General features: G+C 59.4%; 61 protein-coding genes and 2 tRNA genes (2 of these 63 running past the window's edge). 34 read left to right on the forward strand and 29 right to left on the reverse strand.

The window, feature by feature from the left end; all coding sequences use genetic code 11:
• Positions 1–1,288, reverse strand: the 5' portion of a protein-coding gene (locus ACS0VV_RS09670) for a transglycosylase SLT domain-containing protein (RefSeq protein WP_483532504.1). The gene continues 479 nt to the left of window position 1, outside the view; the window shows 1,288 of its 1,767 coding nt (coding positions 1–1,288); its start codon is at positions 1,286–1,288; the stop codon falls past the left edge of the window.
• Positions 1,289–1,295: 7 nt separating this feature from the next.
• Entirely contained in the window at positions 1,296–4,397 is a 3,102-nt protein-coding gene (locus tag ACS0VV_RS09675; RefSeq protein ID WP_483532505.1) for a hypothetical protein, read from the reverse strand.
• 781 nt (positions 4,398–5,178) lie between these two features.
• On the opposite strand from ACS0VV_RS09675, the gene ACS0VV_RS09680 reads away from it, so the two are divergent.
• The 14 genes from ACS0VV_RS09680 to ACS0VV_RS09745 all read left to right on the forward strand — a co-directional run bounded on the left by ACS0VV_RS09680 (position 5,179) and on the right by ACS0VV_RS09745 (position 18,446).
• Entirely contained in the window at positions 5,179–5,814 is a 636-nt protein-coding gene (locus tag ACS0VV_RS09680; protein WP_483532506.1) for a hypothetical protein, read from the forward strand.
• A 132-nt stretch (positions 5,815–5,946) separates the two neighbouring features.
• Positions 5,947–7,542, forward strand: a complete 1,596-nt coding sequence (locus ACS0VV_RS09685; RefSeq protein ID WP_483532507.1) for an NACHT domain-containing protein — start codon at positions 5,947–5,949, stop codon at positions 7,540–7,542.
• 1 nt (position 7,543) lies between these two features.
• Entirely contained in the window at positions 7,544–8,287 is a 744-nt protein-coding gene (locus tag ACS0VV_RS09690; protein ID WP_483532508.1) for an SDR family NAD(P)-dependent oxidoreductase, read from the forward strand.
• An 11-nt stretch (positions 8,288–8,298) separates the two neighbouring features.
• Positions 8,299–8,781: a hypothetical protein gene (locus ACS0VV_RS09695; protein WP_483532509.1), complete on the forward strand. Its 483-nt coding sequence runs from the start codon at positions 8,299–8,301 to the stop codon at positions 8,779–8,781.
• 214 nt (positions 8,782–8,995) lie between these two features.
• Positions 8,996–9,550 carry a hypothetical protein gene (locus ACS0VV_RS09700; RefSeq protein ID WP_483532510.1) on the forward strand — a complete coding sequence of 185 codons (555 nt, stop codon included), beginning with the start codon at positions 8,996–8,998 and terminating at the stop codon, positions 9,548–9,550.
• Between the two features lie 232 nt (positions 9,551–9,782).
• Positions 9,783–10,954 (forward strand): IS3 family transposase gene (locus ACS0VV_RS09705; RefSeq protein ID WP_483532511.1). Its coding sequence is split into 2 segments (ribosomal slippage): positions 9,783–10,035 and positions 10,035–10,954, totalling 1,173 coding nucleotides; the frame shifts between segments, so codons are not numbered across the junction.
• Positions 10,955–11,173: 219 nt separating this feature from the next.
• Positions 11,174–12,229, forward strand: a complete 1,056-nt coding sequence (locus ACS0VV_RS09710) for a DNA adenine methylase (protein ID WP_483532512.1) — start codon at positions 11,174–11,176, stop codon at positions 12,227–12,229.
• Complete coding sequence (locus tag ACS0VV_RS09715; protein WP_483532513.1) at positions 12,226–12,942, forward strand: hypothetical protein; 717 nt, start codon at positions 12,226–12,228, stop codon at positions 12,940–12,942. Before ACS0VV_RS09710 ends, ACS0VV_RS09715 begins: the two co-directional genes overlap by 4 nt.
• Positions 12,920–13,912 carry a beta-ribofuranosylaminobenzene 5'-phosphate synthase family protein gene (locus ACS0VV_RS09720; RefSeq protein ID WP_483532514.1) on the forward strand — a complete coding sequence of 331 codons (993 nt, stop codon included), beginning with the start codon at positions 12,920–12,922 and terminating at the stop codon, positions 13,910–13,912. The genes ACS0VV_RS09715 and ACS0VV_RS09720 overlap by 23 nt, the downstream gene beginning before the upstream one ends.
• Positions 13,909–15,513, forward strand: coding sequence for a non-canonical purine NTP pyrophosphatase (locus ACS0VV_RS09725; protein ID WP_483532515.1), 1,605 nt, complete (start codon positions 13,909–13,911; stop codon positions 15,511–15,513). The genes ACS0VV_RS09720 and ACS0VV_RS09725 overlap by 4 nt, the downstream gene beginning before the upstream one ends.
• Before the next feature lie 171 nt (positions 15,514–15,684).
• Positions 15,685–15,912, forward strand: a complete 228-nt coding sequence (locus ACS0VV_RS09730) for a hypothetical protein (protein ID WP_483532516.1) — start codon at positions 15,685–15,687, stop codon at positions 15,910–15,912.
• Between the two features lie 157 nt (positions 15,913–16,069).
• The gene (locus ACS0VV_RS09735) at positions 16,070–16,384 is read left to right on the forward strand and encodes a DUF3489 domain-containing protein (protein WP_483532517.1); all 315 of its coding nucleotides are present in this window, start codon (positions 16,070–16,072) and stop codon (positions 16,382–16,384) included.
• Complete coding sequence (locus tag ACS0VV_RS09740) at positions 16,381–16,797, forward strand: DUF2924 domain-containing protein (protein ID WP_483532518.1); 417 nt, start codon at positions 16,381–16,383, stop codon at positions 16,795–16,797. Before ACS0VV_RS09735 ends, ACS0VV_RS09740 begins: the two co-directional genes overlap by 4 nt.
• Positions 16,794–18,446: a recombinase family protein gene (locus tag ACS0VV_RS09745; protein ID WP_483532519.1), complete on the forward strand. Its 1,653-nt coding sequence runs from the start codon at positions 16,794–16,796 to the stop codon at positions 18,444–18,446. The genes ACS0VV_RS09740 and ACS0VV_RS09745 overlap by 4 nt, the downstream gene beginning before the upstream one ends.
• A 177-nt stretch (positions 18,447–18,623) precedes the next feature.
• On the opposite strand, the gene ACS0VV_RS09750 is transcribed toward ACS0VV_RS09745, so the two are convergent.
• Positions 18,624–18,713: transfer RNA gene (locus ACS0VV_RS09750), tRNA-Ser, on the reverse strand.
• A 170-nt stretch (positions 18,714–18,883) separates the two neighbouring features.
• On the opposite strand from ACS0VV_RS09750, the gene hspQ reads away from it, so the two are divergent.
• On the forward strand, positions 18,884–19,264 hold the full coding sequence (hspQ, locus tag ACS0VV_RS09755) for a heat shock protein HspQ (protein WP_483532520.1): 381 nt from the start codon (positions 18,884–18,886) through the stop codon (positions 19,262–19,264).
• 7 nt (positions 19,265–19,271) lie between these two features.
• Here the strand turns inward: hspQ and ACS0VV_RS09760 are convergent, their stop codons facing one another.
• Entirely contained in the window at positions 19,272–20,120 is an 849-nt protein-coding gene (locus ACS0VV_RS09760; protein WP_483532521.1) for an ABC transporter permease, read from the reverse strand.
• Between the two features lie 113 nt (positions 20,121–20,233).
• Here ACS0VV_RS09760 and ACS0VV_RS09765 point away from each other — a divergent pair, with 113 nt between their 5' ends.
• Positions 20,234–20,926: a GcrA family cell cycle regulator gene (locus tag ACS0VV_RS09765; protein ID WP_483532522.1), complete on the forward strand. Its 693-nt coding sequence runs from the start codon at positions 20,234–20,236 to the stop codon at positions 20,924–20,926.
• A 356-nt stretch (positions 20,927–21,282) separates the two neighbouring features.
• Here ACS0VV_RS09765 and ACS0VV_RS09770 read toward each other — a convergent pair whose 3' ends face one another.
• Complete coding sequence (locus ACS0VV_RS09770; protein ID WP_483532523.1) at positions 21,283–21,987, reverse strand: helix-turn-helix transcriptional regulator; 705 nt, start codon at positions 21,985–21,987, stop codon at positions 21,283–21,285.
• 209 nt (positions 21,988–22,196) lie between these two features.
• Between ACS0VV_RS09770 and ACS0VV_RS09775 the strand changes: the two genes are divergently transcribed.
• Entirely contained in the window at positions 22,197–22,715 is a 519-nt protein-coding gene (locus ACS0VV_RS09775) for a DUF1993 family protein (RefSeq protein ID WP_483532524.1), read from the forward strand.
• A 3-nt stretch (positions 22,716–22,718) separates the two neighbouring features.
• On the opposite strand, the gene ACS0VV_RS09780 is transcribed toward ACS0VV_RS09775, so the two are convergent.
• From ACS0VV_RS09780 to ACS0VV_RS09800, 5 genes are all read right to left on the reverse strand, one after another.
• Positions 22,719–23,402, reverse strand: a complete 684-nt coding sequence (locus ACS0VV_RS09780; RefSeq protein WP_483532525.1) for a spermidine synthase — start codon at positions 23,400–23,402, stop codon at positions 22,719–22,721.
• A gap of 67 nt (positions 23,403–23,469) precedes the next feature.
• Positions 23,470–25,782, reverse strand: coding sequence for a polyribonucleotide nucleotidyltransferase (gene pnp, locus ACS0VV_RS09785; protein WP_483532526.1), 2,313 nt, complete (start codon positions 25,780–25,782; stop codon positions 23,470–23,472).
• 199 nt (positions 25,783–25,981) lie between these two features.
• Positions 25,982–26,251 carry a 30S ribosomal protein S15 gene (gene rpsO / locus ACS0VV_RS09790; protein ID WP_483532527.1) on the reverse strand — a complete coding sequence of 90 codons (270 nt, stop codon included), beginning with the start codon at positions 26,249–26,251 and terminating at the stop codon, positions 25,982–25,984.
• A gap of 27 nt (positions 26,252–26,278) precedes the next feature.
• Positions 26,279–27,319 (reverse strand): tRNA pseudouridine(55) synthase TruB, encoded by a 1,041-nt coding sequence (gene truB / locus ACS0VV_RS09795; RefSeq protein ID WP_483532528.1) that lies wholly within the window; start codon positions 27,317–27,319, stop codon positions 26,279–26,281.
• A complete protein-coding gene (locus ACS0VV_RS09800; protein ID WP_483533523.1) occupies positions 27,312–27,998 on the reverse strand; it encodes a site-2 protease family protein in 687 nt (228 codons plus the stop codon). The genes truB and ACS0VV_RS09800 overlap by 8 nt, the downstream gene beginning before the upstream one ends.
• A gap of 98 nt (positions 27,999–28,096) precedes the next feature.
• Here ACS0VV_RS09800 and ACS0VV_RS09805 point away from each other — a divergent pair, with 98 nt between their 5' ends.
• From ACS0VV_RS09805 to ACS0VV_RS09815, 3 genes are read left to right on the forward strand one after another with little or no spacing between them, the layout of a single operon-like run.
• A complete protein-coding gene (locus ACS0VV_RS09805) occupies positions 28,097–29,734 on the forward strand; it encodes an AbgT family transporter (RefSeq protein ID WP_483532529.1) in 1,638 nt (545 codons plus the stop codon).
• A 24-nt stretch (positions 29,735–29,758) separates the two neighbouring features.
• Positions 29,759–31,345: an AbgT family transporter gene (locus ACS0VV_RS09810; RefSeq protein ID WP_483532530.1), complete on the forward strand. Its 1,587-nt coding sequence runs from the start codon at positions 29,759–29,761 to the stop codon at positions 31,343–31,345.
• Positions 31,342–31,833 (forward strand): flavodoxin family protein, encoded by a 492-nt coding sequence (locus ACS0VV_RS09815; protein ID WP_483532531.1) that lies wholly within the window; start codon positions 31,342–31,344, stop codon positions 31,831–31,833. The genes ACS0VV_RS09810 and ACS0VV_RS09815 overlap by 4 nt, the downstream gene beginning before the upstream one ends.
• A gap of 121 nt (positions 31,834–31,954) precedes the next feature.
• Here the strand turns inward: ACS0VV_RS09815 and ACS0VV_RS09820 are convergent, their stop codons facing one another.
• The 11 genes from ACS0VV_RS09820 to pspF all read right to left on the reverse strand — a co-directional run bounded on the left by ACS0VV_RS09820 (position 31,955) and on the right by pspF (position 42,891).
• On the reverse strand, positions 31,955–32,536 hold the full coding sequence (locus tag ACS0VV_RS09820) for a thymidine kinase (protein WP_483532532.1): 582 nt from the start codon (positions 32,534–32,536) through the stop codon (positions 31,955–31,957).
• Positions 32,537–32,653: 117 nt separating this feature from the next.
• Positions 32,654–33,463, reverse strand: a complete 810-nt coding sequence (locus ACS0VV_RS09825) for a hypothetical protein (protein ID WP_483532533.1) — start codon at positions 33,461–33,463, stop codon at positions 32,654–32,656.
• Positions 33,460–33,852, reverse strand: a complete 393-nt coding sequence (gene rbfA, locus ACS0VV_RS09830) for a 30S ribosome-binding factor RbfA (protein WP_483532534.1) — start codon at positions 33,850–33,852, stop codon at positions 33,460–33,462. The genes ACS0VV_RS09825 and rbfA overlap by 4 nt, the downstream gene beginning before the upstream one ends.
• Positions 33,852–34,277: a PaaI family thioesterase gene (locus ACS0VV_RS09835; protein WP_483532535.1), complete on the reverse strand. Its 426-nt coding sequence runs from the start codon at positions 34,275–34,277 to the stop codon at positions 33,852–33,854. Before ACS0VV_RS09835 ends, rbfA begins: the two co-directional genes overlap by 1 nt.
• Positions 34,278–34,373: 96 nt before the next feature.
• Positions 34,374–36,884 carry a translation initiation factor IF-2 gene (gene infB, locus ACS0VV_RS09840; protein WP_483532536.1) on the reverse strand — a complete coding sequence of 837 codons (2,511 nt, stop codon included), beginning with the start codon at positions 36,882–36,884 and terminating at the stop codon, positions 34,374–34,376.
• A 23-nt stretch (positions 36,885–36,907) separates the two neighbouring features.
• A complete protein-coding gene (locus ACS0VV_RS09845; RefSeq protein ID WP_483532537.1) occupies positions 36,908–37,636 on the reverse strand; it encodes a DUF448 domain-containing protein in 729 nt (242 codons plus the stop codon).
• Positions 37,617–39,278: a transcription termination factor NusA gene (nusA, locus tag ACS0VV_RS09850; RefSeq protein WP_483532538.1), complete on the reverse strand. Its 1,662-nt coding sequence runs from the start codon at positions 39,276–39,278 to the stop codon at positions 37,617–37,619. The genes ACS0VV_RS09845 and nusA overlap by 20 nt, the downstream gene beginning before the upstream one ends.
• The gene (gene rimP / locus ACS0VV_RS09855; RefSeq protein ID WP_483532539.1) at positions 39,278–39,850 is read right to left on the reverse strand and encodes a ribosome maturation protein RimP; all 573 of its coding nucleotides are present in this window, start codon (positions 39,848–39,850) and stop codon (positions 39,278–39,280) included. The genes nusA and rimP overlap by 1 nt, the downstream gene beginning before the upstream one ends.
• 138 nt (positions 39,851–39,988) lie before the next feature.
• Positions 39,989–40,891 (reverse strand): hypothetical protein, encoded by a 903-nt coding sequence (locus ACS0VV_RS09860; RefSeq protein WP_483532540.1) that lies wholly within the window; start codon positions 40,889–40,891, stop codon positions 39,989–39,991.
• Between the two features lie 71 nt (positions 40,892–40,962).
• The gene (locus ACS0VV_RS09865; protein ID WP_483532541.1) at positions 40,963–41,805 is read right to left on the reverse strand and encodes a hypothetical protein; all 843 of its coding nucleotides are present in this window, start codon (positions 41,803–41,805) and stop codon (positions 40,963–40,965) included.
• 51 nt (positions 41,806–41,856) lie between these two features.
• A complete protein-coding gene (gene pspF, locus ACS0VV_RS09870) occupies positions 41,857–42,891 on the reverse strand; it encodes a phage shock protein operon transcriptional activator (RefSeq protein ID WP_483532542.1) in 1,035 nt (344 codons plus the stop codon).
• 154 nt (positions 42,892–43,045) lie between these two features.
• On the opposite strand from pspF, the gene ACS0VV_RS09875 reads away from it, so the two are divergent.
• Genes ACS0VV_RS09875 through ACS0VV_RS09920 form a run of 10 tightly spaced genes read left to right on the forward strand, consistent with a single transcriptional unit; the run spans position 43,046 to position 46,570 of the window.
• Positions 43,046–43,201, forward strand: a complete 156-nt coding sequence (locus tag ACS0VV_RS09875; RefSeq protein WP_483532543.1) for a hypothetical protein — start codon at positions 43,046–43,048, stop codon at positions 43,199–43,201.
• Positions 43,198–44,034, forward strand: coding sequence for a phage shock protein PspA (gene pspA / locus ACS0VV_RS09880; RefSeq protein ID WP_483532544.1), 837 nt, complete (start codon positions 43,198–43,200; stop codon positions 44,032–44,034). The genes ACS0VV_RS09875 and pspA overlap by 4 nt, the downstream gene beginning before the upstream one ends.
• A 2-nt stretch (positions 44,035–44,036) precedes the next feature.
• Positions 44,037–44,339, forward strand: a complete 303-nt coding sequence (pspB, locus tag ACS0VV_RS09885) for an envelope stress response membrane protein PspB (RefSeq protein WP_483532545.1) — start codon at positions 44,037–44,039, stop codon at positions 44,337–44,339.
• Complete coding sequence (gene pspC, locus ACS0VV_RS09890) at positions 44,336–44,719, forward strand: envelope stress response membrane protein PspC (protein ID WP_151972042.1); 384 nt, start codon at positions 44,336–44,338, stop codon at positions 44,717–44,719. The genes pspB and pspC overlap by 4 nt, the downstream gene beginning before the upstream one ends.
• 29 nt (positions 44,720–44,748) lie before the next feature.
• The gene (locus ACS0VV_RS09895; RefSeq protein ID WP_483532546.1) at positions 44,749–45,060 is read left to right on the forward strand and encodes a hypothetical protein; all 312 of its coding nucleotides are present in this window, start codon (positions 44,749–44,751) and stop codon (positions 45,058–45,060) included.
• Positions 45,057–45,416, forward strand: coding sequence for a hypothetical protein (locus ACS0VV_RS09900; RefSeq protein WP_483532547.1), 360 nt, complete (start codon positions 45,057–45,059; stop codon positions 45,414–45,416). The genes ACS0VV_RS09895 and ACS0VV_RS09900 overlap by 4 nt, the downstream gene beginning before the upstream one ends.
• Positions 45,416–45,730 carry a hypothetical protein gene (locus ACS0VV_RS09905; RefSeq protein WP_483532548.1) on the forward strand — a complete coding sequence of 105 codons (315 nt, stop codon included), beginning with the start codon at positions 45,416–45,418 and terminating at the stop codon, positions 45,728–45,730. Before ACS0VV_RS09900 ends, ACS0VV_RS09905 begins: the two co-directional genes overlap by 1 nt.
• Positions 45,730–46,026, forward strand: a complete 297-nt coding sequence (locus ACS0VV_RS09910) for a hypothetical protein (protein WP_483532549.1) — start codon at positions 45,730–45,732, stop codon at positions 46,024–46,026. The genes ACS0VV_RS09905 and ACS0VV_RS09910 overlap by 1 nt, the downstream gene beginning before the upstream one ends.
• The gene (locus ACS0VV_RS09915; protein WP_483532550.1) at positions 46,023–46,277 is read left to right on the forward strand and encodes a hypothetical protein; all 255 of its coding nucleotides are present in this window, start codon (positions 46,023–46,025) and stop codon (positions 46,275–46,277) included. Before ACS0VV_RS09910 ends, ACS0VV_RS09915 begins: the two co-directional genes overlap by 4 nt.
• Positions 46,278–46,330: 53 nt before the next feature.
• Positions 46,331–46,570, forward strand: a complete 240-nt coding sequence (locus ACS0VV_RS09920) for a hypothetical protein (protein WP_151972054.1) — start codon at positions 46,331–46,333, stop codon at positions 46,568–46,570.
• A 25-nt stretch (positions 46,571–46,595) separates the two neighbouring features.
• On the opposite strand, the gene ACS0VV_RS09925 is transcribed toward ACS0VV_RS09920, so the two are convergent.
• The 5 genes from ACS0VV_RS09925 to infA form a co-directional block, all read right to left on the reverse strand.
• A tRNA-Phe gene (locus tag ACS0VV_RS09925) sits at positions 46,596–46,670 on the reverse strand.
• Positions 46,671–46,769: 99 nt separating this feature from the next.
• Positions 46,770–46,934, reverse strand: coding sequence for a DNA gyrase inhibitor YacG (locus ACS0VV_RS09930; RefSeq protein ID WP_483532551.1), 165 nt, complete (start codon positions 46,932–46,934; stop codon positions 46,770–46,772).
• On the reverse strand, positions 46,931–47,908 hold the full coding sequence (locus ACS0VV_RS09935; RefSeq protein ID WP_483532552.1) for a ribonuclease E/G: 978 nt from the start codon (positions 47,906–47,908) through the stop codon (positions 46,931–46,933). Before ACS0VV_RS09935 ends, ACS0VV_RS09930 begins: the two co-directional genes overlap by 4 nt.
• Positions 47,901–48,482 (reverse strand): Maf family protein, encoded by a 582-nt coding sequence (locus tag ACS0VV_RS09940; RefSeq protein ID WP_483532553.1) that lies wholly within the window; start codon positions 48,480–48,482, stop codon positions 47,901–47,903. Before ACS0VV_RS09940 ends, ACS0VV_RS09935 begins: the two co-directional genes overlap by 8 nt.
• 10 nt (positions 48,483–48,492) lie before the next feature.
• The gene (gene infA, locus ACS0VV_RS09945) at positions 48,493–48,747 is read right to left on the reverse strand and encodes a translation initiation factor IF-1 (RefSeq protein ID WP_274696573.1); all 255 of its coding nucleotides are present in this window, start codon (positions 48,745–48,747) and stop codon (positions 48,493–48,495) included.
• Positions 48,748–48,985: 238 nt separating this feature from the next.
• On the opposite strand from infA, the gene ACS0VV_RS09950 reads away from it, so the two are divergent.
• The 3 genes from ACS0VV_RS09950 to ACS0VV_RS09960 all read left to right on the forward strand — a co-directional run bounded on the left by ACS0VV_RS09950 (position 48,986) and on the right by ACS0VV_RS09960 (position 53,623).
• A complete protein-coding gene (locus ACS0VV_RS09950) occupies positions 48,986–51,862 on the forward strand; it encodes a TonB-dependent receptor (RefSeq protein WP_483532554.1) in 2,877 nt (958 codons plus the stop codon).
• A 38-nt stretch (positions 51,863–51,900) separates the two neighbouring features.
• Entirely contained in the window at positions 51,901–52,308 is a 408-nt protein-coding gene (locus ACS0VV_RS09955; RefSeq protein ID WP_483532555.1) for a SufE family protein, read from the forward strand.
• Between the two features lie 85 nt (positions 52,309–52,393).
• Complete coding sequence (locus ACS0VV_RS09960; RefSeq protein WP_483532556.1) at positions 52,394–53,623, forward strand: DUF3422 domain-containing protein; 1,230 nt, start codon at positions 52,394–52,396, stop codon at positions 53,621–53,623.
• Between the two features lie 6 nt (positions 53,624–53,629).
• Here the strand turns inward: ACS0VV_RS09960 and ACS0VV_RS09965 are convergent, their stop codons facing one another.
• Genes ACS0VV_RS09965 through ACS0VV_RS09975 form a run of 3 tightly spaced genes read right to left on the reverse strand, consistent with a single transcriptional unit; the run spans position 53,630 to position 54,983 of the window.
• Positions 53,630–53,980 carry a hypothetical protein gene (locus tag ACS0VV_RS09965; protein ID WP_483532557.1) on the reverse strand — a complete coding sequence of 117 codons (351 nt, stop codon included), beginning with the start codon at positions 53,978–53,980 and terminating at the stop codon, positions 53,630–53,632.
• Positions 53,981–53,993: 13 nt separating this feature from the next.
• Positions 53,994–54,512 carry a sterol desaturase family protein gene (locus ACS0VV_RS09970; protein WP_483532558.1) on the reverse strand — a complete coding sequence of 173 codons (519 nt, stop codon included), beginning with the start codon at positions 54,510–54,512 and terminating at the stop codon, positions 53,994–53,996.
• Positions 54,513–54,557: 45 nt separating this feature from the next.
• Positions 54,558–54,983 (reverse strand): acyl-CoA thioesterase, encoded by a 426-nt coding sequence (locus ACS0VV_RS09975; RefSeq protein ID WP_483532559.1) that lies wholly within the window; start codon positions 54,981–54,983, stop codon positions 54,558–54,560.
• 142 nt (positions 54,984–55,125) lie between these two features.
• Between ACS0VV_RS09975 and leuC the strand changes: the two genes are divergently transcribed.
• Positions 55,126–55,680, forward strand: partial view of a 3-isopropylmalate dehydratase large subunit gene (leuC, locus tag ACS0VV_RS09980; RefSeq protein ID WP_483532560.1) — the start only. The gene runs 879 nt beyond the window's last position; only the first 555 of its 1,434 coding nucleotides appear in the window; it begins with the start codon at positions 55,126–55,128; its stop codon lies beyond the right edge, outside the window.

The following is a 55,680-nucleotide window of genomic DNA, read 5'->3' on the forward strand; positions in this document are numbered from 1 at the left end:
CATTGTAGTATGAATAGCTGACTATCTGACTTTTTCGGTAAGGCTTCCCCTTGGGTGCGAAAAATTTCTCGTACTTTACAATATCTTTTAAGAACTGTTCGATTTCCTCGGCTTGATTCCTGGCAAGAACCTTCGCTTGACCGCCGGGACGCTTGTATCGGAAGCCGCCATAATTTTCAGCCTCCCGTTCGCTCGCTTTCACACCTTGGTCGGTTTTCACTTCGGATTTGAGCTGGAAGAACGTGCAAAGGGGAATGCATGGAAAATCATCGAAATACTGAAGCAGAAACCACGCACTGAATATATCCCAGTCCACAAAACTCGCAGGAAATTTGTCAGGGCCGTTGAAAAATTGTAGGTAATCCTTGTGATCCATGCCAAAATGATCGTACATATAGGCGCGAATTTTATATGTATCTGATTTTGAATGTTTTACAGACGTTGAAGAATGGTGCCCGATCGGTTTTAATTCGAATTCGTTCTCTTTTTTCTTTGCCGCGAAAACCGTCCATGCGGTCAGGCCGCGTATGAGTATTCCCAGCCCGGCGTCCTCTCCGGGCGCGATGCTGTCGTAGATCTGCGATGTGTCCTGACCGAAAAAACTCCCGGCGAAAGTCGGCCTGTTGCCTTCTTCTAGGGTCTGATTCCGGTAATGTTTGTATCCGGTATCAGTAGGGTCGTTCCGGTCCACCAGTCTCAGTTCGCCATCGGAAAAGGCGGTCGCGAGCTGAATGCTCCATCCCATGTCCGCCAGAAAATTCCGTATCCCCGCATACCGCATTGTGATGGGGGAAATATCCGACAGGTTGAGCAATCGCGTTTCGGATTGCGAGGTCGGTGCGACGAATTCGTCGCAGATTTTCATCGCGATATCTTCCAGAGACCCCTGCGTCAGCCACAGCAGTTCATCCCTGAAGACGGCAGCGATCTTTTCGTAGCTGTTCCAATCCGTCGCGGCCTGTCGAAGCCTGGCGATGGCATCGTCGATCCTGTCGTCGGGATACGTCACGCCGTCGGTCAGGGATAATTCGTCCTGCAGGTTGGCCTTGAAATCCGCGACGAATTGAGCGCTGCCGATGTCGCTGAGGGAGTAGAGATTGGACCTCAGGTCGAAGGCCGGTTCATCGAGTCGGGCGCTGCCGGTGTTTTGATCGTAACTGTGTCCCAGCCGCCCCCTGCTCCGGTGAACCATCGGTGTGTCGTCGGCGTCCGCGACGACAGCGAACGGCCCGCCGGTCCCGCTGGAAAACGAGGTGCGCGGCGGTACCTGGCGAAATCGCCCGTACATCAGCGGCTCACTGACACCCGACCGGATAGCACGGCAGGCACGGATTGGGCGTGGTGCCGTCGTCTTGGAACAGGTCGCCCAGCCACACCATCTCGGTCGGCAGTCTGAAGTAGAAATTGTCGCCCACATACCGGGCGCCGACCGCATGCTTGAGATTGCCCGCGTCGGCACCTTCATAGGGCCGTTCCAGCGTGATCACCCAGGTCCAGCAGTCAGGGTCGAAATCCGGATCGCCCGGCAGCCATTTCGGTTGCACGTCAACGATCCGATACTGCACCCCGCCGGTGAAGATTTCGCGGTCGAGGTCGAGCGCGAGGATATCCGGATCGACCACCCCGGTCGCGCCGGTGGTGCCGGGCATCAGGTAGAATTCCGAGCATTGCACCTCGATCTTCGGGGCCCCCTGCGTGACCGCGACATTGCCCGGCCGGTCGTTCTGGTGGCAGTCGTAGGAATGCTTCAGCTCGGTCGCGACCGCCTTGTAACGCGGGTCGCTCGCGTCGATGACGTCGAAATCGTCTCCGCCCCAGATCTCGCCGGTCTGGAGATATTTCAGCACATCGTCCTCCATGCCCGGGGCACAGGGGATCTGGACCCGGGCATAGCCCGCGCGCTTGAACGCCTTGAGCAGGAAATTGGGCTCGTCGGGGTCGTAGCGTTCGTGCCACTGGCAGATCGGATTGCGGAAATAGTCGTAGAAGATGTACTCGGCCTGCTTCCAGTCGAACGCTCGGTCGAAGAAATACCAGCGGTTCGCCGCCTCCTTGGCCTTCCGGCGGAACACGGTCGGGTAGCCGCACGGCTCCGTTCGCATGTTCATGACCTCGTCGCCGAATTCGTCGCACATCATGAAGATCGACGCTTGCTTCATCTGGGTGCGGATATGTTCTTCCGCGGTGAACGGATGCATCAGCTTGCGTTCTTCACGGTAGCGCATGTCGTGTTCGGCCAGCAGGCGCTGATACTCGGCCAGATCGGCTTCGTATTGAGCCATCACCGTAGCATAGGCCTCTTCTTGCCACGTGGTGTAGTCGTGCTGGATCGGTTCGAGATGGATTTCGCCCTGCATATAGGACCGGCTGCTCATCCAGTGGCCGGAAACGGTAATGGTGATGGATCCGTTCGCGCTGACTGTGATGCTGGTCGGCGAAGCGTAATTGTTTTTGTTGTATTTCTCGATTTGCTTGCCTTGGGCGTTGATATACATACGTAGATTGTTGCCTTGGCCGACAACCCCGCTTTCCTTCTCCATCCATGAATCGACATAGCTGACTTTGACCCCCCGGTAGCCGGGGAAGGAGAACGGCTTGCTTTCGCCGTTGACCATCTGTCCAGTGCCGATCGGGCCGCGCGGCGGCATCATGTCCGGCGGAGGCTCGGGGAAATCGGAAATCTCGTAGCTTTCCATCAAATATTCCCACAGCGCGCGATAGGTGGCCTCGCCGTTATAGCCGGGGAAGGTGCCGGGATCGAAATCGCTCGGAGCTAGATCGGGGCGTTCGGGCTCGTCCAAGCCGGATTGCTGCTTCGATTTGCGTTTCTCGAGTTCCAGGAACAGCGCGGCCGGAGAGGGAATGTTGAGATCCAGCATCAGCCGCAGGCCGTGGCTGAAGACCTGGCCTTTCTTGACCTGCGTGACATAGAAATATTTCGCCACCCGCCCGATGGGGTCGTCGGTGTTGTCGAACACGTGCTTGTTGACTTCGGTCGAATCGGTCGTGACCCGGCGGGTCGTCAGCTTGCGGGTCTCGGTCTGTATCGTCTGGACCGCCTTGGTCACCATTTCGCGGAAATTCTCGCGCGCCTCGCGCTGCGCGACGTCGCGCGAGAGATGGGCGTTGGAGGTGATGGTGTAGGTGCCGCCGGTCACCTTGGCCTCGACATCGAGGCTGGCCTTCATCTGCTTGCTGATTTCCGATTGCACCTGATTGCGCTCGGAGACCGAATGATCGCGCTCCTCCGAACGTGACTCGGTCACTTCCTCCTCCGAATAATCCTCGATCACCTTGCGGAACGTGTGCGTGCGCACGCGCTTCTCGCGCGGTGCGATATTCTCGATATAGGCGAGATCGCCCGGCTCATAGCGGTGGGTCTCCTCCCGCAGTTCGAGCAGATCCGACAGATAGTATTTGATGTCCACGCATTCGGGATCGACCGGCAGGCAGGGCGCATCGTCGCAATCGCAGTCGCAACCAGCGTCGCCCGCGTCGTCGCCATCGTCGGCCTGGGCGCCGGCCTGGGCGGCGGGATTGGCGCGATCCTCGGCGGCGGCCACGCGCTCCCGCAGGGCCGCCAGCTGTTCGGTCTTGCCGAGCCGGTCGGCCAGCCGGGGCGACGACTGCCTGTCCGTCCGCGAGCCGCAGGGGTCGGTATCGAAGGCGAAGCCGGGGACGCTGATCGAGGCGGTCAGGACATGGCGCACGAACGCGTGGCGTTCGGCGAGGGCATCGGAATCGATTGTCAGCGAGGGGCAGTCCCGGTCTTTCTTCGAGCCGGATTTCCGGGCCGGTTTCGCCACCTTGCCGGCAATAGCGACGGCAGCGGCCAGTCCCAGCTCGGCGCGCAGCCGTTCGACGACGGTCCGTTGGCCGTCTCTGACAGTACCGAGCACGGTTCGCGCCAGCAGCTCGGCTTTCAGGGCATCGATCCGCTCGGCGGAGCCGGACAGGTAGTCGGCCAGGCTGTCGGCCGGCAGACGGTCGAGGAACCGGGTCGTATCGGCGGCCGATGCCGAGGCCCCGCGATGCGCGAAAAAGGCATGGCAGCGATCGCGCAGCGCCATTTCCGTGCGGGTTCGGCAATTGTCCGGCGCAGTGTCGACTGTGAGCGCGAGCTTCATCGCGCCTTGCAGGTCGCGATCGCCGATCAGCTTCTCCAGCCGCTCGTGCAGGGGATCGTAGACCGAATCGAAATCGTCCTGGGCGACGGGAAAATCGTCCAGTGAAAAAAGATCGATCTGCGCGTTTTTTAATATATGGGCGAGCGGATTTTCTACCGCATCGGTAGCATTCTCATGACTGGGCAGAATATGTATGGCTTTGTCATCAGCGTACAGGGCGAGTGAGTAGTCGACATCTCGTACGATTCGCGCCTGAGCCACCGTCTGCATGATACTCTCTTCCCCCCAACTGTGAAATTTCACAAAGTTCATAAGGCACTTTTTGGAGGAATGTCGAGTCCGCCTGCCTTGGCGTCAATAGGTGTCGAGGAGCCGGTTTAGCGCCGTGCGGAGCATGACGGCATTTCGCGTACGAACTTATCAATGCTTTGAACTCGCCCACTTCGCCGCTCCATTCAGCGTCGTTGCCACATAGGCCTCGTGCTGCGAGCACTATGGCCCCGACACGTCAGGATACACTCCTGCGGAAGGGTTCGCATCTTTCCTTCAAGCAATTCGATTCTGACCAAGCGGGAGCTATCCCCTTGTAAGACACCCGTGGGATAATGATCGCACCCTGAGAGGCATTCACGCTTTTGAACGGGAGGCGGCCTTGAAAGCTATCAGCGGTATCGTTGCAGGCCATAGATATTCTATTAGGGTCGGAAACCGAGTGTCCGGTTCTCCGCGTAAGTAAATCGGAAGCTGACAGTCTGAAATCGGCCCAGCTTTTGCCGGTCAGCTAAGCGCCCCAATGTCGGCCATAAGCCGATCTAGGTTCGTAGCCCTGTAGCTGACGTTCCGCGAAGGCACCGCAAAGGTCTTGTTTGCGGGTCGATAAGGTGACCGGATTGACCTTTTTGTGAACTTTTGGGATGCACTAAAATCATAAACATACTGCAATCGGGCCTGCTTTAGTTTGCTGATCAAACGACGTCTGGTCTGTTTGGTCGCGCGTAGGCCGATTTGTGATTGATTTGCCCTATCAGTAATGCCAACCGGAGGACTTTCCTTGCTGTTTGAAATGGGCGCATACTTTGCGGTATCTGGCGGTTTCGACGGGCTGATAAACTGGTTCTCTGAAATAGACTGGTGCACAGATGATGAGCCTTGGGCAGTGTGCACAAGAAGCTGGCTCGCTGCGTCGTCAGGCTGGGCTGCATTCTTCGCTGCAATTTTTGTTGGGTGGCTTTCTTGGAGAGGGGTGCTGAGCCAGGTCCGATTGGCAGAGAAGGCCACGGATTTGGAAGAGACGAAATTTCGTCAGTCTGAAATAGCCTCTTATCGGAGCCGCCTCCGAGTACTTGAGGAGTGGCGGGGCAGCTTCGAACAAGTTCGGACCTGCTTTATTGATGCAAACCAAAGCGATAAATATCCTTATCTCGCTGCCCTAGCTCGGATCGATATCGACACGTTTGAAGCACTTCCCCCGACCGATCAAATGGGTGACGTTGGCAAAGAAGCTGAGTCTATCCTCGCAAAATTGCGACGCTTGCAAGCTACACCCTCTGCAAAGGGTGTCTCAGCCCCCCAATTGCTTGCTGCAGAAGCTGACGCGAGGGCTTTAGGTACAAAGGTCGACGCGTTGTTAAGCCAGTTTAGCCAAAAGGAATGTGAGGTTAAAGAGAAGCTTGACGGTTCGATCTGAGTTTAGCAGTTCGGTGTTATGGACATCCCAGCCAGTCATACTAGCACGGAGCTTTCTCTTCCTCCGTTGCTAGCTCAGGAGTGCCTTATAGGTACTAGCAGAGCTCATCGAACTGCACCAATCTCGACATTTGTGGAGCAATGGAGTGAGAGCGCCTCAAATTTGCTCATAGTAGTCGGTCCTTATGGGTCAGGGAAGACTTTTGCGCTCAGGAATATCAACTCAACTCAGCTGCCCGCCAGCGAGATTGTAGATTACTTTGAGCTTGCTAGTAATGTTGACGAAGGCGGCCAGCTTCCCTTCAGCATTGAAGCTCCTTACCGGTTGATCGATAATTTCGATGTCCACACAGGTATGAACGGAGAAGTTTCTGCTTCTCCGAACCTACGTTTGCTGAAGGCCAATCTTAGCGATGGCCGCGTAATCCTTGCGACAAGGCGGCATATTGATGTGGTCAACGAGGAACTGTTCAAGCAGATTTTCACCGAGAGCCGCTGGTCAGCGCTCGGTTTGAAACAACCTGCGGTTCTTGAGCTTTGTCCTTGGTCTGTGCCTGAGCTGAGAGAGTATGCCGAGCAGAAGTCCGAGAAGCATTTGAAAGCGGTGGTTGAAGAGTATTTCGACAGGTTCGGGGACGGCACTCCCGATCTGAGAAGGCCTCAAGCTCTTGCCATGATATCGAGCATCATCAGAAAGCAAAAGTCACTCGAACGTCCTCTCATGCTATCTGGAGTGCTGGCTGAATACGCGAACGTTTCACTGGCCGCGGACTATGATGAAAATAAATCTCAGATCCCTTCGACGACAAAAGAACGGATCCTTACACAGCTCGCTTATGATATTTTCACGGGGCTTGGCCGCAAGAAAGGTCGGCCTCATTCTCCAAACACGTTGCCACAGGATCGAGTCCAAGCTCGGGTCGGAGAGGCCGTCCAGGTTGAGCGACTTATCGAAGGTAATCCAATCAGGGATTCCTATGACTGGACGGGAGACTTCTTGCGAACCAACCATATGTTCACGGCTGCTGGCTCCTCCGGGACAATGGCTGAGCCCGAGTACCACTTTAAGCAGTCGTCACATTATGAGTACTTTGTGGCACAAGCGATCTGTAAGCGTATCAATGATGGTGATCCTCTCGGCTTAGACGACTCGAGCTTCATGCCAGAAACTGTTGAGTCTCTCGCGTTTTCTATCGCCAAAGAAATTGCTGGCGTAAGGTTTGCTGATAGGCTTGTGGAGATTGCTTCACGGAACTCACTGGGCTCACTTGATCGCATGATAGTGGCATATTTCTTGGAGGATGACGAAAGGTTCGAAGGTGTTCTTGCGAATGCACCAGCCGGATATCACGAAGACCTTAGAGCATTCGAGAATCCCAAAATGCCTCTATTGATCAGAAAAATGGCTATGTACCAGAGGGTTATTCTAGGAGAGGCTGATCCATACGAGTACATTAGCAAGCTTATTGCAGAAGAGGGCGAAGAGCACCGTCAGGCGGAAGCGCGGCTGCATCAAGCTGCAGAGCCAATAGCCCGGCAGCTATTGGCCAGATTGAAGAATCCTTCGCTCAAGTCCGCAAGACCAATTACGGTTCATAGGCTGGGCCAGTTTGGCGATCGGACTGCAATTGAACCTCTTGAGTATATCGCCCCCAGCGCTGACGAGCGACTCGGCCGGTTGATTCATCAGACTATCAATTCAATTCGCGAACGCGGTAAGGTCTCATGATATGTCCACGTTGATTATTGGAGCGAGTGGGGAGGTAGGCAGCGCTACGGCGAGGATACTTGCGTCTTCCGGCGAAAAACTTGTGCTCCATGCCCATTCCAATTCATCCAACGTACTCGACCTCGCAGATCGCACGGACGCACTGGGTGTGATCGAAGCAGACGTCGCGGATCCCGCCGACGTGCAACGAATCTTTGCAGAGACCGACGCGCTAACAGCTATAGATAAGATGGTATATGCAGTTGGAATAAATCCGACGGCCCAGAGTATTTCTGAAACGTCTTTGGACGATTGGAATCACACTATTGCAGTAAATCTCACAGGCGCATTCTTATGCATGCGTGAGGCGGCGAAGCGCTTGAGGCCAACTGGCAGAGGTGCAATCGTATTAGTTTCTTCGATATTTGGCATTTCTTCACCTGCTAATCGGGGAGCTTATGGCGTTTCAAAGCATGGCCTGAACGGACTAGTTCAGAGCTTCGCGAAAGAAGAGGCGCCAGCAATAAGGGTCAATGCAGTTTGTCCAGGAGCAATGTGGACAGAGAATGTGCGGACCATTTTCCCGGAGCATGCCCAGTCAGTAGGCATATCGGTTGAAGAATACATCAAGGAAAGAACGTCCAAGGTTCCATTTGGGCGCTTCGTCGATCTTGAAGAGTGTGCAAAGCTCATAGAGTTCCTGCTCAGTGAAAGATCAAGCATGATAACAGGGGAGAGCATTCGTATTTCTGGTGGCGAGACGTAAAGGAATATAAAATGGAGAGACTAGAGAAGCTTATCGTCAATTATATTCTCGAGGGAAAGCTTCTGCATCTCTCGACTTCGAATGGTACTAAATCTTGGGTCACGCATGTGTGGTACGCTAGAGACGAACAAAATGGGGATTTGGTATTTACTTCGAATAAGTCTAGACGACACTCAATTGATATTTGTCGGTACAAGTATGTGGCGGGAGGGATCGTGTCCCTAGACTTGGCTGGCCTCGGCCAGAAAGTCAGGGGTCTTTCATTCGAGGGAACAGCATTCGAAGCCAATGGTGAATCCGCCGTGTCTGCTTATCAAGCGTATAAAAAACGGTGGCCGATTGTTGCTTCGATGTTTAGTGCAAACGATGTCGTGGCCGAGGTGACTGACATGAGAATGTATCGCGTAAAGCTTGGGCGAACAGTCTTGTTCGACGAGGTGAACTTCCCAGACGATCCACGGCAAGAGTTGGTTTTTGAAAATGCTTCAAAGTGACTGGTTTCGTTATCAGATAGTGCTTGCGATTGACCACAGTGCGCAAACCCTGAAACGATACACGACTGGGCTTGACCTCGACTCCTGGGCGGAGCTCCATAATAAGTTGAGATCCCTCATTAGAACACTGCCGTGCGACGGGTTTGTTGTCCGTCATGATGATCGCTATTCTCAGCTTGAGTGTGCGCGTGCCGGGCTTAACTGTATCATTGGTATGCCTGACCGTCGCGCTGGTTCCATCCTAGCTAGTGAGATAGAGAGTGCCTCTCAATCCGCTCTATCGCTATTTCCGAATAGAGCGACCGTGAAGTTCGGGCTAAAATTCGAAGAATGCGGCGAATCGGCCTCTGCAGCTACGCTCCAATGCATCAAAGACTATTCCGAAGTTCAGTTTGTCTTTGAACCGTACTTCAAAGATCTCATCGGCGTGTCCGAACGAACGCAAGTGCTCGAAAAGTTCGCGAGCATTCCTTCAATTGCGGCGTTTAAGCTCGACTGTTCTCAAGAAACACTGAGCGCGGTGAAAGGTATACCCGACGAGGCTAGACGACCTTGGTTCCTGAGATCGGATGGAATGAAATTTGATTCTTTTCTCCTCGCAGTCTCAAAGGCCAAGAATGAGGGCTTGCAGGGCGCAATTGTGGGAAGTGCGATTTGGCGATCACATATCAGGCGTCTCTTGGGATCTACGAATGAGTTTGACTCCGCCGTCCAAAATATGAAGCATCGAATTGCCCAATTGCGTGGGGTCATTGATGACTGCGTGTGAACGGGTAGCGACTGTTCACGTTTGTAGCGCGCTTAAGGTAATGGATTGATCACCTGCACCGCCTCAAATTCCCGCCGTCACCTTCAAAAAAATGATGGGCGTACTAGGGTTCGAACTTAGGACCCGCTGGTTAAGAGGCAGCTACCTTGCGATATGCGATTAGAGCAGTGACGTGACCCCCTGATTTTCCTCCAAGTTGGATTAGAGTCTGGCCTTGAAGGAAGGACAGACAATGAAGCGTACGAGGTTTTCAGAAGAGCAGATTATCGGGGTGCTGAAGGAGGCAGAGGCGGGTGCGAAGACCGCCGAACTTGCCCGTCGGCACGGTGTATCTGAAGCGACGATCTACAACTGGAAGTCGAAGTATGGCGGGATGGAAGTGTCCGACGCCCGCCGACTGAAGGAACTCGAGAGCGAGAACGCAAAGCTCAAGCGGCTGCTGGCTGATGCGATGCTGGACAAGGCTGCACTGAAGGATCTTCTGGCAAAAAAGTGGTGACGCCCGCCGCGAAGCGGGAAGCGGTCGCTCATCTCCAGGCGTGCCACGGGATGAGCGAGCGGCGGGCGTGCCGTGTCATTGATGCTGATCGCAAGACCGTGCGTTACCGTTCCACGCGGGACGATGATGCCGGTCTACGTGAGAAGCTACGCGATCTGGCCAACCAGCGTCGCCGGTTCGGCTATCGCCGTCTGCATATCCTGCTGCGCCGGGAGTGCGTAATGATCAATCGCAAGAAGACCCAGAGGCTCTACCGGGAGGAAGGCTTGGCGGTAAGGCGACGACGAAGCCGCAGGCGTGCTGTTGGCACCAGAGCACCTGCTCCGGTGCTGGCCCTGCCGAACCAGCGCTGGAGCCTGGACTTCGTTCACGACCAGATGGCCTCGGGCAGACGGTTCCGGGTCCTCAACGTGGTCGATGACGTGACCAGGGAGTGCCTTGCGGCGGTGCCGGACACGTCGATCTCGGGTCGCCGCGTGGTGCGGGAACTGACCGAGTTGATAGCCAAGCGTAGCAAGCCTGTCATGATCGTCAGCGACAACGGCACCGAGCTCACCAGCAATGCCGTGCTCGCATGGTGTGGGGAGATGCACGTGGAGTGGCATTACATCGCACCGGGAAGACCGATGCAGAATGGCTATGTCGAGAGCTTCAACGGTCGCATGCGGGACGAACTGCTGAATGAGACGCTGTTCTTGAGCATGGCCCATGCCCGGGTCGAGATCGCGGCCTGGGTGGAAGACTACAACCGGGAGCGACCACACTCGTCTCTCGGTTACGCAACACCGGCGGCGTTCGCCGCCGAACTGGATAAGCAATGGCCTGCTTCGCTACGCCCTACGGGCTCCGCTACGCAGCCCACTGCTTCAACCGCGCTGATGCGCAAAACAACCGCTCGGCTCTAATCCCAGCTGGGGGAAAGCTGGGGGTCACGTCAGCAGCTATGATCGATGCCCCACCTCAAGTTCGAGTTCGACTTATGGTGAAACTTTTGGTCTAAGCAGCTAACTAAAATTGGATTATCGATAGCTAGAGCCTTGTCAGAAAATTCGTCTCGAGAAATGGCAGTTTGTGGCCCGGCATCTCACACACCGGAGAAGCCGTCTTTAATCTCGATCGAGCCCGTGAGCGATGCGCTCAAGCGCGTTCCTCGGACACGCTACTATGGCAGCAAGAGAAATCTGTTGCCTTGGATTTATCAGCACATCGCTCCCTTGAAATTTGAAACGGCTCTCGACGTATTTGGAGGGACCGGATCCGTGTCCATGCTGCTGCGCATGATGGGTAAATCCGTTCGCTATCACGATGGCTTTAAATTCAACCACGACGTCGCCCATGCGCTGCTCTCAAGCGGAGAGCTTCCAAGTCGACACGAACTGCAAGACCTGCTTGACGGTATTGTTCCGCGGGAAGGTTTCATCTCAGAAACCTTCGCGGGCATTTTCTACAGCGATGAAGAAAATCGATGGCTCGATGGATTTGCAGATGCAATCGGAGCCCGCAAACATTCGTACGAAAAAGCGGTGTTGCGCTACCTGCTATATCAGGCATGCCTCAAGAAGCGGCCCTTCAACCTATTTCACAGAGCCAATTTCGCGCTGCGAACTAACTCCGACGTGAAGCGATCGTTCGGGAACGCAAAAACTTGGGAAACTGAGTTCTCGGTGCACATGATGGGTGCATTCGAAGAACTTTCGCGTCTGAAATGCTCGTCGAGCTTGCGAGGTAATATCGAGATCTCTGCTGGGTTCGACGCTTCAAAGATTGAAGATCAATTTGACCTTGTTTACATCGACCCCCCTTACATAAGTGAAAATCCATCTCGAAATCGCGATGGTTATTGGAAGAAGTATCATTTTCTGGAGGGCTTGGCGGACTATCAATGCTGGCATGATCGGATCGACAGTGTGTCGCCTATCCGCATGATCGCAGAACCAGTTTGGTCGAAGGAATGGTCGAGCAAAGAATTTTTCAGGGAAAAATTATTTGAACTGATTGACTCACACAGCCAATCTTTGGTTGTTCTGTCATATGTTGAGGACGCCTACCCCAGCTTTGATGAACTACGAGCTAGATTCACAGCATCATTCGAGAATGTCTCTATTCATACGTTGGATCATCACCATGCTCTCAGCAAGACGCGCAAGCAGGAACTCCTTTTTGTAGGGCGGCCGAAGTGAGTAAATTCACTGAGATAAGGGATGAGGTCCCTCGCTGGGTGTGGTTCGTAGGACTGCTAACACTTGCGTTGGGTTTGCTGGGGTATCTCCTGTATGTTGTCGATAGCAGCAACGTCAAATTGCTTGGTCTAATGGGAGGTGTTGCGAGCGGTATCATAGTTTATTTGGTCACGTTTCTCAGTGTCCTCGGCCCCCTGCAGCGGGTAGACCATTTTGATCGCTTGGGGGTGATCGATCTTTTAGAGAACCGACACGATAAAGAGTATTATCGCGAAATAATAAAGAATTGTAGGGAAAGGGTCGATGTGATGGGTGCGAGTTGCACCCGATTTGTGGAGGATTTTCTAGATTTAGAAAGTGAAAACAAGGTTCTTGTTGAAGCTTTAGATAGACACAAGAGGTTGGCTATCCGATTCCTAATACCTACCGACGAGTTCTTGTCGCAAAGTACTCAAAATAGAATTGTGGACCTGATGCCAAAATTCAATGAGTTGAAGAAAAGGTATGCCGATCGGGTGCAGTTAGGTCGGTTTGAAGGCGAGGCAGCTCATAGTTTCGTTCTGGCCGATGAGCACCTTATTGCTGGCCCGATCTTTGCGCGTGAAAAGAGTAAGTACGCACCAGCTGTCCATGTTGCCGCTTCCACTCCATTTGCGCGCAAATATGCGGAGCACTTTCAGGATGTGTGGGATGCGGCCCCCATCAAGGTCTGAGGTTTCGATCGAGGTCGATGGAAGGCTGCACCTAGGCCTAATATCTATGCATGCGACTGCTCGGCGCATGAATGGAGGGATTGGTTTTGGTGTCGCTGGATTAGGAGCGACGGTCCGGGCCGAAGCTTCTGAACGATTGTCGCTTGCAGATAACAGACCAGGAGCCTTCTCAAAGGCAGAACTTGAACTTGTGCGGACGAAGCTGACCGAAGCTGCGGAGCTTCGCAACTGGACAGTCGCTGCCGCAATCCAGTTTTCCGGGGAATTGCCGACTCACATTGGTTTAGGGTCAGGGACAGCGTTGCGACTAGCAGCGATCGAAGCTCTGTCGCTTATCAACAATGATGATCTATCTAGAGATGATCTGGTCAAATTGTCTGGGAGAGGCGGAACATCAGGGATCGGCATTCGAACATACTTTGACGGCGGTCTTTTCATGGATTTAGGTGTTGCTCGTCATAACGCGAGATATATGCCCTCATCGCGCGCCCTCGCTTCGCGAGTGCCAAGTACCTTACCGCGACTGATCATGCCAAATTGGAGCATGGTGGCTTGCCTGCCAAAGAGTATCCCATCCAAATCTCAAGCTGAAGAGATCGCTTTCTTCGCTGAGACAACCCCTATTCCAGAGCCTGAAAGCCACCGGGCCGCCTACATCGCACTGTTTGATATCTATTCCAGCGCGCTCGATGCCGATTACAATGGCTTCTGCGAAGGAGTTGAGCTTATGCAGACCACGCATTGGAAATCAGCCGAGATTGGCCAGTATGGTGAGCCTTTATCGCAGCTTAGGGAGGCTGTGAGGCAACTGGGAGCTGATTGCTCTGGTTTATCAAGTCTCGGCCCGGCAATCTTCGCCATGGGATCAAAAGATGCCTTGCGTAAAATTTGCGATCGACAAGAGGAGCTCGATTGTATCGTCGTACCTCTATCGCCTTCAACTGAGGGCCGACGGGTAAGATACAATTGATAAGAGAGCTCACATTTTTTACCGGAAACCACGTCAAGCTAGCTCATGCTCGCTACATTGCCGAACAGTATCCAATTTCAATCGTAGGTTTTCGAGAGAGAACTTACCATGCTGGCTACCATGAGCCTCGCCTGACATCTCGCGATGAGATCTTTGAAGCGTCTTATGAGAGCGCGAAAGGTCAATTTGCGAAGGCCAAGCTTTCACCTGAAAACAACCCATTCATACTGGAAGACACCTCAGTCAAAATTCATGCGCTTAGCACCGAGGCAACCGAGGTGCCTGGTGTCGACATTAAGTACTGGATGCGTGAAATAGGCTTTGCGGCTCTCGACGCTGAACTTAATTCAAGAGGACGGGGTCGCACTGTCGAAGTCCGATCCGACATTCTGCTCCATGTGCCTGAGAACAAGAAACGCCTTTGGGGTGTGAACGAGCCATTTATCACTTTCACCGGAACGCAGTCCGGTCATATCGTCAACTCCGAGCAAGACTTCGATACGAACTTGGTATTTCCATGGCTTGATAATCAAACATTCAATAAATGGTTTGTCCCGACAGGCTCTGATCGCCCTCTTGGAGCACTGCCGATCGATCAGGCGGACAAGTATGACTTTCGGCGAAAAGCGTTCGCCAAGCTCTTCCAATTTCTTGCGTCAAAGGGAGAAATCGCCAAGTCCGCCGAGCAAATGTCTCTCCCGCTAGAGACCCGTCCGAAGACCATACTCTTTTGTGGTCCGACGTGTGCAGGCAAGACGACTGCAAGCCAGTATCTGGCCCAAAATCTAGGCTTCCTTCATCTCGAAGCCAGCGATTTCATGCACCTTTGTTACCATCTCAGGCATGGATATGAGGCTGAGATTGAGATTGGTGATTTTGCAGAGAGTGCCTTGGCTCAAAAGCCGCTTATAGCTGCAGAAAAAGTGGTTGAGTTTATCCGTCCGTACGTCCGGAGCTCTATCGTAGTTTCGGGTTTCAGAGCGCCCGACGAGGTGGTCCATCTGGAAGACGAGATGAAGGTTTTGGGAAGGGAACTTCAAACCATTTTCATCGAAGCAACGCCGGCAGAAAGGTTTGAGCGAATGAAAGCTCGAATGCGTCCGGGTGACATCGTCAGTTTCGAGAGATTTTGTAGGCGCGACCTGCAGCAGGACCGGATGGGACTTTCAAAAATAGCGCAGCTTTCGGGAGTCACCAAGCTTCCCAATCATCGCACGATACCTGACTTTTATGATTCTGTTGGGGCTATTGCCGAGGATGGCAAATTGGGGAGTCCACGAGAGGCGCAAAAAGTAGATGATCTGCGGGAAGTAGGTGCCCTTGGCCTTGAAGAGGCGATACTGCTGACGTTGCTGAAGAGATGGGATTTCACAGAAGATCGCACTTCCTTCACCACTACCGAGATCGCGAACCTTATCGCCGCTGATTTCCCCAAGATGCCTGCAAAGCACAAAGACAATGTCAGCCGCTTTTTTAATCAAGAATACTCACCGCTTTTTGAAGTCGATTCACAAGCTGTCGGGGGTGCGCGACGCTTTAGACTCTCAAACACAGGTTTCGGGATCGCTTCGCAAGTCCTGCGAGAGCAGCTGTCAAATTAGTTGACTATTTCTACTTGCGATGAATTTTGGTAGCAATCGATCATCACCCCTCGTTCCGGCCGCTTTTGGCAACTCCAATGGGTGGGTTTGACGTCCGATATTAGGGCGCGAAGCAGCCAACGCTAGAAAGCTGCGTCTCGACTTCAGCGCGGGTTAGGCCATGTGCAGGTCATGCCGACCTTTGACTCAGACCTGCACAACGAACTGATCGCTGCACTGGTTCTCAAATTTGGCAGGCTGGTCGAGGATGCAGCACCCGGTCTCGCACGCGAGTGGCCCAGCCATCCAGGGATGCAGCAGCAACGCCTGACCGAGCTTTCCGAGCTGGCAGCGGCGCTTGGCGACCTTGCTGCGGCTGCATCGTCTCTGCACCGGCTGCAATCGACACATGCAGGCTGAGAATGGCACATTCCATTCGACTTCGAAGCCAAGTCAGGGATTGGTGTCATCACTGAATTGTACCGCTCAGGCGGTGCAGCCCCCCGGCGAGTTCGAACTCGCGGGGCTTGCGGTGGTGGGAGCAGTATGTCGCTGCTTCTGTGAAGGAGAACCACCGATGACAAAGACAACCAGCAGTAAGCCCAAGCGCCGCTACGCCCGCACGCCAAAACCGGCACAGGAAGCAGCTACCGAACCCACTTCGACCATCGAGGCAGATACACTGCGGCGGGAGACCAAAATCGGCAAAGTCATTACCATGCTGAGCAGCGCAGAAGGCGCCACGCTCGACCAGATCGTGGCCGCAACCGGATGGCAAGCCCACACGGCGCGCGCTGCAATGACCGGCCTCAAAAAGAAGGGCCACACGATCAAGCGCGAGGCGGTGGATGGGGTCTCACACTACCGCATCAGCGCGGCCACTGAGGCATGACCATGCTCGATGAGCAGCTTGCTGCGCTTGAGAAGCTCGGCAAGTCTGAGCTTGGTGACCGGTGGGCAAAGCTCACCGGTCAACCAGCCCCCAATGTCAGCGCAGCCCTGCTGCGCCTTGCGGTCGGATATGAGCTGCAGGCAAGGACGCTGGGCAAGCTGTCACGCAAGACGAGCAAAGCGCTCGACGCGGGCACGAGCGGCAAGGCGACCACTCGCAGCATCAGGCCCGGCATGCGGTTGGCGCGCGAGCATGGCGGCAAAGTCCATGTGGTGACCATCGGTGACGATGGCGAGATCATCTGGAACGATCGCCAATGGAACTCGCTGAGTGAGGTCGCCCGGGCGATCACCGGAACGCGCTGGTCAGGCCCTGCCTTCTTCGGCTTACGCGAAAAGGCCAAAGCAGCGTGAAGAAGGTCCGCTGCGCCATCTATACCCGCAAGTCGAGCGAGGAGGGTCTGGAGCAGGACTTCAACTCGCTCCATGCGCAGCGCGAAGCGTGCGAGGCCTATATCAGAAGTCAGGCCTCCGAGGGTTGGTCGCTGATCGACACAAGCTTTGATGATGGCGGCCTGTCTGGCGGGACCATGCAGCGCCCTGCCCTTCAGCGCCTGCTGGACGATATCCGCGCTGGCAGGATCGACATCGTGGTCGTCTACAAGGTGGACCGCCTGACCCGTTCACTTCTCGACTTCGCGAAGCTGGTCGAGACCATGGACAAGGCCGAGGTCAGCTTTGTCTCGGTGACCCAGTCGTTCAACACCACCACCAGCATGGGACGGCTGACGCTCAATATGTTGCTATCGTTCGCGCAGTTCGAACGCGAGGTGACCGCCGAACGGATCCGCGACAAGATCGCAGCTTCCAAGGCCAGAGGCATGTGGATGGGCGGGATACCGCCGCTGGGCTACGAACCGGATGGACGATCGCTGCGGATAGTCGATGAGCATGCTGAGCTTATCCGCGATTTGTTTGGGCGCTACCGCAAACTCGGTAATGTTCGACTGGTGTTTGAACAGCTGGCAAACGAACAGGCCAAGGTCCCACGGCGCACTCTCAGCACAGGCAAGATCATCGGCGGCGGCAGCTTTACCCGCGGGCAGATCTACAAGATCCTCTCCAACCCGATCTATGTCGGCGAAATCCATCACGCTGGCAAAACCTACAAGGGTCAGCACGATGCCATCATCGAGCGCGAGCTGTGGATCGCCGTTCAGTGCAAGCTTGGGGAGAACCGGCAAGGCGAGCAGCGCGCAGCGACGATCCGGTCACCCAGCTTGCTCGCTGGCAAGGTGTTCGACCAGAACGGCGAACCGCTGGTTGCCAGCCATGCCTGCAAGGGAAAGGTGCGTTATCGCTATTATGTCAGCAGGTCGCTCCAGCATTATGGAGACAGCACGAACGATGGCTGGAGGATACCTGCCAGGGAACTCGAAGGAACGGTCATCGAGCGATTGACAAGCGAGCTTCAGCAGCCGCTTGGATTGATCGAACAGATGGGTGTTGACCTTACGGCCTACAGCTTCTCGACGCTCACGAACAAAGCTGAGGATCTGATCTCGCGCATTCGCAGGAAAAAGGTGTCATCAATCCGTCCGCTCATTGAGCGCGTGCAGGTCTCATCCGAGAGGCTGACTATAACGCTTGATGCAGCCGAGCTTTGCTCCGAGCTGGGCATCCCTGCCACCATGGCTGCTCGCAACCCTGAGCTCGTGGTCCACGTCAGTCTCAAGCGAACAGGCATGGCACTCCAACTCGTTCATACCGACGGTCGTAGTGATAACCGGCAGGTCGATCCCACGCTCCTGCAACTCATCCAGCAGGGCAGAGCCTGGTGGGACGAAATAGTATCGAGCCGGAGGTCGGTTGCCCAGTTCGCGCGCGACAATGATGTCACCGCCTCTTACGTCACCCGCATTGTCAGGCTCGCATTTCTCTCCCCTCGAATCATCGAAGCCATCACCGCAGGCACCCAGCCGGTGTCGATAACTGCCGACCGGCTCCGCCGCCTCGAACTCCCAACAAGCTGGTCCGATCAGCACGAGATGTTCGGCCTCTAAGCCATCAACCAAACTCACATCCCGTACCGCCAAAAGGGCGAGGAGAGAAACTCTCCATTCTGGCGCGCAATGATGGTTTTCCCAGGTTCTCTGCGGTACCGGAATGGGTGCGGAATGGCGCAGTTCTGCGGGGTTCTGGCGAACCCAATTATCATTCTATATCATTGACTTAAGCAGTGGCGGAGAGGGAGGGATTCGAACCCTCGATACGGTTGCCCGTATACTGCATTTCGAGTGCAGCGCATTCGACCACTCTGCCACCTCTCCGCGAGGGCCTGCAGTGGCAGGCGGAAGGCTCCCCGGTCGAACAGGGAAGCGCGCGGTTAGCCTTTCGCAGGGGACTTGCCAAGTCCCTGATTGCCACACACAGCGCAAAATCGGGTGATTGCCGCATGGTCTCGCTTGTTGCGGCGCTTAGCCCGCCTATATTTGCGGATATGGACCGCAAAGCTTTCGTTTCGATCCGCCCCGGAGGTTCTCCCGCCGCTCCGCTTCGTGCGCGCGCCCGTTTTGCCATTGGCGACGTGGTGAAGCATCGTACGCATGATTTTCGCGGAGTGATATTCGATATCGATCCGGTCTACGCCAATTCGGACGAATGGTATGAAGCCATCCCTGAAGGAATGCGGCCGCGCAAGGATCAGCCGTTCTACCACCTGCTCGCGGAGAACGAGGAAAGCTCCTACGTTGCCTATGTCAGCCAGCAGAACCTGCTGATGGACACTGTAGGCGAAGAGATCGACCACCCGCAGGTCTCGCAATTGTTCGAGGCGTTTCGTGGCGGAAAGTACCAGCTTCGCCGCAGCCTGACCCATTGATCTAAGATCAGGATTTGATCTTCCAGCCGCTTTTCAGCACCTGATAGGTGATGACGGCTAGCACCAAATTGAGCACGCCCACGCCAATCGCCGCCCCCAGCACTGCTTCGTTGCTGTTGCCAATGTCGCTCTCGCCAAGGAAGCCGAAGCGGAAGCCGGAAATCATGTAGAAGAACGGGTTCGCGCGGCTGATCGCCTGGAATAGCGGTGACAGATCCGAAATGACGTAGAATGTGCCCGATAGCAGGCTGAGCGGGGCGACAACGAAATTGGTGATCGCCGCATTGTGATCGAACTTTTCCGCCCAGATGCTGGCGAGGAATCCGATGATGGCCAGCATTGCCGCCCCCATCAGCCCGAACCAGACGATCGCCCACGGATGCGCCGCTTGCAATGTGACGCCGGGATACAGCCACATAGCCAGCGCCACCGTGCCGCCCACCATCACCGCGCGGGTGATCGCCGCGGCAACGATCCCGAGCATCAGCTCCGCATTGGACAAGGGCGGCATCAGCAGGTCGATAATTGTTCCTTGCATCTTGCCTGACAGCAGGCTGAAGCTGGAATTGGCAAAAGCGTTCTGCATCATGCCCATCATGATGAGGCCCGGCGCAACGAAGGTTCCGAAAGGAACGCCTAGCACTTCGCGCCCCTCGCGCCCCAATGCGACGGTGAAAATCACCAGAAACAGCAGCGTGGTGACCGCAGGGGCCCAAATCGTCTGCGTCTGCACCTTGAGAAACCGGCGTATCTCCTTAATATAGAGCGACCACAGGCCAATCCGGTTGAAACCGGTGATCTGCGGTTCTCCCTTGGGAGGGAAATTGCGTCCGCCGGTGCTCGTGCTCCGCGTCATTTGCGATGTGTTTTCCGCCATGGAAGCGCCGCCTATCGGTTGCGAAGCGGCCTGACAAGAATTTCGGCGCGGGCAAGCCCTTCCCGCGCAGCGCATGAATGGATACGGATTTTATGAGTTGGACTGAAGAACGCATCGCGGCGCTCACCAAGATGTGGGAAGGCGGTTCCACTGCCAGCCAGATCGCGGAAGAGCTTGGCGGCGTGTCGCGCAATGCTGTGATCGGCAAAGCGCACCGGCTGGGACTGAAAGCCCGCCCGAGCCCGGTAAAGGCGAAAGAGGCAAAGAAGCCCGCGTCGAAGAAGAAGACCGAACCGGCCAAGCCGGTGACGAAGAAGGCCGCGCCGCCGAAGGCGCCTCCGGCTCCGGCAACCGCAAAACCCGCCACAAAGCCCGCCCCCGCACCGGCGCCCGCTCCCAGTATTCCTGCCAACCAAAGCCAGCCGCTGCCCAACCGGCAAGAAGATTTGCCGAAGATCGTCTCCTATGGTCCGGGCGGTTTTCTCCGGCAGGGTCCAGGCGATCAGCAGGCACCAATTCCGCCAGCGCCGCCGCGCCGTCTGGTGCCCGCTAAGCCGAGCCCGGAAATCGCCAACAAAACCAGCCTGCTCGATCTGTCCGACCGCGTTTGCCGCTGGCCGATGGGGCATCCGGGCGAACCCGATTTCCATTTCTGCGGCGAGAAAGTGAATCCCGGCTTCCCCTATTGCGTGGAACATTGCGGCCGGGCGTATCAGGCACAGCTGCCGCGCGGTGCGCGCCGTCCCCCGCCCCCGCTCCCGTTTGGCGGTCCGCGCGTCCGTTAAGGCGGTTTCCGCCAGCCCAGACAAAACAATGGCCCGCTTCCTTATCGGAGGCGGGCCTTTTTCGTGCTCGCAATGAAAAAACGCCCCTCGAACCGGGGGGATGGTTCGAGAGGCGTCCAGTCTTCCAGCGAGCATTGCGGCCCGCCACGGAAACACGATGGTTTGGCGTCCCGGCTGTGGGCACCGGGACGCCGAGACGCGAGGTCGATCCCACGGTGCGACCCGAAAGCTCGCTAGCGCCTCTGGACGTGCCTATAGGGGAAGCGATTTTACAAGTCTTGTCACGTAATCGCTTTAATTTCAATATTTTACTCTGTTTTACAAATTGTGGGGAAATTGTAAAATTTCGAGCGATTTCAACCCGCTTCGCTGCTTTCCCGCCGTGCACGGCGGACAAGTCGTTCCACTTCTTCGCTGGCAATCAAGCCAAGGGTCAGGGCCCGGACACAGGCCGTTGTCCTGTCGTTCACGTCCAGCTTGGCGAAGATCCGGCGGATATAGGCGTCGATCGAGGAACGCGAGACGCCCAGCGCCAGCGCCATTTCCGGATTGCTGCTGCCCCGGCACATCAGACGCAAGACATCCAGTTCGCGATTGGACATAGGCGGCACCTCCATGTCCGCGCGCACGATGGTGCAATAGCGCTGGAAGGCCGTCTGGCCGATCTGGTGGACCGCCAGCAGCACCGCTTCGGAAGCAGGGATTTCTGAGTCCCAACCGCCTCCAAAGAAAATCGCCCGTCCCTGCGGGCCATAGCACGCCGTCCCCACGACCCGGCGAAAGCCGCATTTTGCCGCCAGCTGCATATAGCGGTGCTGCTTGGCTGACAGCTTGTTGGCAGGAACATCTTCGGGCCAACGGAAGGCATTGGGATAGTCGAGCGAGAGCACCGGCAGCGGATCAAGCGGTGCCAGCCGCGCGCGATAATGTCGCTCCCAGACGCGCGGAAAGCCAAGATTGGACAGGATTTTCTCCGCCCGCGCATCGCGAACCAAGGGCGCGACGGAATAAATGCGACAAATGCCCAGCACCTCGGCAGCTTCAAGCGACAGCAGCTGCAAATCCGTAACCCGGGTTGCGTCCCGGATTGCGGCCAAAGCCGATACCAATTGATCGCTGTCTACGCGCATTTCGCACCACTCCAGCTGGTTTGCTCAGCAACCCTGCATGACGGCGCGTTGATCGATGCGCGCTCTCTTAGACTCGATGATGATGCCATGTTACCAGCACAAGGTCAAAACCTGCCGCATCCAACCGGAGCCCGCCGCCCATGTCCTTTTCGCTTTATGAAGCCTTTGTCCCCTCCTGCATCCAGATCCTGCAAGCCTCGCAAGGCTGGATCGAGAAGTGCAAGGACTGTGGCTCATCCGAGGAGGACTTGGCGGGCGCGCAGCTGCACGAATCCATGCTGCCCTTCGCCTATCAGGTGAAAAGCATGGTGGTGCATTCGGTCGGCGCGATCGAGGGTGTACGAAAAGGCAGCTTCTCGCCCGACCTTAGCGAACCGGCGACCGAACTGGAGCAGATGCGGCTCAATCTTGGAGCAGCGGAAAACACTCTACGCGCCTTGTCGAAGGGCGAAGTCGACAGCTTTGTAGGTGGCGAAACGCATTTTGTGTTTGAGCAGATGAGGCTCGACCTACCCTTCGCCAGCGAGGATTTCCTGCTCAGCTTCAGCCAGCCGAACTTCTATTTCCACGCGACCACCGCCTACGCCATCCTGCGGATGAAGGGACTCGATGTGGGCAAAGTGGACTTTATGGGCAAGCTGCGCATCAAGCGCAGCTAACTCTTACCGCACACGGCAGGCAAACCAGATCGTGTGGCGCGGGCCCTTGTTATTGGGCCGGGCGCGCACTGCCTCTACCCGAACATCAAGCCCCGCATCCTTCAGGCGGCGGGTGAATTTGTGATCGTCAGCGGCTGACCAGATCGCCAGCAGACCGCCGGGATTGAGCGCGTCGCGCATCCGGGCGATGCCAGTTCGGGTGTAAAGCCGTTCATTCCCGTCGCGCACGATGCCGTCGGGGCCGTTATCGACATCCATCAGGATCGCATCATAGCGCTGCGTGGTGCCGTCCACCGCATCGTCCACCAACGCGGCGACATCGGCGAGGATGACTTCGCCGCGCGGATCTCGCAGGCAGTTGCCGGTCAGATGCGCGAGCGGCCCCCTCGCCCATTCGAGGATTTCCGGCACGACTTCGGCCACGGTAACACTGCCACCTTCGGGCAGCTTCTCCAGCGCGGCACGGTAGGTGAAGCCCATGCCGTATCCACCGATGAGCACACGCGGGGCGGGTGTTTCCAGCCGCTCGAGCGTGAGACAAGCCAGCTGCTCTTCGGAAAACTGCATCCGCGTGCCCATCAACTCGTTGCGGCCGAGCATGATGATGAAATCGCGGCCATGGCTGACCAAGGTCAGCGTGTCTCCGCCAGGGATTTGTGCAGTGGCGATCTCTTCGCGTGGCAGCATCTTTGTCTCCAAAATGGAAAGGGCCGCGATCGCTCGCGGCCCTTCCGTTAAAGCCTGTTGGCCGGACTCAGTCGTCCTTCAGGAAAGCGGGCATATGGTCGGCACCGCCGCCGTCCTTCGCATCTCCGCCATCACGACGACCACCACGGTCGCCCTTGCGGTCACGATTGCCGCCCGGGCCACGACGGTCACCGCCGCCACGGCCACCACGACCGCCACGGTCGCCGCCGCGGCCACCTTCACGGTCACCGCGCGGTTCGCGCGGCGGGCGGGTGTCTTCCAGCTCTTCGCCGGTTTCCTGATCGACAACGCGCATCGACAGGCGGACTTTGCCGCGACCGTCGATTTCGAGAACCTTGACCTTCACGTCCTGCCCTTCGGACACGACATCGGTCGGCTTCTCGACGCGCTCGTTCTTCATTTCGGAGACGTGGACGAGACCGTCCTTGCCACCCATGAAGTTCACGAAAGCACCGAAATCAACGATGTTCACGACCTTGCCAGCGTAGATCTTGCCGATTTCCGGCTCTTCCACGATGCCGAGGATCCATGCCCGTGCGGCTTCAATCTCGTCGGCGTTGGAGGAGCTGATCTTGATCATGCCTTCATCGTCGATGTCGACCTTCGCACCGGTTTCGGCAACGATTTCACGGATAACCTTGCCGCCCGTGCCGATCACGTCGCGGATCTTCGACTTGTCGATCTGCAGCGTTTCGATGCGCGGTGCGTGCTTGGAGACGCCCGAACGTGCCGAACCCAGCGCCTTGGCCATTTCGCCAAGGATATGCGTGCGGCCGGCCTTCGCCTGCTCCAGCGCCTTGGCCATGATTTCCTGCGTGATGCCGGCAACCTTGATGTCCATCTGCATCGTGGTGATGCCGTTTTCGGTACCGGCCACCTTGAAGTCCATGTCACCCAGGTGATCTTCGTCACCCAGAATGTCCGACAAAACGGCGAATTCTTCACCTTCGAGGATCAGGCCCATCGCGATGCCCGACACCGGACGCTCGATCGGAACGCCTGCGTCCATCATCGACAGACAGCCACCACACACGGTCGCCATCGAGGACGAACCGTTGGATTCGGTGATGTCCGACAGGATGCGGATGGTGTAGGGGAAGTCCTCATGGCTCGGCAGCACAGGGTGCAGCGCGCGCCATGCCAGCTTGCCGTGGCCGACTTCACGGCGACCCGGCGCACCGAAGCGGCCCACTTCACCGACCGAATAGGGCGGGAAGTTATAGTGCAGCATGAAGTGCGAATACGACAGGCCTTCGAGCCCGTCGATCATCTGCTCGCTATCCTTGGTGCCGAGCGTGGTGGTGCAGATTGCCTGCGTTTCACCGCGCGTGAACAGCGCCGAACCATGGGTGCGCGGCAGGAAGCCGACGATGGCTTCGATCGGGCGAACCTGATCAAGCTTGCGGCCGTCGATACGCTGGCCGTCCTTGAGGATGGCACCGCGAACGATTTCGGCTTCCAGCTTCTTCACCAGCTTGCCTGCAGTCATCTGCGTCTGGCCATCGGCCTCGGCGAAATGCGCCTTCGCCTTCGCGCGCGCTTCGTTCAGTGCGTCCGAACGGGCGGACTTGTCGGTCAGCTTGTAGGCGGCAGCGATATCTGCACCAACGAGGCCGCGCAGTTCTTCCTTCATTGCGGCCTTGTCATCCGACTGGTCGATTTCCCACGGATCCTTGGCAGCCTGCTCGGCGAGATCGATGATCGCGCCGATGACCTTGCGGCATTCATCATGCGCGAACATGACAGCGCCGAGCATTTCTTCCTCGGTCAGTTCCTTGGCCTCGGATTCGACCATCATCACCGCGTCCTGCGTGGCGGCAACCACCAGATCGAGGCGGCCATCGGTCAGGGCAGCGTCCTGCTTCGGGTTGAGCACGTATTCGCCGTCGATGAAGCCGACGCGGCAAGCGCCGATCGGGCCCATGAAGGGAACGCCGCTGATGGTCAGAGCAGCCGAAGCGGCAACCATGGCGACGATATCGGCTTCGGTTTCGCCGTCGAATGACAGAACCTGGCAGATTACGTTGATTTCGTTGTAGAAACCTTCGGGGAACAGCGGACGCACGGGGCGGTCAATCAGGCGGCTGGTCAGCGTTTCCTTTTCGGTCGCGCCGCGTTCACGCTTGAAGAAGCCACCGGGAATGCGGCCTGCTGCGGAGAATTTTTCCTGATAGTGAACGGTCAGCGGGAAGAAGTCCTGCCCTTCCTTGACGCTCTTGGCGGCGGTCACGGCGCACAGCACCACGGTTTCGCCATAAGTGGCCAGAACGGCGCCGTCTGCCTGACGGGCAATGCGGCCGGTTTCCAGAGTGAGGGTCTTTCCGCCCCACTCCAGCGATACGGTTTTCGTGTCGAACATAATTATCCTTCTGAACCCATGCGCCTTATTGCGGCATGGGGCCTACAGTTTCCGGGGGAACCGTCCCGGCACGGTGTGGGGCCTTTCGCGCCCCAAGCCCCTCCACCGGAATGTGAAGGATGCCATTGTAGCTACATCCCGATTGTGACGGAACGCAGATAAACGAAGCGGCCCAGATACGGGCCGCTCCGAGAAACTCTTACTTACGAAGACCAAGCTTCTGGATCAGCGCATTATAGCGACCCAGATCCTTGCGCTTGAGATAGGCCAACAGGCTGCGGCGCTTGTTGACCATCTTCAGCAGACCACGACGCGAATGGTTGTCCTTGTGGTGGTCCTTAAAGTGCTCGGTGAGATTGCGGATACGCTCGGTCAGGATAGCGACCTGTACTTCCGGCGAACCGGTGTCGCCCTTGGCGGTGGCGTTGTCCTTGATAATCTCGGTCTTTTTTTCGGCAGTTACCGACATATTTCTCTTACCTTCTGCGGTATCCTTTTAGAGGTTGAACCCCCGCACGACTTTCATCATGCCCCCTTCAAGTTCAACCAGCGCCACCGGAACATCGTCCAGCTTCGCGAAGTAGAGCCCGTCAGGGTGGGGCAGATCAGAAACGACCCGGCCTTGTCTGGCCGCCTGCGCACTGTTCTGATCGAGAGCGAGAGCCGGGATACCGTCCAGCCCCGCCTCCAGTGACAGGAGGTGGTCTTGAAGAGGCGCGCCCTTACCGATTTCGTTGAGTTTGTCCAGCGAAATCGCCTGTTCCTCGCGGAACGGACCGGCCTTGATGCGCCTGAGATAGGTCACATGGCCCAAAGTTCCAAGAGCGCGCGCAATGTCGCGGGCGAGACTGCGAATATAGGTGCCTTTGGAAACGTGCGCCACAAGGGTGACGGCTTCGGCGAGTTCGAGCGGGGCTTGCGGATCGTAAGGATCGGGGCGGCCTGCGGTGGTCGCGAAGGTGCTCTGCAAATCCAAATCGTCATCCCGGCGAGGGCCGGGATCCAGTTCCGCCCTTCCGGCTGGGTCCCGGCCTTCGCCGGGATGACGCAGAGGCTGCAAGGAATGCACGGTCACCCGCCGCGTTTGCAGTTCCACCTCTTCGCCTGCCCGCGCCAGATCATAGGCGCGCTTGCCATCGACTTTCAGCGCCGAATATTTCGGCGGGAGCTGATCCTGCTCGCCGGTAAAGTGCTCGCAAATCGCCGCGACCGCCGCCAGCGGAGGCCTGCGGTCGGTGCGCGCCACCACCTCGCCTTCTGCATCGAGCGTGTCGGTCTCTTCGCCGAACTGCACGGTAAACTCATAGATCTTGTCGGCATCGAGCATCCGCCCGGTCAGCTTGGTCGCCTCGCCAAGCGCAATGGGCAAAACCCCTTCCGCCGCCGGATCGAGCGTGCCGCCATGGCCGACCTTGACCTTGCCATAACCCGCCTCGCGCAGATTGCGCTTCACTGCCCCCACCGCCTGCGTCGAGCCGAGGCCGGGCGGCTTGTCGAGAATCAGCCAACCATGCGGTTGCCGCTTTCCCTCAGCCACCGGCTATCGCCTCTGCGATCGCCACATAAAATCCCATCACCCATTCGACCGGCGGCAACACCACACGTTCGATAATGTCCGCCTGCGGGAAGATGTAGGGAACCGCCACCAGCAGCACGAACAGCAGCGGGAAACCAAGCGGACGGATGCGCTCGTACGCCTGCGCAGCGCGGCGCGGCAGCAGGCCTTCGATCACATGGCTCCCGTCAAAGGGCGGGATCGGCAGCAGGTTGAAGAGGGCAAGGAAAATGTTGATCGAAATAAACGTGTAAAGCGCAGCCGTCAGCAGTTCAGGGCCACCTTCGCCCGACGCCAGGTCGAAGGAGAAGGATATGCCCATGGCCACCGCTCCAAACAGCGCGAGCAGGAAGTTCATCCCCGGCCCCGCTGCCGCCACCGCCATCATGCCGAAGCGCGGATTGTTCAGCCGCTGCTTGATCACCGGCACCGGCTTGGCCCAGCCGAAGACCGGCATCCCCGCGAGAGCAAGTCCGCCGGGTACCAATAGGGTGCCGATCGGATCGACATGGCGGAGCGGGTTGAAGCTGAGCCGCTTCTGCTCCTTGGCGGTGGGATCGCCCAACATCAACGCCGTCCAACCGTGCGCGACCTCGTGAAAAACGATGGCAATTATCAGGCCGGGGATCAGGATCGCGGCGAGGAGTAGGGTTTCGGTCATCGCGCCCCAGATGGGGAATGGCGGCACAAGGGTAAAGACCAAATCGTTTGGCGGTGTTAGGAGTTGCGAATCATTTTCAATGCAGAGGACGCATAAGTATGAATGACACCGCTGCCGCCACCCCGTCGCAATCGGGTTTTCTGGGCTGGGTAGAGCGAACGGGCAACAAGCTGCCCGATCCGGTGTTCATCTTCTTCTACCTGATTATCGCACTGGTGGCGATTTCGGTGGTGGCCGCGATGGCGGGGGTTTCCGCCATTCACCCCACCGAAGTGGACGAGGCCACGGGCAGCAACACCGTGATCCAAGCGGTCAGCCTGCTGTCGCCGGACAATCTCCAGCGCTTGTGGGTGGAAATGCCCGCAACCTTCACCCACTTTCACCCGCTCGGTTACGTGCTGGTGGTGATGCTGGGCGCGGGCGTTGCCGAACGCTCGGGCTTTTTCGCCGCCGGTATGTCGAAGGCGGTGAAGGCCGCGCCCACGTCCCTGCTGACACCCGTGGTGGCGCTGGTGGCAATGCTGGGCAACCACGCAGCCGACGCTGGCTATGTCGTGCTGATCCCGCTGGCCGGCATCCTGTTCGCCGCTGCCGGACGCCACCCGCTCGCAGGCATTGCAGCCGCTTTTGCGGGCGTTTCGGGCGGTTTCTCCGCGAATATTTCGCCCGGCCAGCTCGATGCGCTGCTGTTCGGCATCACCGAGGAAGCCGTTGCCGCCTCCGCGCTCGATCCGGCTTGGACCGCCAATATCGCGGGCAATTGGTATTTCATCACCGCGATGACGGTCATCTTCCTGCCGATCATCTGGTACGTCACCGACAAGGTTATCGAACCGCGCCTTGGCCCGTGGACGGGCGGCGCGCAGGCGGGCGCAGGCGATGCCGCCGCCAGCCCCGATCCGACCGAGCACGACGGCGCGGGCGCTTCAAAGGGGCTGCGCGCAGCTGGTCTCGCCGCTTTGGGTGTGATCGCGCTGTGGCTGGTGATGACCTTCGCGCCGGGTACCCCGCTGATCAACGAGGCCGCGTGCCTCACCGAAACCGGCGAAGCGGTGGCCGATTGTTCGATCCACACCGAGCTTGGCCCGCTTTACCAAAGCCTTGTCGCCGCTTTCTTCCTGCTCTTCCTCGCCACCGGCTGGGCCTATGGCCGCGCGGCGGGCACGATCAAAGACCACCGCGACCTCGTCAATATGATGGCCGAAAGCATGAAGGACATGGGCTATTACCTCGTCCTCGCCTTTGCCGCGGCGCATTTCGTGGCGATGTTCGGCTGGTCAAACCTTGGCCTGATTACCGCCGTGCACGGCGCGGCGGGGATTGAAGCGACCGGCCTGCCGCTGCCCATCGTGCTGGGCCTGATGGTGCTGTTTGCCGCGCTGCTGAACCTGTTCATTGGCTCGGCCAGCGCCAAATGGGCGTTGCTCGCGCCAATCCTTGTGCCGATGCTGATGCTGCTCGGCGTTAGCCCCGAAGGCGCGACGGCGGCCTACCGCGTCGGCGATTCCGCGACCAATATCATCACGCCGCTGATGGTGTATTTCCCGCTGATCCTCGTCTTCGCGCAGCGCTGGAAAAAGGATTTCGGCCTCGGCAGTCTGACCGCGATGATGCTGCCCTATTCGATCTGGCTGCTCATTTCGGGCACGCTGCTGATTGTCGGCTGGGTCTATCTCGGCATTCCGCTGGGGCCGGATGCGCCGGTGGCCTATTCGCTACCGGGGGCCGGCCAGTAACACCTGCACAGGGGGGGCAGCGGGATGAGCACAGCGAGCAGCGCGCCGGAGCAGACCCAATCGGGCTTCCTTGGCTGGGTGGAGCGGACGGGGAACCGCCTGCCCGATCCGGTACTGCTGTTCGTCTACTTCATCGCCATTCTGATCGGCGTTTCGGTGTTGGCGAGCGTGCTCGGATGGTCGGCCCCGCATCCCGGCGAGATCGATCCGGAAACCGGCACCAACCGTGTCGTCACCGTGCAAAGCCTGCTCTCGGTCGAGAATCTGCGCAAGCTGCTGACGCTAACCCCCGAAACCTTCACCCATTTCCCGCCGTTGGGTTTCGTGCTGGTGGTAATGCTTGGTGCGGGCGTCGCCGAACGTTCCGGCCTGTTCACCACAGCCATGAAAGCGAGTGTCGCCAAAGCCTCGCGCTTCTGGCTGACGCCCACCGTGGCGCTCGCTTGTATGCTGGCGAACCACGCGGCTGACGCGGCCTTTGTGGTGATGATCCCGCTCGCCGCGATCATCTACCACGCCGCCGGACGGCACCCCTTGGTGGGCATCGGTGCGAGCTTTGCGGGCGTTTCGGGGGCGTTTAGCGCGAACCTGTTCCCAGGCCAGTTGGATGCGCTGTTGCTCGGCATTACCGAGGCGGCGGTGCAGACCGTGTTCGGCGAATACACCATCAACATTGCCGGCAACTGGTACTTCATCGCCGCGATGACGGTCGTGTATTTGCCGGTCATCTGGTTCGTCACCGACCGGATGATCGAACCGCGCCTCGGCCCCTATGACATCGCGCTGGCAGGCGAGCAGCCCGCCGAGGAAGCGCAGGATGCGCTGACGGCGGGCCAGAAGCGCGGGCTAGCCCATGCTGGGTTGGTGGTGCTCGCTCTGGTAGCGTTGTGGGTCGTCCTGACCATCGGCCCCGTCGCGCCGCTGGTAGATGACGCCGCCCCGCCCGAGGCGCGCCTGAACCCGCTTTATGAAAGCCTGCTGCCCTTCTTCCTGCTCGTCTTCCTGCTGCCCGGCTATGCCTATGGCCGCGCGGCGGGGACGATTGCGGACCATCGCGAGCTGATCGGCATGATGGCGGGCGGGATGAAGGACATGGCCTATTACCTCGTCCTCAGCTTTGTCGCCGCGCATTTCGTGGTCATGTTCGCCTGGTCGAATATCGGCATCGTGCTGGCGGTGAACGGTGCGGATGCGTTGCGCGCCAGCGGACTGCCGGTGTGGGCGATGCTGATCGCGATCGTCCTATTCGGCGCGCTGCTCAACCTCATCATCGGCTCGGCCAGCGCCAAGTGGAGCGTGATGGCGCCGGTGCTGGTGCCCATGCTGATGCTGGTAGGCGTCTCGCCCGAAATGACCACAGCGGCCTACCGCGTGGGTGACAGCGCGACCAATATCATCACGCCGCTGATGGTCTATTTTCCGCTGATCCTGATCTTCTGCCAGCGCTGGAACCGCCATTTCGGGCTCGGCAGCCTGACCGCGCTGATGATGCCCTATTGCGCGGGGATTATCGCAGCGGGGCTCGGCATTACCGTTCTCTGGGTGGTGCTCGACTTGCCGCTGGGGCCGGGTGTTGGCGTGTTTCTGGAAAGCCTGCCGGTGGCGGAGTGAAAACACTCCTGCTCGTGTGGTACAGCTGGACAGGCGGCTCGCGCCAATTGGCCGAAGCAGCGCGCGATGGTGCGCTGGAGGCAGGCGGCGTGGCGCTGCGGTTTCTCGCGGCGGAAGAGGCACAATCGAGCGACCTGCTGGAATGCGACGGCTATATCTTCGCCTGCCCCGAAAATCTCGCCGCGATTGCTGGCGTGATGAAGGCGTTCTTCGACCGCGCCTATTACGACGCGCTGGGACAGATCGAGGGGCGGCCCTACGCCGCGCTGGTCTGCGCCGGCTCGGATGGCGAAAATGCGCAGCGCCAGTTGGAACGGATTTGCACTGGCTGGCGGCTCAAACGCGTGGCGGATACGCGGATCGTCAATGTGGGCGCGCAAACGCGGGAAGAGATTCTCGCGGAGAAGGTGATTGGCGAGACGGACCTGGCGGCAGCGCGGGAATTGGGCGTGATGCTGGCGGCGGGATTGGAGATGGGGGTGTTTTAAGCGGCCTCCTTAGATCCGCTCATCCTGAGCTTGTCGAAGGATCGTTTTTCCTTTTGGTGTGGCACCAGAAGTTAAGGACGATGCTTCGACAAGCTCACCATGAGCGGGCTTGGGTCTACTCCTAACGATACATCCCCAGCTCCCCCGCAAAATGCCGCCGGCATAGCGCGACGTAGCGTTCGTTCCCGCCGATCTCGGTTTGCTCGCCCTCGCCCACGGCTTCGCCGCTTTCGGTGACGCGCAAATTCATCGTCGCCTTGCGCCCGCAATGGCAGACCGCCTTCAGCTCCTGCAAACTGTCCGCGACACCCAGCAGCACTGCCGAGCCGGGGAACAAGTCACCGCGAAAATCGGTGCGCAAGCCGTAGCACAGCACGGGTATCCCCGCCTCGTCCGCCAGCCGCGCGCATTGCCACACCTGCACGGCAGTAAGGAATTGCGCCTCGTCGATCAGCACGCAGGCGAGCGGCGACGCCTCGTGCTGCGCCATCACCTCGCGCCAGAGATGGGTGCCCGGCGTATAGCGATGCGCATCCGCCTCCAGCCCGATCCGGCTGGCGATGGCGGCATCGGCGCGGGTATCGATCGCGGCGGTCCACAGCATCGTCGCCATACCCCGCTCGCGATAGTTGAAATCGGCCTGCAACAAAGTGGTCGATTTGCCCGCATTCATGCTGGCATAGTAGAAATAGAGCTTGGCCACTAAGCCTCCCTTCCCCGCTCATGCTGAGCCTGTCGAAGCATCGCTTTTTTCTATAGGCGCACAGCTATGAAAGGAAGGGCGACCCTTCGACAAGCTCAGGGTGAGCGGGTCTGGGGATTACTCGCCCGGTCGGACAATTTGCGCGTAGGGGCCGTCTGTAGGCATTTCGAGATTGTCCCATTCGAGCACCCGGAACGAATCTTCGACGATCTCGCCAGAGTCCAAATCGGAGATCAGGACGACCGGGAGAACTTCCTGCTCCGGCCTCAGCGGGCCGTACTGCTGAATACCCCTACACGCATCGAGGCGTGTCATCATGATCCACGCAAGATAGCGACCGTCGCGCGACCAACCTTGCACATTCCCGTACGCCCATTGCCAATCGGGATTGTCAAGGCAGGGAAACAGTTCGGCAAACGCATCCTGCGCAGGTCCGTAAAACTCCGTGCGCTCGACAATACCGTCAGCCGCAATCTCAAAAACGCGCACCGCCTGCATTCCGGAGCCCTGATGGTGATCGACAAAGAACCAGTTCGGACGCGGTGACCATGCCATCGCAAAGGGGAAGCCGTTGGCCAGCTCGGGCAAATCGTATTCTTCATCCCCTTCGGAGTCCGTCACGGAAACGCGATAGGACTCCAGTTCCCCCTCAACCGCATAGTTGTCGAGCACGAAGCGCCATTGAGCATCCGGTGATACCGAAAGGTGGGGGCAAGCAAATGGGGGATTGTCCGAACCAGCAGGTGCAGTTGACTCGCCTACACATGGCCCGCCCCACATGAAGGCGTCGCTATAGAGCGGGGAATGATCGGCCACAGTCAAGGTCGGCAATGGGATTTCACTATCCTCGCCAACGCCGAGAAACAGCACTGTCCCGATGGCAATACTCAGCGCGGTCACAACCGGTATGACCGCACCGCGCTTCATTCGTCCCCCAAATCCCGCCGCACTTTCGGATCGTCGAGCAGGCTTTCGATCCGGCTCGCCTCATCGAAGCTCTCATCGGGACGGAATTGCAGTTTGGGGGCGAATTTCAGGCCGAGGCGCTGGGCGACTTCGCGTTGGAAGAAGGCGGTGTTGGTGCGCAGCGCTTTCACCACCACATCCTCATCCTCACCGAGCAGCGGTTTCACATACACCTTCGCATTGCGCAGATCGGGCGACATCCGCACTTCGGTGACGGCGATGGTGTGCGCGCGCAACACCTCGTCATGCGCTTCCCCACGCGCGAGCAATTCGGACAGGATATGCCGCACCCGCTCACCCACTTTGAGCAGACGGACGGACTGGTCTTGCGGAGCGGTGTGTTTGGGCATCAGGCGTCCGGCCCTTCCGGCTTGGCTCCCGGCCAACCTGTCATCATCGTCGTCGCGGTCGCGCGAGCGCAGAGTTTGCCGTTTACGTCGAACAGCTCGCTCTCGACATAAGTGACGCGCCGCCCTGGCTTCACCGCGCGCGCTTTTACCGTCATGCGCTCCATCGGGACGGGCCGCAGCAGCGAAAGATTAATGTCGAGCGTCAGCTGCAAACCGCCTTTGGTGGCGAGGAACACTGCCGCTCCCATCGCCTCGTCCATCGGCCCGGCGAGCAGGCCACCCTGCACACAGCCGCGCATATTGGCGAAGCCCTCAGGCGGAGTGAACGCCATTTCCACGGTGAGCGTGTCCTCGTCCATCGACAGGAATTCCGCGCCCATCAGCTTGGCAGACGGCCATTGGAGCATGGGTGGGGTGTCGGTCATCAAATTTACCCGTCATTCCGGCGAAGGCCGGAATCCAGTCCGGCCTCGCACCAAGTCAGCTGGATCCCGGCCTGCGCCGGGATGACGATAGGGCAATCAAAGCGTCCGCTCCTGCTCCGACACCTCGAACACTTCAAGCTGGTCGCCCGGCTTGATGTCGTTCGTGTCTTCCAGCACCACACCGCATTCGAGGCCGGTGCGCACTTCGTCGACATCGTCCTTGAAGCGTCGCAGCGACTGGATGACGGTGGCCGAGACGATAACGTCGTCGCGGGTGAGGCGCGCGTGCACGCCCTTTCGGATGACGCCTTCGACCACCAGCAGACCCGCTGCCTTGTCGCGCTTGCCCGCCGGGAACACCTGCTTGACTTCGGCACGGCCAATGACGTTTTCGACCTTGAGGGGCCCAAGTTCACCAAGCAGTTCCTTCGTCACTTCGTCGGTCAGGTGATAGATCACATCGTGATACATCATCCGCACCCCGTCGCGCTTCACCAGTTCGCGTGCCTTGGCATTGGGGCGCACGTTGAAGCCGATGACCGGCGCTTTGGAGGCGTTCGCCAGCGTCACATCACTTTCGGTGATGGCACCCACGCCCGCATTCAACACGCGCACCTTGATGTCATCGTTCGATAGGTTGTGCAGCGCGGTAACGATTGCTTCGACCGAGCCCTGCACATCGGCCTTCACCACCACCGGCCATTCGATCACATTGCTCTTGTTGAACATCGTGTCGAAGCTGGTGGGGGCGAGCGCCGTGCGCTTCTCGGTCGCCTTTTCCTTGCGGTAGGCGGAGACTTCGCGGGCGCGCTGCTCGTTCTCGACCACTGCCAGCGTGTCGCCCGCGGAGGGGACGCCAGAAAGGCCCAGCACTTCCACCGGCATGGAGGGGCCGGCTTCCTTGATCTGCTTGCCCTGATCGTTGATCAGCGCGCGCACCTTGCCGCTTTCGGTGCCGACGACAAAAGTATCGCCGCGCTTCAGCGTGCCGCGATTGATGAGCACGGTGGCAACAGGGCCGCGGCCCTTGTCCAGCTGCGCTTCAATCACGGTGGCTTCGGCGTCGCGGTCGGGCCGCGCCTTCAGTTCGAGCAGTTCGGCTTGCAAAGCGATCTTTTCGAGCAGTTCATCAAGACCCGCGCCGGTTTTTGCCGAAACTTCGGCATCCAGCACATCGCCCGACATTTCTTCCACGACCACTTCGTGTTCGAGCAGGCGCGTGCGCACCTTGTTCGGATCGGCTTCGGGCTTGTCGACCTTGTTGATCGCCACGATCAGCGGGACACCCGCCGATTTGGCGTGATTGATGGCCTCAATCGTCTGCGGCATGATCCCGTCATCGGCAGCCACCACCAGAATGACGATATCGGTGACATTGGCACCGCGTGCGCGCATTTCGGTGAAGGCGGCGTGGCCCGGCGTATCGAGGAAGGTGATCGTCTGCTTGTCCTTGGTCGTAACCTGGTAAGCACCGATATGCTGGGTGATCCCGCCTGCTTCACCGCGCGTCACATTGGTTTTGCGCAGGGCATCGAGCAGGCTGGTCTTGCCGTGATCGACATGGCCCATAACCGCGACAACCGGCGGACGCGGGCGCAGCGTCTCTTCGGGATCGGCATCTTCGGCCGTATCCAGATCGACATCGGCTTCGGAAACCTTCTGTATGTTGTGGCCGAATTGTTCGACCAGCAATTCCGCCGTGTCCTGGTCAATCGTCTGGTTGACGGTGACCATCATATCCAGATTGAACAGTTCCTTGACCAGATCGGCGCCCTTTTCGCCCATCCGCTTGGCAAGTTCGGCCACGGTGATGACTTCGGGCACCACCACATCGCGCACCTGCTTCTCGCGCGGCTGGCTGGAGAACCCGCCCTGCGCACGGCGTTCTTTCTCGCGCGCACGTTTCAGCGCGGCGAGGCTGCGGGCGCGGCGGCCTTCATCCTCGTTGAGCGCCTTGTTGACGGTGAGCTTGCCCGAACGGCGATTGTCGGTCGCACCGCTGCCGCCGCCCGCACTGCGCTTGGGCTTTTCTTCCTTCTTGGGCGGACGCTTGGGCTCGGGCCGCGCAACCGGCGTAAACTTGCGCGCGGCAGGGACCCTCGTGTCACCATCGTCCTGCGTGGGCTCGGCATCAACCGTGGCGGCATCCTCCGCTTGGGGCGCTGTCGCAGGCTCTTCGGCGGCGCGCTTCTCGGCCTCTTCGCGGGCCTTGGCATTCTCCTCGGCGCGACGCTTTTCTTCTTCGGCAGCTTGCCGCGCTTCTTCTTCCTCGCGCTTGCGTGCTTCCTCAGCCTGCCGCAGCCGGTCCTCCTCGGCTTCGCGCTGGAGGCGCTTGACCTTTTCCTGCGGCGTTTCACCCGCAGGCGCGGTCGGCTTCTTCGCCGCGGGCTTCGCAGCGACGGGCGGCGGCGGAGGCGGCGGGGGTGGCGGCGGAGGCGGCGGCGGGGTCTCGCCCGGTTTCACGAGCTTGCGGCGACGCTTCACCTCGACCGCCACCTTGTTGGTGCGGCCGTGGCTAAAGGTCTGTTTGACTTCGCCACCGTCAACCGCCCGCTTCAGGCCAAGCGGCTTGCGGGTGCGTTGCGGTGTGTCGTTTTCTTCGCTCATGAGCTCGTACTATTCCTTCAAAATCAATCAACAACGCCGACGCCGGTCAAAGCTCCGGCATCTTCGCTAGTCCCGGCCGCTGGTGCGGCACCCAGAAAGGTCTGCAAACGCCCCAGCGGGACGGCTACCCGCTGCGCCGATTTACCATCGGCAAGCGCCAGGTGGACGACATTCTCGCGGCCCAATGCCACAGACAGGGCATTGCGGTCTAGTGGCAGAACCTCTCCCCGCAATCCCGAGCCTTCGGCATCGTTGCCCACCCGGAACGCCTGGTCGAGCTTGCGCCGGCCATCTTCGCTTGCATCGCTGGCATGGTAGAGCGCGGCGACCTTGCCCATCCGCGCTTCATCTTTGATCCTGTCGCTGCCCAAGATAATCCGTCCGGAGCGCATTTCCAGCCCAAGCCGTTGGAGGAATGCGGTTTTGAGACCGCTTTCCACCAGATCGGGCAGATTGTCAGGAACGTTTAGCTTGCCGGTCTTGAACGCGCGCGACAACCCGCCGCGCAGCTTGCCGTTCGCCATGGCCTGAGCAAGCTGGGCTTTGTGCACACCGATCCACGCGCCGCGACCCGGTGCTTTCGCATTGGGATCGGGCAGCACATCGCCATCGGGCGACACCGCAAGGCGGATCAGCGCGTCGCGCGCACCGCTCTGGCCGGTGAGCACGCAGCGCCGTTCGCTCCCCGTTTCGGGGGAGGCGCCTTCGCAGGGTTCAGACGAACCTAATGGGTCATGTTGAGGATTCCGCATCGGCGGCCTCCTCTGCTTGGGTCTCGGCAGTGGCCGGTTCGGCTACGTCCTCGTCCTCGAACCAGTGCGCGCGGGCGGCCATGATGATCTCGTTGCCCTGCTCTTCGCTCAAACCGAATGCACCCAGCACGCCGCCCTTGTCCTCGCTACGCTGCGAGCGGCGCTGCGGCGGACCGTCCTGGCTCTGCCGGCGACGTGGTGCTTCACGCTTCTTGGCGATCAGCTCATCGGTGGCGAGATCGGCGAGATCGTCGAGCGTCAGAATTCCGCTCTTGCCCAGCACGACGAGCATTTCCTCGGTCAGATGCGGGATATCGGCAAGTGCGTCTTCCACGCCCAGTTCGCGGCGGGAAACGCGGTGCGCTTCTTCCTGCCGGTCAAGCGCTTCCTTGGCACGGCTCTGCAGTTCTTCGGCCAGTTCCTCGTCAAAGCCTTCGATGCTCGCAAGCTCTTCCAGCTCGACATAGGCGACTTCTTCCAGCTCGACGAAGCCTTCGGCAACGAGCAGCTGCGACAGCGTTTCGTCGACGTCCAGTTCTTCCTCGAACATATTGGAACGCTCGGCAAATTCCTTGCTGCGCTTCTCCGAGGCTTCTTCCTCGGTCATGATGTCGATCTGGCTGTCGGTCAGCTGGCTGGCGAGACGCACGTTCTGCCCGCGGCGACCGATGGCGAGCGAAAGCTGGTCATCGGGCACGACCACTTCGATGCGACCTTCCTCTTCGTCGAGCACCACGCGCGCCACGGTGGCGGGCTGAAGCGCGTTGACGATGAAGGTTGCGGTGTCTTCCGACCACGGAATGATGTCGATCTTCTCACCCTGCAATTCCTGCACGACGGCCTGCACGCGGCTGCCCTTCATGCCGACGCAGGCGCCGACCGGATCGATGCTGCTGTCATGCGAGATCACGCCGATCTTGGCGCGGCTGCCCGGATCGCGGGCGGCGGCCTTGATTTCGATAATGCCATCGTAGATTTCCGGCACTTCCTGCGCAAACAGCTTCTTCATGAAGTCGGGATGCGCGCGACTGAGGAAAATCTGCGGGCCGCGATTGTTACGTTCCACCTTGCTGATCAACGCGCGCACGCGCTCGCCCACGCGGGCGGCTTCGCGCGGGATCTGCTGGTCGCGGCGGATCACACCCTCAGCGCGGCCGAGATTGACGATCACATGGCCGAATTCGACCGACTTGATGACACCGGTGATGACTTCGCCCGCGCGGTCCTTGAACTCTTCATACTGGCGCTCGCGCTCGGCATCGCGCACCTTCTGGAAGATCACCTGCTTGGCGCTCTGCGCGTCGATACGGCCCAGATCGTCCATAGCGGGGAGCGGGTCGACGATGAAATCGCCGACCTTGCTGCCCGGCTCCAGCTTTTCCGCCTGCGCCAGATCGACCTGCTTGAAGTAGTCTTCGACTTCCTCGACCACTTCAACGACGCGCCACAGCCGCAGATCGCCGGTCAGCGGATCGAGCTTGGCGCGGATATCGTTTTCCTGCCCGAAACGGGCGCGTGCGGCCTTCTGGATCGCTTCTTCAAGAGCTTCGATCACGATGCTCTTGTCGATCATCTTTTCCGATGCGACCGCGGTGGCGATTGCAAGCAGTTCTGCCTTATTGGCTGAAATGGGGCTGGCCATCAGCTATTAGCCTCTTCTTCCTCTGTGTCCGTTTCCGGAGCTTCTTCGATATCTTCGACACCGCTCATATCGAGCGGGCGCGTGGCAGCGATCAGCTTGTCGGTCAGGACGAGCTTCGCCGAATGAACCTTTTCCAGCTGCACCGCAACAGTGCCCACCTTGCTATCCGCGATGGTGACAACATCGCCGTCGATCCCGACCAGTTCGCCGCGCAAATTGCGGTGGCCGTCAATCTTGTCGGTAAGCGCGATCTTCGCTTCGTGCCCTGCCCAATCGGCGAAATCCTTCGCGCGGGTCAGCGGGCGGTCGATGCCGGGGCTGCTCACTTCAAGGTGATAGGCGCCTGCAACCAGTTCCTCGCCACCTTCCTCAATCGCATCGATGCGGTCCGAAATACGGCGTGAGAGTTCCATGCACTGGTCGACCACAAGCTGCCCTGTCGCCGGGTCTTCCGCCATGATCTGCAAAGTGCGCTCTTCGCCCGAGCCGGTCATTTTCACGCGCACGAGTTCGAACCCCAAAGCCTCGGCTTCGGGGGCGATCACTTCGGTCAGGCGCGCGATATCGGCCATCGGGTCTCCAATTGCAGGACATTGGCTGCGACAAAGAGGTTCGGTGCCGGCCCCTCGCGGCGCCAGCCCCTTCAGTGTCACGACAATGTCGGGATGGCAGCTATGTAGGCGCGCCGCCGATGGAAAGCAACAGGCGAGTTAGTCAGCCGTGATAGCGCCCGGCGGGGCGTCGGAAATATCGTCTTCCGACAGCTCGCGGATCGTCCCTGCATCCACCACCCATACTGTGCGCGAGCGCGGCGTGCTGACGAAGAGCGGCACGGATCGCATCATGCTGGCCCAAACGTGGACCTCGCTCGGCTCAGCAGCGCGAGTGAAGGCGACAGGAGAGAGGACAACCGCCTGCGTTTCGGGGGTAATCTCAGGCAAGACTGCGGTGGGGCAGCCATCTTCCAGCCGGTGCAGCTGCGTGACTTGCCCAGCCCCATTGACCGAAAAGCGGTAATGCCCGCCCAATGGAATGCTCTCCATATCCGTGAGCGGGGTCATGACATAGACATGCGCGCCTTCGCCATCGGGCACGGTAATCGTGTTGGCCTGTGCATTGGCGCATAATGTAATCTGCACGCCCGACAGCGAAGCAACTACTGCCTGCCGCGCGTCGGCAAGACGGCTCGCCATGGCGGACAGCGGTGGCCTTGCATCGGCAGGGTGAAAACCACCCGCAACCACTTCCGACCCGTCAACCGTATAGCGCGCCACTTCGACCCGTCCCGCTCCGAAATCGCCGAAATAGACCGCGTCGAGCGTCTCGCCTGCATCCGATGGGACCACGACATAGCCGCGCATATAGGGGCCGAGGGCTTCGTCATAAGCGGCAAGAAACGCGTCGGTCGAATGCCATGCGGCCTGATCATACGCGAAAATCAGCTGCCCGCGCTCCTGTGCGAAGGCAAGCGCCTCTTCCGACGGAGCGTTAAACGGAAACTCGGCTTGGGTTTCCTCTTCCGGCAATTGCTGCGCCTGCCCCGGAATAGCGGCGACGGCAGCAAAGCTGCAAAGGGCGGCAGCACCAAGGATGCGCGAAAGTGCAATGGGCATTGAAAAAGGGTCTCCTGTCCGCCGCGCAGGATGGCGCGATGCAGTGGAATGTCAAATGACGGACGCGAAATCTAGTCTCCGATCCGTGATGTTCCGTGGGCTTCACCGCGGATGATCTCCCACACCAGTTCATTGTCTGTCGTGATAACGTAGAGCGGGATCATGGTGTATGTAGAAGCGAAAAAATGGATTTCTGTCGGATGCGGGTCAAGGAAATGCGAGATTCCCGAACTCATGGGCTCATCTCCATTCACCGTGACTCCCGGAAGTGCCAGCTCGAAACACGTGTTCAGGAAACGACGCCAACCAATGATAGTATCATCTGCGCCGACTTCGAACAGGTAATGCCCGCCAAGCGGATAGCTTCCCGAACGAACCGGCGGAGTCAGTAGATAGACATCGATCGATCCGTCTGGATCAGGCGGCAGCACGACCGTGTTGGGCACGGCGTCCGCGCACATTCCGATTTCTACATTGGCAGCGGCCTCCAAAGCGATTTCGCGGACATGGGCCAGCCTGCGCGCCTGTGGCGACAAGAGCGGACGCGCATCAACCTCGTGATATTGACGGCGCGTCACACGGTTACCATCCACCGTGTAGCGCGCAACTTCAGTCATTGCTCCCGCAACGTCTCCGTAAAAGATCGCGTCGAGCAAGTTCCCCTCGCCTTTGACAATGATGTAGCCACGCATCATGTCGCCATCGCGACGTTGATTGAAATCTTCGAGAAAAGCGTCCGTCCCGTGCCACGCGGCCTGGTCATATCGATAAAGCAGCGCGCCGCGTGCCTCTGCCTCGTCAACCACGACCTGCATTTCCGGTGAAAGATCGACTTGCTGCGCTGCGGCACCCGCAGGCGCAAGCGCCATTGCGAGGCTCATGGCAGCACAGCTCAACAATGCGATGAATTTCATAAGCGTCCTTTCAAGCGTCACCGTAATCAGTTGCCGCGCGAAATCAAATGCTTAATCGCCGTCCGCCAGGCCGTGCTTCTTAATGCAGTGTCGCAGCTGGTCGTAGGTCAGGCCGAGAGCTTTCGCGGTTTGCCGCTGGTTCCAGCGGTTGGCCCCCAGCGCGTGTTCGACGATCGCCTTCTCATGCGCGTCGACCGCAGCGCGCAGGTCTCTGATGTCGTCGAAGCGTGGCTGGTGCGGCTGGCTATGACCTATCGGTGCAGAGCCTGTCGCGCGCGGCGCGGGGGCGGAAGAGGCCATAGGCTCAGGCTTCCACGGGCTGGCGAAGGGATCGAACACCATTTCACCAATCGGCATATCCCAATTGTCCCAGCGATAGACCGCGCGCTCCACCACATTGCGCAACTCGCGCACATTGCCGGGCCAGGGATGGTCCTCCATCCGGTCGGCGATGTGATCGGCAAAGCCCGGCCACCTTTCCCAGCCAAGCTCCGCCGCCATGCGCCGCCCGAAATAATCGGCGAGCACCTGGATATCGCCTTCGCGCACCCGCAGCGGCGGCAGCGTGATGACTTCAAAGCTCAGCCGGTCGAGCAAGTCGGCGCGAAACTCGCCGCGCTCGGCCTTCGCCTGCAAATCCTCATTGGTGGCCGCAACGATCCGTACATCCACCCGTGTCGGGCGGCTCGATCCGATGCGCGTGACTTCGCCATATTCGACCGCGCGCAGCAGCCTTTCCTGCGCGCCCATCGACAAAGTGCCCAGTTCGTCGAGAAATAGCGTCCCCCGGTCGGCTTCTTCAAACCTTCCGGCTCGGGCTTTGGTAGCGCCGGTGAACGCCCCTTGTTCATGGCCGAACAGCTCGGCCTCTATCAATGTTTCGGGAAGCGCGGCGCAGTTCATGGTGACCAGCGGCTCTTCCCACCGGTCGGAAAGGCGATGCAGACGTTCGGCGATCAGTTCCTTGCCCGTCCCGCGCTCGCCGATTACCAGAACGGGGCGCGCCATCGGCGCTGCACGGCTGGTGCGTTCCACCGCATCGAGGAAGGCGCCCGACTGGCCGATAAACTGGCTTTTCTGCTCCATGCACCAAGATATAGTGATATTTCCCACATTCTGGCAAGAAAAACCACATCCGGTTACAGGAATCTACAAAAATCTCTCGGAAATCCGCCACTCCTGCGGTTTGGCACGCCCTTTGCTATTCATGGCGTAGAAAGTTTTTCAGGAGATACCCACGATGTTCGACCGCAGCTTCTTTTCCAGCAAACTCGGCTACGCCGCGCTGGTCAGCGTTGCCGCGATGATCATGTTCACCGTGTTCACGCAGATGCAGCAGGATATGGGCGCCGCCGATATGCTGATCGCCACGCACGCAGCGGTTGAACTTGCATGAGCGACGACGACCGCAATCCCCTGACCCCGGTGGGCAACCAGCTGAAGCGCGTCGGCTCGCGTCTCGATGCCGAGATCGACCGTCTGCGCTCCAGCCCGCAGCCGACCCGTTCCGCAAACTTTTCCGGAGGCAACTGGATGGGCATTTTTTCCCGTACCCGTGATATCATCGCCGCGAATTTCAGCGAGCTTCTCGACCAGGCCGATGACCCGGCCAAGATGATCCGCATGATCATCCTCGAAATGGAAGAAACGCTGGTGGAAGTGCGCGCGAGCGCGGCGCGGACGATTGCCGACCAGAAGGAAATGCAGCGCCATGTTGTGAAACTGGATCGCCTGCAGACCGACTGGGCCGAAAAGGCGCAGCTGGCGCTGTCGAAAGACCGCGAGGATTTGGCGCGGGCCGCTTTGCTCGAAAAGCGCAAGGCGACCGACATGATCGACAAGCTGAAGCAGGAAATGGCGGTGCTCGACGATGCCCTGCGCGCTTACGAGGCGGATATTGCCAAGCTGCAGAACCGCCTGCGCGAAGCCCGCAGCCGCCAGACGCAGATCGCCGCACGGCTCGAAAGCGCGGAAAACCGCGTCAAGCTGCGCAGCCTGATGACCAATGAACGCGTGGACGAGGCGCTGACCCGCTTCGAACAGCTCGAACGCCGCGTCGACTATGCCGAAGGCCGCGCCGATGCGCTGCAGATTTCGAATGGCAGCGGCAACAGCCTCGCCGACGAATTTGCCGCGCTCGAAGGCGGCGACAAGGTCGACGAGGAGCTGGAGGAAATGAAGCGTCTGCTCGGCAAGAGCGGTGACGCTGGAAAGAACAAAGGGGAATAACAATGGATTTCGGAGAAGTATTGGCCTTTGCCATGTTCTTCATCGCCTTGCCGTGGATCGTTTTGCACTATGTGACCAAGTGGAAAACCGCCGCCACCATCACCACGGATGACGAGGCGCTGCTGGAAGATCTCTACAGCCTCGCCAAGCGGCTGGATGAGCGGATGGACACTGTCGAGCGTCTGGTTGCAGCCGACAACCCCGCCTTCGATCCGCCGCGCCTGCAAGCCGACAAAGAAGCCGACAATGCGCCCCTGCGCGAGCTTGAACAGCTGCTCGCCCAGCAGAAAGGAGCCCGCAAATGAACACCCCCCGCACCACTCTTTATCGTGACAAGCAGAATGCGAAGCTTTTGGGCGTATGTTCAGGCATCGCGGATTATACCGGGATCAGCATCTTCTGGGTGCGACTGATGTGCATCATATCGTGGCTCACCCCGGTCGCTACTGTTACCATTCCGGCTTACATCCTGATGGGCCTGCTGCTGAACAAGAAGCCGCCGCATCTTTACGCAGCGGATACGAAAGAGACCGAATACTGGCAGGGCGTTCGCCAGAACCCCAAGCGCACCGCCCGCGAAATCCGCGCCCGGATGAAGGATGTCGATCGCCGCCTGGCCGAGGTCGAGAGCTTCTATGTCAATTCGAACCCGCTGCTGACCCGCGAAATCGAACAGCTGCGCTAAGCCAGAAACCTAACTGAGGGGACAAACCCATGGGCGAACTCGCCATCCTTATTCCGATCCTCGGCGTGAGCATTCCGATCATAGCGATCTGGACAAGCCACCAGCGAAAGATGGCGGAAATGCGCATTGGCGCGACAGCGGAGGAAACCGCCGAACGCGCAGCGCAATACGCCAGCAAGGTGCAGCAACTCGAAGACCGCGTCCGTGTGCTTGAACGCATCGTCACAGACAGTGGCTACAACGTCGCCACCCAGATCGAAGCGTTGCGCGACACCAAGTCGGTCGAAGAGAGCGGCAGCGGTGTGCAGATGGACTTTGCCCGGAAGGAAAGCGCACAATGAGCTGGGAACTGGCCTTCTTGATCGTCGGCATCACGCTCGCCTGCAATGTCGGCTGGCTTGTCAACAACTGGATTCGCGCCAAGCACGGCTACCCGCTGGAAGACGAGTGGGGTGGCAAGACCGAAAGGGTGGACAGCGCCGCTAACACAGTCCGCGAGGAACGGCTGGCCGAGCAGAACGCCAAGCTGATGGAAACGATGGAAAAGATGCAGGATCGCATGGTCGTGCTCGAACGCATCGTCACCGACAGAGGATACCGCGTGGCCGAGGAAATCGAGGCTTTGCGCGATGTGCCCGCAAGCGTCAAAACCGATAGCGGCACGCCGCTCAACTTCGCACAGAAGGATACAGTATAATGGATTTCGGTCTTATCACTCCCGCGGTTATGGGCGTGGGCATCATTTCGATCAGCGCCGGCTGGGTCATCACCACCTGGATCAGGGTCAAGAACGGCTACCCGCTGGAAAACAGCTGGGGCAAGGCGGTCTATCCCAAGAGCCAGGAGAACGAGGAGCGGGTTAAGCTTCTTAGTCAAGAAAACGCTGCTCTGCGCGCCGAACTCGGCTCAATGAAAGACCGGCTCGCCAATGTGGAGCGGATCGTCACCGATAGCGGCTATCACTTGACGCACGAGATTGAGAGCCTGCGCGGCAAGCAGGGGACAAACTGATGGAACCGAACCTGATCCTCATTTTCGGCTTCATCACCGTCGCCCTGCTGGTCGTGATGACCGGCGTGTACTTCTTCATGCAGGCCGAAGCCGCGCACAAGGAACGCAAGCTGGAGCTGCAGGCGCGGATCGAGGAAGCCAAGGCGCAGCAACAGCTTACCGCAAATGTCAGCATGGAGAACTGGGAAGACCGGCTCCGCGTGATCGAACGCATTGTCACCGATCCCAGCGCCAATCTGGCGCGCGAGATCGAGGATCTGCACAGGCTGGAAGCAAAGTCGGAGAATGCGCGATGAGCTTCCCCGCCGCACTCGTCCTGATTGTCCTTATCATCGGCGTGTGCAGCGTGATGATGGAGCGTACACGTAGCCGGAACTGGCAGAGCGGCACGCTCGAGGAACAAGAGCGCCGCGCGCTCGAAGCCGAACGCGATGATGCAAGGCAGGAACTCGACCAGTTGAAAGAGCGGGTCAAAGTGCTCGAGCGCATAGCCACCGATCCGGCGCGCCGCACCGCCGAAGAAATCGACAAACTGCGCGACGACTGAACGCGCGCATTGATGGGACGTATTGAAAGGCCCGCAAAGGGGAGACCGAGACTATGATGGATGCAGACCTGCTGATTGCCGCCACCGCGCTGCTCGCGCTGGCCATCATGACCGCCGCTGTCCTCACCGCATGGCAGGGCTGGCTGGCGCTGAAAAACCGCGAGCTGGAAATGCGCCGCCTGCCGCCCGAAATGGAGAACGGCAGCGCCGAAGGTATGGCGCGGATCGAAATCGCAGACCTCAAGGAACGCATCCGCAAGCTGGAAGCGATTGCCAGCGGCGTCGATATCTAGGGGCTGATTCACTGGTTTGGGAAAGTGGTGCCCGGGGGCGGATTCGAACCACCGACACGACGATTTTCAATCGTCTGCTCTACCCCTGAGCTACCCAGGCATTCACGGGATACGAGCCGCCAAAGCGTCGCTCGCCATCAAGGGAAGCGGCCCTATGGCGAACCCCCGCGCGCTTGGCAAGAGCCAATCGGCGCTTTCGTCAATCTTCGCGCGCAATGTCTTCCGGTGGCACCGGATCGCCGGGCACGGCGTAGCCATCGCTGAACCACGCAGCCAAATCCTTGTCGCGGCAACGCTGCGAGCAAAAGGGTGAGGACTCCTCGCTGCGGGGCTTTTTGCAGATGGGGCAGAGTTTGCTGGTCATAGAGGGACGAGTTGGGCGTGGGGCCTGCTTGATGCAAGTGAGTCATCGCCGACAACGCGCACTTCCCGCCCTGTGCGCTGGCGAAGCGTAACGATCAATTCGGGATCTAGGCACACATCGAACATTGCTGAATCCCCGCGGAGCTCGATAACGCCTGCACCTTCCAGCTGTTCTGCCTGACGGAGAAGCCGGTACAGGTCAGCTCGCCCTTCACGGAAACTCAGCAGATGCGGGATCGACTGGCGTTCCAGCCGGGCGACAATCTGGACGAAACCGAAGCCGTTCATTGCCGTGCGTTCGTGCGGCCAATCGGCAAGCGCTTCGTCCAGAGCCTCATCAACTGCTTTGCGCTCTGCCTTGCTTGAGAGAGTGGGAAAATCGATGCCGATCGAGCCGCCAAGTGCAAAGCGCTTCAGCGAGCGGGCGATTGGCTCTACCGCCGCCATTGCGCCGCGCGCAGGCGGGAAATCGCTATCCACATCGATGAGTGTCATTGCCGGTGTCAGGCTGAAATACAGTGCGCCCCCAGTAAATGCGACGCGGCGATCCATTGCTTCTTCGAGCAGGTCATCCCAGTCGCATTCGGGAAAGCTCCGGACAATTTTCACGTGCTCGCCACGTTCTCGTAGGTTCTCCGCCAGTCCAAGCCCCGGAGCCAGCGGCTTTGCGGTCGGGCGCGCCTGCGCCGGTTTCGAACGGCGCGCCTCAATAAGAGCAGCGCGCGTGACTTCTAGCCGGATCATGGCACCTTCGGACGCACTCGCTGGCAGTTGGTCGACCACCGCCGTTTGTTGATTGGCAAAGCGCGCAACGCCGCGCGGCGACCCCGCTCTACGCGAAACCAGCTTCGCTTCAGCGACTTGGCCGACCCGCAAATCATTGTGCCAGTCCAGAATCGCATGGGAGATAATCGAGCCATCAAGCCGAATGGCACGATCCTCGCCTATCCCCTGTTCGACCAGCCACTCAGGCAAGCGCGAAACCCGCCGCCTTCAGCAGCGCCCTCGTCTCGTAAAGCGGCAGGCCGACCACGCCCGAATGGCTGCCCTGTATCCACGGGATCAGCGCCTCCGCCATGCCCTGGATTGCATATCCGCCAGCCTTGCCGTGCCACTCGCCGCTGGCGATGTAAGCGTCGATCTCTTGCGCCGAGAGGCGCTTAAACTTCAGCTGCGTTTCGGAAAGCCGCTCGCGCACCGAGCCATCGGGTGCGGCGAGCGCTATCGCGGACAAAACGCGGTGCCGCCTGCCGGAGAGCAGCTCGAGGCATTTGCGCGCGGTCGCCTCATCCTCCGCCTTGGGAAGGATGCGCCGACCGCAGGCCACCACCGTATCACCCGCCAGCACGAATGCGCCCTCGCCCGCCACCGCCGCCGCCTTCTCGCGCGCCATGCGCTGGGCATAGGCGCGCGGAAGCTCGGCCTTCTGCGGCGTCTCGTCGATATCGGCAGGAGCAATCGCGTCCGGCTCCACCCCCAGCCGCGCGAGCAATTCGCGCCGGCGCGGGCTGGCAGAAGCTAGGATCAGTTTGGGAACGGGCGCGCTCATGCCCGGTCGCTTAGGACGGGTTGTAGCCCGGAGGCCCGCTGCGTCCCGGCATAAAGCGGTAAGTGATGCGCGCCTTGGTAAGATCATACGGCGTCAGCTCGCACAATACCTCATCGCCCACGAGTACGCGGATACGGTTCTTGCGCATGCGTCCGGCGGTGTGGCCCAGCACTTCATGGCCGTTTTCGAGCTCTACCCGGAACATCGCGTTGGGCAGCAGCTCCACCACCTTGCCGCGCATTTCGAGGAGTTCTTCTTTAGCCATTCAGTGACAAAGTCCTTTGCGGTTTGGTTTCAAAAGCGTTGGGGGCGCATAGCCGCGTGGTTGGCAAAAGGGAAGAGCGCCCGTTCATTGCCCCCTGGAGCAGGCTGCCTGTTGCGCAAATGCCGCAACATCCTTGCGACCGTTTGATACATTGGAGCCGATTGCGGTCTCGTGCGTTAGGCGGCAATGGGCGGTCTGTGAACACGGGCCGCGACCCAGTATTTTTCAAGGACAAGCTGTGCGATCACACACCTATTGCAGCCTTGCGGCGATTGCCGCAGCGCTGGTCTTCCAACCGCTGGTAGCAACGACTGCGCTTGCGCAGGGGCAGGAACCGACGACGCCTGAGGGGCCGGACCCGGCCTTGTCGGAAGATGATATGAACACGATCATCGTCAATGGCGCGCGGCTGATCGGCCGGGTGGACGCTCCGCAACCGCCCATTCTGGAGCTGAACGAAGACGATATTGCCGCCTACGGCGTCGGATCGATTGCCGAACTGCTCCAGCAACTCGGGCCCGAAATCACCAGCGGCCGCGGGCGCGGCGGTGGCGGCGGGCAGCCGGTGATCCTGGTGAACGGCATCCGCGTTGGCTCTTTCCGCGAGCTTGCCAGCTATCCCCCCGAAGCGATCGAGCGGTTCGAGGTGTTTACCGAGGAAGTTGCCCAGCGCTTCGGCTATTCGGCTGACCAGCGCGTCGTAAACATCATCCTTAAGGACAATTACCAAAGCTATGAAATCGAGGGGGAATACAGCCAGCCCTTCGACGGCGGATTTTCCAGCCAGGAAGTGCAAGGCACCTATCTGCGCATCGATGGAACGGCGCGGCTCAACATCAATTTGGAATGGGAAAACTCCAGCCTGCTGACCGAGGCGGAGCGCGGCGTCATTCAGGCCGATGGCGGTGTGGCGACCATCCCCACCGATCCCGATCCCGCGGCCTTCCGCAGCCTTGTGGGCGATTCGAGCGGGCTGGAAGCGACGGTAAACTGGAACAACGCGATCTCGGATACGGGAACGACGCTTAGCCTGAACGCCACATATGAACGCGATAACAGCCGCCGCCTGCAAGGGCTCGACAGCGTGGTGTTGACCGATCCCTCGGGCAATAGCGTGCGGCGCAGCTTCAACGCGATTGACCCGTTGGCAGTCGACCGCACCAGCGATAGCTATTCCACCGCCGCCACGCTCAACACCAATCTGGGCGATTGGCAAGTCACGGGCACGGTCGATGCCACGTTGACCGAGGCGCGAACCGAAACGCAGGCGCGGATTGACACGGCGGCTCTGGTGAGCGCAGCGGCGGCAGGCACGCTTGCTCTGGACGCCGATCTGGGGATGTTCCCCGACGCCGGTTTCGACCAAGCGGACAGCCAGACCTACACGATCAACGCGCTCGCCACCGCGCGCGGCAATCCGCTGTATATTCCGGGCGGCGATGTTTCGATGACACTGGTCGCGGGCTATCGCGGCAATGGCATCGACAGCACCGACACGCGCGATCCCAGCTTCGATATCGACCTTGACCGCAGCCGCTTCCAGGCGGGGGTCAATCTGGGTATTCCGATCACCAGCCGCGATGAAGATTTTGGCGGAGCTTTGGGCGATATCGCGCTCAATCTGAACGGCAATATCTACGAACAATCCGATTTCGGCACACTCACCGACTGGTCTGCCGGGGTGAGCTGGGGCATTTTCGGCGATATCACCCTGTCGGCCACCTATCTGTCGCGCGAAACCTCGCCATCGCTCACAGAGCTTGGCGCGCCCAATATCTCGACGCCCAACGTGCCGGTGTTCGATTTCACCAATAACGAGACCGTGCTCGCCACGGTTATCACCGGCGGCAATCCCAACCTGCTGGTGCAGGAACAATCCGACTGGCTGTTCGGCATCAACTGGCAACTGCCTTTCCTTGAGCGCGGCAGTCTGCAAATCCAGTATTTCGACAATTCCTCGCGCAATGTAAGCGGCGGCTTCCCTGTTCTTACGCCCGAAATCGAGGCTGCCTTCCCCGGACGGGTGGAGCGCGATCTGGCGGGGCAGCTGACCCTGCTCGACGAACGCTTCGTCAATTTTGCCGAGCAGGACGTGCGGCGCATCCGCGTCGGCCTCAACATGGGCGGCCAGTTCGGCGGCGGCGGGGACGAGGCGCGGGGCGGTGGCGGCGGTGGCCCGCCTGCAGGCGCAGGCGGCGGACGTCCCGGCGGCGGCGGCGAAGGCGGCCCTCCGGGCGCCGGACGCCCCAATGCCGAGCAATTCGCCGCGATGCGCGCGCGTTTCTGTGAGGCAGAGCCCGCCGATCTGGTCACATTGTTCAATTCTGTCCTCGAAGCGCAGCAAAACGGCACCGAGCCGCCGCGCGACGAGGAAGGCAATCCGATCAACATTCCGCCGCAAATGCTGCAAAGGCTGGTTGGCGATGACGGCCGCGTAAGCCTCGACCGCATCAATATGGCGCGCGGATTTATCTGCAGCGGTGACGGGCCACCCGCGCGCGCTGGTGCAGGCCCTAATGGCGGGCCAGGAGCCGGACGGCCCGGTGGCGGCGGTGGCCCGCGCGGTGGTGGCGGCGGTGGCCGTGGTCGCGGCGGGGGCTTCCCCTTCGGTGGCAACAATGACGGTCCGCCCGTTGCGCGCTGGTTCGCCAATCTCAATTACACCTATGAAATCGACAACACCGTGCTGATCGCGCCCGGCCTGCCGCGGCTCGACCTGCTCGATGGCGATGCGCTTTCGGGCGGCGGCCAGCCGCGCCATTCGGCACAGTGGCGCAGCGGTCTGTTCTATGACGGGATGGGCCTGTTCCTTCTCGCCAATTACACCGGTTCATCCGAAATCAGCGGCTCTGGCCTGCCCGGCAGCACCGATCTGTTCTTCGACGATTTCGCCACTTTGGACATCCGCACCTTCTTCGATCTCGGCCAGCGCGATTCTTGGGTGGAAGCGGTGCCCTTCCTGCGCAATGTCCGCGTCGGCTTCGATATCGAGAACGTGTTCAACAGCCGCCAGCGCGTGGTGGACAGCAATGGCGACACGCCGCTGCGCTTCCAGCCCTTCCTGCTCGATCCGCGAGGCCGCAGTTTTGAGCTCGAATTCCGCAAACTGTTCTAGGCTTGAGGGGAGCGCGCTCCCCTCCTATGTCCCGCGCCATGCGAACACTCGATGACATTTACGAAGAATATGACTTTCTCGAAGGCGATGAACGCTATCGCCTGCTGATCGAGCTGGGCCGCGAGCTGGACCCTATGCCCGACGCGCTGAAGACCGACGCAACGCTGGTGCGCGGTTGTTCTGCCCAGGTGTGGGTCTACCCCACGCATGAAGGCGATACGCTGCATTTCCTTGCCGACAGCAATGCGGCGATTACCAAGGGCATTGTCGCGCTGGTCGTATCCGCGGTGCAGGACAAGCCCGCCGCAGAGGTCGCGGCAATGGACATCACAGGCGCGCTTGCGCGCTTCAACCTTACCGCGCAATTGAGCTCGAACCGCACACAGGGTGTGCCCAATATGATCGCGTTGGTGCAAGAACACGCGGCGCGGATCGCTGCCGGATAGGCAAACGGGCACAAATCTGCGTATCGTGGGTTAGCGTTTGACAGCGGGGTGGTCCGGACCTTGCTTTTTGGCAACGGGGACACAGATGCGCGAACACGAATTGAGACGGCGGGTTGTATCGGAAATGCACCTGCGCCGCTGGCCGCCCTTGCAGGTGCCGGGCAAAATCCTGCAATGGGTGCTGGTGGTCGACAAGGAAGAGCGCGATGCCGAGATCGAGTATCTCGACAAGGTGCTGCCCGCCCCCACCGACAATCCGAACGCCTCGCACCGCTCGGGGCTGTTTTCCGAAGGCGTCCACATAGCATGGGAACGCCATAGCGAAGGCAGCAGCCTGACGATCTTTGCCGCCGGCACCGATCCCGATGTCAGCGCGGCCGTGGACTGGGCGCAGTGGCTGCCCGGCCGCATCGTGCGCGCCACCAATGTGACGCTGGTGAAGGATGAACGCGCGGCCAAGCGCCGCCTCCCCAAGATGAATTTCAAGCCCGAAGAAACCGTCTCCTGTATGATCGGCGGGAAAGCACGGCTTTGGGCCGATTTCCGCCTGCAAGGGGACGGGTTCGGGCATATTTTGGTCGCCAGCAACGGCATGGACGCGCAGGATTTCACCCGCACCGTGCAGCGGCTGCAAGACCTCGGCAATTACCGCAACAAGGCGCTGCTTGGCCTGCCCGAAGCGCAAGCGAACTGGCCGCGCCTCGATGCGATCGAAGATGATCTTGCCAAGCTGGCAGACAAGCTCTGCGCCAATCACGGCCGTGATGATGATCTGATGGAGGAGCTTTCGGCGCTCTCACTCGAACTCACCACCGTCGCCACGCTCACCGGCTATCGTATGAGCGCGACCCGTGCCTATGCCCAGCTGGTGCAGGAGCGGCTGGAGGAGTTGCAGGTGGAAGCGATCGAAGGCTACGCTTCGCTCAACACTTTCACCAAACGCCGCTTCCAGCCCGCCGTGCGCTTTTGCGAGGCGCTGGTGGTGCGCGAAGAGCAATTATCCGAGCGCGCCGACCGTTTGGGGAGCCTGCTGCGCGCGCGGATCGACACGCGGATCGAGAACCAGAATGCTGAGCTGATGCGCAGCATGGACCGCTCCAGCCGCCTGCAACTGCGCTTGCAACAGCTGGTCGAGGGTCTTTCGGTGGTCGCGGTCAGCTACTACCTGCTCGGCCTTGTCAAATGGGGGCTGGAGGGGATTCCCGGTGTCGATGTGAAGACAACCCTAGCGATCCTCGTGGTGCCGACAGTGCTGGTGATCTGGGGTGGCCTGCGGCTCGCCAAGCGCCAATTGCTCGACGAAACGCCGGACTGACCGCCGCTACCCCTTGCGCACCATAACAAAAGTGCCGCCATCATGCGGCAGCTTCCACGTGCCCGAGATCTCGCTGCCATCGGCATTGATCGTGCCGGAATACTCGACCACGTTCTTGTAGTGATCGCTTGCGTGCAGATAACTCTTGGTGAAGCGTAGCGACTGGCCGGACAGCGTGCCCTCGATCTCGGCCTTCACCGTGCCGCCATGCGCGACATTGTCTTCCATGATCAGGCCGGAGATTGCCCCGTCCTTCTGGATGATCTTGGCCTTGAACGGGAAGTCGCCCGCATCGGCGGAAGATGTGTATTGGAACGCGCCTTCCCACAGTCCGCGAATGTCGATCTGCTCGGCCACCGGCCCTGCTCCCTCAAGCGCCTGCGCTGTCCCTCACCACAGCGATACCCTCTTCACGCTGGCGGCGCAGCTCTGCCTTGAGCTTGGCCGGATCGCGCGCGAACAGGAAGCCGAAGCTTACACCGCCTTCCTTACCAATTGTTGCATGGTGCAGCTTGTGCGCCTGCACCAGCCGCTTGGCATAACCCTTCTTGGGCACCCATTTGAAGTAACGCTGGTGCACCAGCCCGTCATGGATCAACGTGTAGATGATGCCGTATCCAAGAATGCCGACGCCGATCCACGTGGCGTTGGGCCAGGCATATTCGCCCATCACCACCGGCCAGCCCCACATGAAGCAGGAAATGCTCATGATCGCGCCGACAACGCCGTATAGGTCGTTCTTTTCGAGGAGGTTATCATGCGGCTCGTGATGGTCGCGGTGCCATCCCCAGCCCCAGCCATGCATGATATATTTGTGGCTCGACCAGGCGACCACTTCCATGGCCAGAATGGTCACAATGACGATCAGCAGGGGAACGAGAATGCTCATGCCGTGCCTTATAATAGCGGGAGCGCGGCAGCGCAAAGGCCGACGTTAGTCGCCGGTAAACCGCTTCTGCGCTTTGGGCAGGCCGAAATGCGTTTCCGCCACGTCGCGGTCGATGCGCGCGGGGCGCAGCGTTTCGCTGTCGAGGCAGCACCACATGGATTGCACTTCGACGATCACGTCCTCGCCGCGCTTGATGACGGTGTTGTAAAAGCTGCGCGCACCGGCGATCTTCTCCAGCACGGTTTCGGCGATCACTTCGTCATTGAGGAAGGCCGGGCGGCGGAAAGTCATTTCGTGCTTCAGCGCGACCCAGGCCTTGCTCGCCACTTCCTCTGCCGGAGCCAGCTTCTGCCAATGCGCCAGCACCACATCCTGCACCCAGTTGAGGTAGCGCGAATTGTTCACGTGGCCCATGAAGTCGATATCTTCGGGAACGATGCGGATCGGAATGGAAAAAGGTTTCGCTGACATAGGTGTAAACTAGGCACTAAATCCTAAAATTCCAAGACAGTCCCACGCGCAAACCAGCGAATTTTTGCGGTGCATCAAATTCGCAACAATTGTGCGTCAAATCGCCCTTGTCAGTACGGAACGAGAAGCCTAGCTCGACCCGATGGCCAGCAAACCGCTCACGCTTTACGAAAAGATCTGGAACGCGCACGTTGTCGAACGGCGCGATGATGGCACCTGTCTGGTGTTTATTGACCGGCATCTGGTGCACGAAGTCACCAGCCCGCAGGCGTTCGAGGCGCTGCGCATCGCCGGACGCAAAGTGCGCCGCCCCGACCTCACGCTCGCCGTGCCCGATCATAATGTGCCGACCACCGCGCGGGTGGATGCGAACGGGGTCAACATCCCCATCGCCGACCCGCAAAGCGCGCAGCAGCTCGCCGCTTTGGAGAAGAATGTCGCTGATTTCGGCATCCGCTATTTCAACGCCACTGCGCGCGAGCAGGGGATTGTCCATGTTGTCGGGCCGGAACAAGGCTTTTCGCTGCCGGGCGCGACCATCGTGTGCGGGGACAGCCACACCGCCTGCCATGGCGGCATCGGCGCGCTGGCATTCGGCATCGGCACCAGCGAAGTCGAACACGTGCTGGCGACGCAGACGCTGCTCCTGAAGCCCTCCAAAACCATGGAAATCCGTGTCGATGGTGAGCTTGGTCCC

The organism is Aurantiacibacter sp. KMU-128 (genome assembly GCF_056933515.1).

Coding starts and splice junctions, on each gene's coding strand:
- pspB (WP_483532545.1), top strand. CDS start 44,037: ATGGATTTCGGAGAAGTATTGGCCTTTGCCATGTTCTTCATCGCCTTG.
- ACS0VV_RS09765 (WP_483532522.1), top strand. CDS start 20,234: ATGAGTTGGACTGAAGAACGCATCGCGGCGCTCACCAAGATGTGGGAA.
- ACS0VV_RS09835 (WP_483532535.1), bottom strand. CDS start 34,277: ATGACCGACACCCCACCCATGCTCCAATGGCCGTCTGCCAAGCTGATG.
- nusA (WP_483532538.1), bottom strand. CDS start 39,278: ATGGCCAGCCCCATTTCAGCCAATAAGGCAGAACTGCTTGCAATCGCC.
- ACS0VV_RS09735 (WP_483532517.1), top strand. CDS start 16,070: ATGACAAAGACAACCAGCAGTAAGCCCAAGCGCCGCTACGCCCGCACG.
- ACS0VV_RS09740 (WP_483532518.1), top strand. CDS start 16,381: ATGACCATGCTCGATGAGCAGCTTGCTGCGCTTGAGAAGCTCGGCAAG.
- ACS0VV_RS09695 (WP_483532509.1), top strand. CDS start 8,299: ATGGAGAGACTAGAGAAGCTTATCGTCAATTATATTCTCGAGGGAAAG.
- ACS0VV_RS09895 (WP_483532546.1), top strand. CDS start 44,749: ATGGGCGAACTCGCCATCCTTATTCCGATCCTCGGCGTGAGCATTCCG.
- ACS0VV_RS09775 (WP_483532524.1), top strand. CDS start 22,197: ATGTCCTTTTCGCTTTATGAAGCCTTTGTCCCCTCCTGCATCCAGATC.
- ACS0VV_RS09900 (WP_483532547.1), top strand. CDS start 45,057: ATGAGCTGGGAACTGGCCTTCTTGATCGTCGGCATCACGCTCGCCTGC.
- ACS0VV_RS09675 (WP_483532505.1), bottom strand. CDS start 4,397: ATGCAGACGGTGGCTCAGGCGCGAATCGTACGAGATGTCGACTACTCA.
- infA (WP_274696573.1), bottom strand. CDS start 48,747: ATGGCTAAAGAAGAACTCCTCGAAATGCGCGGCAAGGTGGTGGAGCTG.
- ACS0VV_RS09780 (WP_483532525.1), bottom strand. CDS start 23,402: ATGCTGCCACGCGAAGAGATCGCCACTGCACAAATCCCTGGCGGAGAC.
- pspF (WP_483532542.1), bottom strand. CDS start 42,891: ATGGAGCAGAAAAGCCAGTTTATCGGCCAGTCGGGCGCCTTCCTCGAT.
- ACS0VV_RS09810 (WP_483532530.1), top strand. CDS start 29,759: ATGAGCACAGCGAGCAGCGCGCCGGAGCAGACCCAATCGGGCTTCCTT.
- hspQ (WP_483532520.1), top strand. CDS start 18,884: ATGGACCGCAAAGCTTTCGTTTCGATCCGCCCCGGAGGTTCTCCCGCC.
- ACS0VV_RS09905 (WP_483532548.1), top strand. CDS start 45,416: ATGGATTTCGGTCTTATCACTCCCGCGGTTATGGGCGTGGGCATCATT.
- ACS0VV_RS09690 (WP_483532508.1), top strand. CDS start 7,544: ATGTCCACGTTGATTATTGGAGCGAGTGGGGAGGTAGGCAGCGCTACG.
- ACS0VV_RS09960 (WP_483532556.1), top strand. CDS start 52,394: ATGCGCGAACACGAATTGAGACGGCGGGTTGTATCGGAAATGCACCTG.
- rbfA (WP_483532534.1), bottom strand. CDS start 33,852: ATGCCCAAACACACCGCTCCGCAAGACCAGTCCGTCCGTCTGCTCAAA.
- ACS0VV_RS09975 (WP_483532559.1), bottom strand. CDS start 54,983: ATGTCAGCGAAACCTTTTTCCATTCCGATCCGCATCGTTCCCGAAGAT.
- ACS0VV_RS09800 (WP_483533523.1), bottom strand. CDS start 27,998: ATGACCGAAACCCTACTCCTCGCCGCGATCCTGATCCCCGGCCTGATA.
- ACS0VV_RS09860 (WP_483532540.1), bottom strand. CDS start 40,891: ATGCCCATTGCACTTTCGCGCATCCTTGGTGCTGCCGCCCTTTGCAGC.
- pnp (WP_483532526.1), bottom strand. CDS start 25,782: ATGTTCGACACGAAAACCGTATCGCTGGAGTGGGGCGGAAAGACCCTC.
- ACS0VV_RS09910 (WP_483532549.1), top strand. CDS start 45,730: ATGGAACCGAACCTGATCCTCATTTTCGGCTTCATCACCGTCGCCCTG.
- rpsO (WP_483532527.1), bottom strand. CDS start 26,251: ATGTCGGTAACTGCCGAAAAAAAGACCGAGATTATCAAGGACAACGCC.
- pspC (WP_151972042.1), top strand. CDS start 44,336: ATGAACACCCCCCGCACCACTCTTTATCGTGACAAGCAGAATGCGAAG.
- ACS0VV_RS09915 (WP_483532550.1), top strand. CDS start 46,023: ATGAGCTTCCCCGCCGCACTCGTCCTGATTGTCCTTATCATCGGCGTG.
- ACS0VV_RS09930 (WP_483532551.1), bottom strand. CDS start 46,934: ATGACCAGCAAACTCTGCCCCATCTGCAAAAAGCCCCGCAGCGAGGAG.
- ACS0VV_RS09970 (WP_483532558.1), bottom strand. CDS start 54,512: ATGAGCATTCTCGTTCCCCTGCTGATCGTCATTGTGACCATTCTGGCC.
- ACS0VV_RS09865 (WP_483532541.1), bottom strand. CDS start 41,805: ATGAAATTCATCGCATTGTTGAGCTGTGCTGCCATGAGCCTCGCAATG.
- ACS0VV_RS09730 (WP_483532516.1), top strand. CDS start 15,685: ATGCCGACCTTTGACTCAGACCTGCACAACGAACTGATCGCTGCACTG.
- ACS0VV_RS09920 (WP_151972054.1), top strand. CDS start 46,331: ATGATGGATGCAGACCTGCTGATTGCCGCCACCGCGCTGCTCGCGCTG.
- ACS0VV_RS09805 (WP_483532529.1), top strand. CDS start 28,097: ATGAATGACACCGCTGCCGCCACCCCGTCGCAATCGGGTTTTCTGGGC.
- ACS0VV_RS09955 (WP_483532555.1), top strand. CDS start 51,901: ATGCGAACACTCGATGACATTTACGAAGAATATGACTTTCTCGAAGGC.
- ACS0VV_RS09845 (WP_483532537.1), bottom strand. CDS start 37,636: ATGCGGAATCCTCAACATGACCCATTAGGTTCGTCTGAACCCTGCGAA.
- infB (WP_483532536.1), bottom strand. CDS start 36,884: ATGAGCGAAGAAAACGACACACCGCAACGCACCCGCAAGCCGCTTGGC.
- ACS0VV_RS09940 (WP_483532553.1), bottom strand. CDS start 48,482: ATGAGCGCGCCCGTTCCCAAACTGATCCTAGCTTCTGCCAGCCCGCGC.
- pspA (WP_483532544.1), top strand. CDS start 43,198: ATGAGCGACGACGACCGCAATCCCCTGACCCCGGTGGGCAACCAGCTG.
- ACS0VV_RS09700 (WP_483532510.1), top strand. CDS start 8,996: ATGCCTGACCGTCGCGCTGGTTCCATCCTAGCTAGTGAGATAGAGAGT.
- ACS0VV_RS09875 (WP_483532543.1), top strand. CDS start 43,046: ATGTTCGACCGCAGCTTCTTTTCCAGCAAACTCGGCTACGCCGCGCTG.
- ACS0VV_RS09825 (WP_483532533.1), bottom strand. CDS start 33,463: ATGAAGCGCGGTGCGGTCATACCGGTTGTGACCGCGCTGAGTATTGCC.
- rimP (WP_483532539.1), bottom strand. CDS start 39,850: ATGGCCGATATCGCGCGCCTGACCGAAGTGATCGCCCCCGAAGCCGAG.
- ACS0VV_RS09720 (WP_483532514.1), top strand. CDS start 12,920: ATGCGGCCCCCATCAAGGTCTGAGGTTTCGATCGAGGTCGATGGAAGG.
- ACS0VV_RS09760 (WP_483532521.1), bottom strand. CDS start 20,120: ATGACGCGGAGCACGAGCACCGGCGGACGCAATTTCCCTCCCAAGGGA.